The organism is Bacillus sp. Marseille-P3661 (genome assembly GCF_900240995.1).
Taxonomy (GTDB): domain Bacteria; phylum Bacillota; class Bacilli; order Bacillales; family Bacillaceae_J; genus OESV01.
This window is the reverse complement of the sequence record NZ_LT965953.1, coordinates 1,730,145-1,787,815: the sequence shown is the minus strand read 5'-3', so window position 1 is coordinate 1,787,815 and position 57,671 is coordinate 1,730,145. Positions and strand designations below refer to the sequence as shown.

55 protein-coding genes and 1 riboswitch (2 of these 56 cut by a window edge) are annotated in these 57,671 nt (G+C 36.8%); of the genes, 45 read left to right on the top strand and 10 right to left on the bottom strand.

The features are described 5' to 3' along the window. From C1724_RS08345 to C1724_RS08320, 6 genes are all read left to right on the top strand, one after another. Positions 1–342 carry the final stretch of an ABC transporter permease gene (locus C1724_RS08345; protein ID WP_102346218.1) on the top strand. Its footprint begins 639 nt before the window's first position, so only the last 342 of its 981 coding nucleotides appear in the window; the start codon falls outside the window, past its left edge; it ends in the stop codon at positions 340–342. Position 343: 1 nt separating this feature from the next. Beyond that, positions 344–1,354, top strand: coding sequence for an ABC transporter permease (locus C1724_RS08340; RefSeq protein WP_102346217.1), 1,011 nt, complete (start codon positions 344–346; stop codon positions 1,352–1,354). Between the two features lie 291 nt (positions 1,355–1,645). Beyond that, positions 1,646–2,635 (top strand): 2-hydroxyacid dehydrogenase, encoded by a 990-nt coding sequence (locus C1724_RS08335; RefSeq protein ID WP_102346216.1) that lies wholly within the window; start codon positions 1,646–1,648, stop codon positions 2,633–2,635. Between the two features lie 17 nt (positions 2,636–2,652). Then, positions 2,653–4,125: an FGGY-family carbohydrate kinase gene (locus C1724_RS08330; protein ID WP_102346215.1), complete on the top strand. Its 1,473-nt coding sequence runs from the start codon at positions 2,653–2,655 to the stop codon at positions 4,123–4,125. Continuing rightward, positions 4,115–4,744, top strand: a complete 630-nt coding sequence (locus C1724_RS08325) for a class II aldolase/adducin family protein (protein ID WP_102346214.1) — start codon at positions 4,115–4,117, stop codon at positions 4,742–4,744. The genes C1724_RS08330 and C1724_RS08325 overlap by 11 nt, the downstream gene beginning before the upstream one ends. 201 nt (positions 4,745–4,945) lie before the next feature. Continuing rightward, complete coding sequence (locus C1724_RS08320) at positions 4,946–6,988, top strand: molybdopterin-containing oxidoreductase family protein (RefSeq protein ID WP_102346213.1); 2,043 nt, start codon at positions 4,946–4,948, stop codon at positions 6,986–6,988. Between the two features lie 84 nt (positions 6,989–7,072). Here the strand turns inward: C1724_RS08320 and C1724_RS25545 are convergent, their stop codons facing one another. From C1724_RS25545 to C1724_RS08305, 4 genes are all read right to left on the bottom strand, one after another. After that, positions 7,073–7,234, bottom strand: a complete 162-nt coding sequence (locus C1724_RS25545; protein WP_180994184.1) for a hypothetical protein — start codon at positions 7,232–7,234, stop codon at positions 7,073–7,075. A gap of 670 nt (positions 7,235–7,904) precedes the next feature. After that, the gene (gene katG / locus C1724_RS08315) at positions 7,905–10,088 is read right to left on the bottom strand and encodes a catalase/peroxidase HPI (RefSeq protein WP_102346212.1); all 2,184 of its coding nucleotides are present in this window, start codon (positions 10,086–10,088) and stop codon (positions 7,905–7,907) included. A 1,082-nt stretch (positions 10,089–11,170) separates the two neighbouring features. After that, positions 11,171–11,695, bottom strand: a complete 525-nt coding sequence (locus C1724_RS08310; RefSeq protein WP_102346211.1) for a chromate transporter — start codon at positions 11,693–11,695, stop codon at positions 11,171–11,173. Beyond that, positions 11,696–12,289 carry a chromate transporter gene (locus C1724_RS08305; RefSeq protein WP_180994183.1) on the bottom strand — a complete coding sequence of 198 codons (594 nt, stop codon included), beginning with the start codon at positions 12,287–12,289 and terminating at the stop codon, positions 11,696–11,698. 492 nt (positions 12,290–12,781) lie between these two features. Here C1724_RS08305 and C1724_RS08300 point away from each other — a divergent pair, with 492 nt between their 5' ends. The 26 genes from C1724_RS08300 (at position 12,782) to C1724_RS08175 (ending at position 41,907) form a co-directional block, all read left to right on the top strand. After that, positions 12,782–13,234 (top strand): DUF2269 family protein, encoded by a 453-nt coding sequence (locus tag C1724_RS08300; RefSeq protein WP_102346209.1) that lies wholly within the window; start codon positions 12,782–12,784, stop codon positions 13,232–13,234. A 158-nt stretch (positions 13,235–13,392) separates the two neighbouring features. Then, on the top strand, positions 13,393–13,500 hold the full coding sequence (locus tag C1724_RS26370) for a hypothetical protein (RefSeq protein WP_374703427.1): 108 nt from the start codon (positions 13,393–13,395) through the stop codon (positions 13,498–13,500). Positions 13,501–13,908: 408 nt separating this feature from the next. Continuing rightward, positions 13,909–14,014, top strand: a riboswitch (SAM riboswitch). A 130-nt stretch (positions 14,015–14,144) separates the two neighbouring features. Beyond that, on the top strand, positions 14,145–14,312 hold the full coding sequence (locus C1724_RS08295) for a YezD family protein (protein ID WP_258000314.1): 168 nt from the start codon (positions 14,145–14,147) through the stop codon (positions 14,310–14,312). 451 nt (positions 14,313–14,763) lie between these two features. Beyond that, complete coding sequence (locus tag C1724_RS08290) at positions 14,764–15,837, top strand: sugar ABC transporter substrate-binding protein (RefSeq protein ID WP_102346207.1); 1,074 nt, start codon at positions 14,764–14,766, stop codon at positions 15,835–15,837. 17 nt (positions 15,838–15,854) lie between these two features. Beyond that, positions 15,855–17,378, top strand: a complete 1,524-nt coding sequence (locus C1724_RS08285) for a sugar ABC transporter ATP-binding protein (RefSeq protein WP_102346206.1) — start codon at positions 15,855–15,857, stop codon at positions 17,376–17,378. Continuing rightward, positions 17,356–18,351, top strand: a complete 996-nt coding sequence (locus C1724_RS08280; RefSeq protein ID WP_180994182.1) for an ABC transporter permease — start codon at positions 17,356–17,358, stop codon at positions 18,349–18,351. Before C1724_RS08285 ends, C1724_RS08280 begins: the two co-directional genes overlap by 23 nt. Further along, positions 18,344–19,420: an ABC transporter permease gene (locus C1724_RS08275; protein WP_102346204.1), complete on the top strand. Its 1,077-nt coding sequence runs from the start codon at positions 18,344–18,346 to the stop codon at positions 19,418–19,420. The genes C1724_RS08280 and C1724_RS08275 overlap by 8 nt, the downstream gene beginning before the upstream one ends. 3 nt (positions 19,421–19,423) lie before the next feature. Then, the gene (locus C1724_RS08270; protein WP_102346203.1) at positions 19,424–20,608 is read left to right on the top strand and encodes an acyl-CoA dehydrogenase family protein; all 1,185 of its coding nucleotides are present in this window, start codon (positions 19,424–19,426) and stop codon (positions 20,606–20,608) included. 24 nt (positions 20,609–20,632) lie between these two features. Next, on the top strand, positions 20,633–22,018 hold the full coding sequence (locus C1724_RS08265) for an LLM class flavin-dependent oxidoreductase (protein ID WP_102346202.1): 1,386 nt from the start codon (positions 20,633–20,635) through the stop codon (positions 22,016–22,018). A 1-nt stretch (position 22,019) separates the two neighbouring features. Then, a complete protein-coding gene (locus C1724_RS08260; protein WP_102346201.1) occupies positions 22,020–23,252 on the top strand; it encodes an acyl-CoA dehydrogenase family protein in 1,233 nt (410 codons plus the stop codon). A gap of 237 nt (positions 23,253–23,489) precedes the next feature. Beyond that, on the top strand, positions 23,490–23,999 hold the full coding sequence (locus C1724_RS08255) for a TetR/AcrR family transcriptional regulator (protein WP_102346200.1): 510 nt from the start codon (positions 23,490–23,492) through the stop codon (positions 23,997–23,999). A gap of 223 nt (positions 24,000–24,222) precedes the next feature. Then, positions 24,223–25,149, top strand: coding sequence for a hypothetical protein (locus C1724_RS08250; protein ID WP_180994181.1), 927 nt, complete (start codon positions 24,223–24,225; stop codon positions 25,147–25,149). 474 nt (positions 25,150–25,623) lie between these two features. Then, entirely contained in the window at positions 25,624–28,023 is a 2,400-nt protein-coding gene (locus tag C1724_RS08245; protein WP_258000313.1) for a LysM peptidoglycan-binding domain-containing protein, read from the top strand. 112 nt (positions 28,024–28,135) lie between these two features. Further along, positions 28,136–29,350, top strand: coding sequence for a hypothetical protein (locus C1724_RS08240; RefSeq protein WP_102346199.1), 1,215 nt, complete (start codon positions 28,136–28,138; stop codon positions 29,348–29,350). 38 nt (positions 29,351–29,388) lie between these two features. Then, positions 29,389–30,315 (top strand): FTR1 family iron permease, encoded by a 927-nt coding sequence (locus tag C1724_RS08235; RefSeq protein WP_102346198.1) that lies wholly within the window; start codon positions 29,389–29,391, stop codon positions 30,313–30,315. A 70-nt stretch (positions 30,316–30,385) separates the two neighbouring features. Continuing rightward, a complete protein-coding gene (locus C1724_RS08230) occupies positions 30,386–31,336 on the top strand; it encodes an NAD-dependent epimerase/dehydratase family protein (RefSeq protein WP_102346197.1) in 951 nt (316 codons plus the stop codon). Next, on the top strand, positions 31,309–32,247 hold the full coding sequence (locus C1724_RS08225) for a lysylphosphatidylglycerol synthase transmembrane domain-containing protein (RefSeq protein ID WP_102346196.1): 939 nt from the start codon (positions 31,309–31,311) through the stop codon (positions 32,245–32,247). Before C1724_RS08230 ends, C1724_RS08225 begins: the two co-directional genes overlap by 28 nt. Continuing rightward, positions 32,244–33,740: an alkaline phosphatase family protein gene (locus tag C1724_RS08220; RefSeq protein WP_102346195.1), complete on the top strand. Its 1,497-nt coding sequence runs from the start codon at positions 32,244–32,246 to the stop codon at positions 33,738–33,740. Before C1724_RS08225 ends, C1724_RS08220 begins: the two co-directional genes overlap by 4 nt. Beyond that, positions 33,697–34,470, top strand: a complete 774-nt coding sequence (locus tag C1724_RS08215) for a glycosyltransferase family 2 protein (protein ID WP_102346194.1) — start codon at positions 33,697–33,699, stop codon at positions 34,468–34,470. The genes C1724_RS08220 and C1724_RS08215 overlap by 44 nt, the downstream gene beginning before the upstream one ends. Positions 34,471–34,509: 39 nt before the next feature. Continuing rightward, complete coding sequence (locus tag C1724_RS08210) at positions 34,510–35,988, top strand: glycosyltransferase family 39 protein (protein WP_102346193.1); 1,479 nt, start codon at positions 34,510–34,512, stop codon at positions 35,986–35,988. A gap of 73 nt (positions 35,989–36,061) precedes the next feature. Beyond that, entirely contained in the window at positions 36,062–37,387 is a 1,326-nt protein-coding gene (locus C1724_RS08205; RefSeq protein WP_102346192.1) for a UDP-glucose dehydrogenase family protein, read from the top strand. A 408-nt stretch (positions 37,388–37,795) separates the two neighbouring features. Further along, the gene (locus tag C1724_RS08200; protein WP_102346191.1) at positions 37,796–38,200 is read left to right on the top strand and encodes a hypothetical protein; all 405 of its coding nucleotides are present in this window, start codon (positions 37,796–37,798) and stop codon (positions 38,198–38,200) included. 5 nt (positions 38,201–38,205) lie between these two features. Continuing rightward, complete coding sequence (locus C1724_RS08195) at positions 38,206–38,868, top strand: PspA/IM30 family protein (protein ID WP_180994180.1); 663 nt, start codon at positions 38,206–38,208, stop codon at positions 38,866–38,868. Positions 38,869–39,173: 305 nt separating this feature from the next. Continuing rightward, a complete protein-coding gene (locus tag C1724_RS08185; protein WP_180994179.1) occupies positions 39,174–39,677 on the top strand; it encodes a hypothetical protein in 504 nt (167 codons plus the stop codon). A 162-nt stretch (positions 39,678–39,839) separates the two neighbouring features. Next, positions 39,840–40,514: a response regulator transcription factor gene (locus tag C1724_RS08180; protein ID WP_102346187.1), complete on the top strand. Its 675-nt coding sequence runs from the start codon at positions 39,840–39,842 to the stop codon at positions 40,512–40,514. Further along, on the top strand, positions 40,504–41,907 hold the full coding sequence (locus C1724_RS08175; protein WP_258000312.1) for a sensor histidine kinase: 1,404 nt from the start codon (positions 40,504–40,506) through the stop codon (positions 41,905–41,907). The genes C1724_RS08180 and C1724_RS08175 overlap by 11 nt, the downstream gene beginning before the upstream one ends. 163 nt (positions 41,908–42,070) lie before the next feature. Here C1724_RS08175 and C1724_RS08170 read toward each other — a convergent pair whose 3' ends face one another. Next, complete coding sequence (locus tag C1724_RS08170) at positions 42,071–43,114, bottom strand: flavin-containing monooxygenase (protein ID WP_258000311.1); 1,044 nt, start codon at positions 43,112–43,114, stop codon at positions 42,071–42,073. 1,222 nt (positions 43,115–44,336) lie between these two features. Between C1724_RS08170 and C1724_RS08165 the strand changes: the two genes are divergently transcribed. Both C1724_RS08165 and C1724_RS08160 read left to right on the top strand, forming a co-directional pair. Beyond that, positions 44,337–45,035, top strand: coding sequence for a DUF421 domain-containing protein (locus C1724_RS08165; RefSeq protein ID WP_102346186.1), 699 nt, complete (start codon positions 44,337–44,339; stop codon positions 45,033–45,035). Positions 45,036–45,378: 343 nt separating this feature from the next. Beyond that, the gene (locus C1724_RS08160; RefSeq protein WP_102346185.1) at positions 45,379–45,876 is read left to right on the top strand and encodes an Hsp20/alpha crystallin family protein; all 498 of its coding nucleotides are present in this window, start codon (positions 45,379–45,381) and stop codon (positions 45,874–45,876) included. 407 nt (positions 45,877–46,283) lie between these two features. Here C1724_RS08160 and C1724_RS08150 read toward each other — a convergent pair whose 3' ends face one another. After that, on the bottom strand, positions 46,284–46,652 hold the full coding sequence (locus C1724_RS08150; RefSeq protein WP_102346183.1) for an Hsp20/alpha crystallin family protein: 369 nt from the start codon (positions 46,650–46,652) through the stop codon (positions 46,284–46,286). 238 nt (positions 46,653–46,890) lie between these two features. Here C1724_RS08150 and C1724_RS08145 point away from each other — a divergent pair, with 238 nt between their 5' ends. After that, positions 46,891–47,427, top strand: coding sequence for a hypothetical protein (locus C1724_RS08145; protein WP_102346182.1), 537 nt, complete (start codon positions 46,891–46,893; stop codon positions 47,425–47,427). After that, positions 47,390–47,968 (top strand): hypothetical protein, encoded by a 579-nt coding sequence (locus C1724_RS08140; protein ID WP_142386532.1) that lies wholly within the window; start codon positions 47,390–47,392, stop codon positions 47,966–47,968. Before C1724_RS08145 ends, C1724_RS08140 begins: the two co-directional genes overlap by 38 nt. Before the next feature lie 112 nt (positions 47,969–48,080). On the opposite strand, the gene C1724_RS08135 is transcribed toward C1724_RS08140, so the two are convergent. Then, positions 48,081–48,341 carry a hypothetical protein gene (locus C1724_RS08135; RefSeq protein WP_102346180.1) on the bottom strand — a complete coding sequence of 87 codons (261 nt, stop codon included), beginning with the start codon at positions 48,339–48,341 and terminating at the stop codon, positions 48,081–48,083. Between the two features lie 113 nt (positions 48,342–48,454). Next, positions 48,455–48,688 carry a hypothetical protein gene (locus C1724_RS08130; protein WP_102346179.1) on the bottom strand — a complete coding sequence of 78 codons (234 nt, stop codon included), beginning with the start codon at positions 48,686–48,688 and terminating at the stop codon, positions 48,455–48,457. A gap of 261 nt (positions 48,689–48,949) precedes the next feature. Here C1724_RS08130 and C1724_RS08125 point away from each other — a divergent pair, with 261 nt between their 5' ends. Next, the gene (locus tag C1724_RS08125) at positions 48,950–49,801 is read left to right on the top strand and encodes a DegV family protein (RefSeq protein ID WP_102346178.1); all 852 of its coding nucleotides are present in this window, start codon (positions 48,950–48,952) and stop codon (positions 49,799–49,801) included. A 174-nt stretch (positions 49,802–49,975) separates the two neighbouring features. Then, complete coding sequence (locus tag C1724_RS08120; protein WP_102344753.1) at positions 49,976–51,385, top strand: IS110 family transposase; 1,410 nt, start codon at positions 49,976–49,978, stop codon at positions 51,383–51,385. Between the two features lie 386 nt (positions 51,386–51,771). On the opposite strand, the gene C1724_RS25540 is transcribed toward C1724_RS08120, so the two are convergent. Then, positions 51,772–51,918 (bottom strand): hypothetical protein, encoded by a 147-nt coding sequence (locus tag C1724_RS25540; RefSeq protein ID WP_180994178.1) that lies wholly within the window; start codon positions 51,916–51,918, stop codon positions 51,772–51,774. 320 nt (positions 51,919–52,238) lie between these two features. Here C1724_RS25540 and qoxA point away from each other — a divergent pair, with 320 nt between their 5' ends. The 4 genes from qoxA to qoxD all read left to right on the top strand — a co-directional run bounded on the left by qoxA (position 52,239) and on the right by qoxD (position 56,066). Beyond that, complete coding sequence (qoxA, locus tag C1724_RS08115) at positions 52,239–53,174, top strand: cytochrome aa3 quinol oxidase subunit II (protein ID WP_102346177.1); 936 nt, start codon at positions 52,239–52,241, stop codon at positions 53,172–53,174. A 65-nt stretch (positions 53,175–53,239) separates the two neighbouring features. Next, the gene (qoxB, locus tag C1724_RS08110; RefSeq protein WP_102346176.1) at positions 53,240–55,183 is read left to right on the top strand and encodes a cytochrome aa3 quinol oxidase subunit I; all 1,944 of its coding nucleotides are present in this window, start codon (positions 53,240–53,242) and stop codon (positions 55,181–55,183) included. A 2-nt stretch (positions 55,184–55,185) separates the two neighbouring features. Further along, on the top strand, positions 55,186–55,782 hold the full coding sequence (qoxC, locus tag C1724_RS08105) for a cytochrome aa3 quinol oxidase subunit III (protein ID WP_102346175.1): 597 nt from the start codon (positions 55,186–55,188) through the stop codon (positions 55,780–55,782). Between the two features lie 2 nt (positions 55,783–55,784). Further along, on the top strand, positions 55,785–56,066 hold the full coding sequence (gene qoxD, locus C1724_RS08100) for a cytochrome aa3 quinol oxidase subunit IV (RefSeq protein ID WP_102346174.1): 282 nt from the start codon (positions 55,785–55,787) through the stop codon (positions 56,064–56,066). Between the two features lie 9 nt (positions 56,067–56,075). Here the strand turns inward: qoxD and C1724_RS08095 are convergent, their stop codons facing one another. Continuing rightward, complete coding sequence (locus C1724_RS08095) at positions 56,076–56,342, bottom strand: hypothetical protein (RefSeq protein ID WP_102346173.1); 267 nt, start codon at positions 56,340–56,342, stop codon at positions 56,076–56,078. Positions 56,343–56,493: 151 nt separating this feature from the next. Between C1724_RS08095 and C1724_RS25535 the strand changes: the two genes are divergently transcribed. From C1724_RS25535 to C1724_RS08085, 3 genes are all read left to right on the top strand, one after another. Then, positions 56,494–56,634 (top strand): hypothetical protein, encoded by a 141-nt coding sequence (locus C1724_RS25535; protein ID WP_180994177.1) that lies wholly within the window; start codon positions 56,494–56,496, stop codon positions 56,632–56,634. 215 nt (positions 56,635–56,849) lie between these two features. Next, positions 56,850–57,554, top strand: coding sequence for a response regulator transcription factor (locus tag C1724_RS08090; protein ID WP_102346172.1), 705 nt, complete (start codon positions 56,850–56,852; stop codon positions 57,552–57,554). Beyond that, positions 57,551–57,671 carry the start of a sensor histidine kinase gene (locus C1724_RS08085; RefSeq protein ID WP_102346171.1) on the top strand. It continues 1,286 nt past the right edge of the window, so 121 of the gene's 1,407 nt are visible here — the first part of the coding sequence; its start codon is at positions 57,551–57,553; its stop codon lies off the right edge, out of view. The genes C1724_RS08090 and C1724_RS08085 overlap by 4 nt, the downstream gene beginning before the upstream one ends.

Sequence of the window (57,671 nt, the reverse complement as noted above, 5' to 3'; positions counted from 1 at the left end):
GGTATTAATGTACGTTTTGTACTTTCATCCACTTATATTATTGCTGCCTTTACAGCTGCAATAGCAAGTTTACTTGTTATTGCGCGAATAAATGGGAGTGTACCAGGGCTTGGAGATATTATGTTGTTAGATATATTGTTAGTCGGATTTATGAGTGCAATCTTTAGCCGACTTGCAGTTCCCAACATACCTGGAGCTATTTTGAGTGCAATCTTCGTTGGCATGTTATCAAATGGATTTACATTAATCAACGTTCCGACTTATTGGGTATATGCGATTAAAGGAAGTTTAATACTCGTTGCAGTGGCAATTACAACGACACAGCAAAGGAGAGTGAGTTAATATGGCCAAGTTAGCAGTAAGAAAGGTTTCATTGAATAATAGTTCGATAAATTATGCAAGCGTTTTAACTAGATACAGCACACTGATTGCGTTGATACTAGTCATTTGTATATTTACAGCGATATCTCCTGCCTTTTTAACAGCAAGTAACTGGGCTAATATTTTAAGTCAATCCTCAATATTAGCGATTGTAGCGATAGGCTTATGTTTTGTGGTTGCCAGCGGTGGCATGGATTTATCTATTGCAGTTTCATTTGGGATTGGTTCAATGGTAGCAGTTATTCTTTTGAAGGCGGGTGTGGGATGGTTTTTAGCAATACCTATTGCACTTATTGCTGGGGCCATTATTGGATTAATTAATGCATTTCTGGTTGTAAAGGTGAAAATCACACCATTCTTGGCTACACTTGGTACTCTTTTTATTGGGGAAAGTGTTGAAAAGATTGTGACTAGAGGTGGGGAAGCGATCTATTTTCCGGGAATGGATGAAGTCTTTAAATATTTAGGTCGTGGCAGTGCATTGTTAATTCTTACTGATGCTGGCAGAATTGACTTTAAATTTTCTATTGTTTTAGCACTTATCTTGGCTGTAATCGCCCACTTCCTATTAAATCGTACAATATTTGGAAGACATTTATATGCACTCGGTGCACAAAAGGAAGCATCTTTATTATCCGGTGTCCCCGTCCATCGTTATACCGTTTATGCTTTTGTCTTATGCGGTGTGATTTGTGCCCTTGCAGGCATGGTAGGATCTTCGGTATTGACTTCTTATGTTCCGTTAAGCGGTCGCTATTATTTATTAGATGCAATTGGTGCAGTATTCATAGGGAGTACGTTACATCGGCAGGGGTTTGCCAATATTCCAGGTACTTTAATAGGTGTTTTGTTTTTTGGGGTTGTATCGAACGGATTAAATATGGCAGGCATTGATTTCTATTGGCAAAGTGTTGCAAGAGGTGCATTAATCTTTATAATATTAGCTTTTGCTGCTAATCGAAAAAAAGATTAAGTAATAGAACTCTCTTTATTTTGAACATATGTTTATATCTTGGTCTTTTGCTCTATGTTAGGGTGTTTTTCGAAGTTTAAAAATATGAATATTGTTGCTATAAAGATAGTTTCAAAACCATTAATACTATAATGGTTGGAATTTTCAGAAAAAAGTAGATAATTTATTGCATTAAATACCAATAAATGTATAATTATAGATACATGAACAATTTATTATAATTTGGACATATGTCCAAAGTGAAGTTGTGGATTAAATAATAAACCAACTAAATATTTTAAGGAGGAAACTATGAAAATATTAGTTACTGCACCTTTTGACTCTAAGTGTTTAAGTCAACTTAAATCTGAGTTTGGGGATATTCAATACTGCTCTTGGAAAGAACATGGTAGTGCATTTAACGAAGATGAGTTAATTTCATTAATTAAAGAACATATTGCAGACGGACTAATAACTGAGGTTGATGAGGTTAGCCAAAAAGTAATAAATGAGTGTCCGCAGTTAAAGTTTATTGGTGTTTGTAGGGCAAATCCAGTAAACGTAGATGTAAAGGCAGCAACTTCTAAAGGAATTCCAGTATTAACTACTCCAGCACGAAATGCGCAAGCTGTTGCTGAGTTATTTATAGGAAATGTTATTTCTTTTATGAGAAATATCGTACCAAGTGTTGAATGGTTAGAAGGTGAAAAATGGTCGGGAGAAACATTAGGAGCTTACATTAAATTTAAAGGGAATGAACTAGCAGGAAAAAAAGTTGGATTTGTAGGTTTTGGGGCAGTAGGTCAAAGAATTGCAAATATGATTAAGCATTTTCCTTGTGAAATCCAATTCTATGATCCTTTTGTAACTTGTAATGAATATAGCAGCGTTTCATTGGAAGAGTTGTTTAAAACGAGTGATATAGTTTCTATCCACCTTCCCGTAAATGAAAAAACGAAGGGATTAATTTCAGGTGATTTACTTAATAGTATGAAACAGGATGCTATATTTGTAAACACTGCACGCTCAGCTGTAGTTGACACAAATGAGTTACTGAATGTTTTAAAGACGAATAAGATAAGAGGTGCAATTATTGATGTATTTGATCATGAACCTCCTACAGAAGTAGACTATCAAATCATTCATTTATCGAATGTTTTAGCAACACCACACATTGCTGGTGCAACGGAAGAAGTGGAAAGTCATCATTCGACTATTATGCTTGATAACCTTGAGAAATGGTTTAAGTATAAAGAGCCTAAAAATCTTTTTAACAGAGAGTTATATGTTTCTAGTAACTAAAGGTGGTGTGTGTCGATATGGTAGAAGGTTATCTCATAATTGATGTAGGAACTGGAAACACTCGTGTCGGAATTGCTTCTACTACAGGTACGGTCCTAGCTGTAGAAAGTATTGAAACAAAATATTATAGGGAATCGGCCTACCCGGATAGTCAATCCTTTAAACCTGAAGAGATGTTTGATAAAATAAAAAATTTAATCAAACATGTATTAGCAAAAACGCCTGATGTAAGGATCATGTCCATACTATCAACCAGTCAGAGAGAAGGAATCGTTTTAATAGATGAAGAGGGACAATCCATTTTGGGGCTACCAAACATAGATAACCGCGGACTTGAATGGGAAAGTGAAATCAAGGACTTTAAGAAGGTTTACGGGTTAACAGGGCGTTGGCCGACTACGGTGTTTTCAGCCTTAAAGTTAAGAGGGGTAAAAGAAAGATTGCCGCAAATATGGAAAAGGATTCATGCATTTACTAGTGTAAGTGATTGGATTGGTTATGAATTTACCGGAGAACTAGTATATGAACCTTCACAAGCGTCAGAAACTTTATTATTTGATGTCAAAGAAGGATGTTGGTCTCAAGAGCTCTGTGACATCTTTAGTATCAACTATTCCTGGTTACCAAGAATTCAAAAATGCGGATCCGTTCTCGGAAAAATAAATCCCGAACTAGCGAGCGAATTAAACTTATCTCCTGAAACTATATTTATAGTTGGCGGAGCGGATACTCAGTTAGCGGTTAAAGGTGGATCACCACAGCTCGATGATATTGTTATTGTTTCAGGAACTACTACACCAATTGCAAAAAAAGTGGATAGTTATAGTGTCGACCACTTGGCACGATGTTGGGTAAACCGGCATGTAAATGAGGGTGAGTTTATTATTGAAACAAACGCAGGCGTGACGGGTTTAAATTATCAAAGGCTTAAAAAAGTGTTTTTTCCAGATAAGGATTACGCTGAGATCGAAAAAGAAGTCCTTAAATTAGAAAAACCTACTAGTATAGCATCGTTTGGAACTTTAGTGTTTGATAAAAATTTACCCCTAGCATCAGGAGGTTTTTTATTAGATGCCCCTTTTAATCAAGATTTAACAGCAGCTGATTTTGTGTTTGGAATTCTATTTGATATCGCAAGTTCAATTAAATATAACTTTGATGTCATGTTAGCCATTTCAAATAGTAATAAAGATTATGTGTTGGGGTGCGGTGGTGGATTTCAAGGCAGTGTTTTACCACAGCTATTAGCAGACCTATTGCAGAGGAAAATTATTATAAAAGAAGGATATAGCCAAGCATCCATTCAAGGCGGAGTCATTATTTGTAACGATGCATTAGGAATTAGAAATGTAGAAAAAGAAACCTTAAAAGTATTCCAACCATCGTCCAATGACCATCTCCAAAGTTTATATCAAAAATGGTGTGAATATAGAAATAAGATAAATAATATAAATGATAATCTGAGGAGTGAAAAGGTATATGCAAATTAAAAAAGATATCGTACATTATGCAAAATTGATGGATAAGAGCGGTTTAGTTGTAGGGACTGCAGGGAATATTAGTGCTAGAATCGGTGATAGAATGTATATTACTCCATCTGCACTACCATATGATGAAATGACAGAAGAAGATGTTTTAGAAGTGGATCTTAATACAGGGAATGTCATTTCAGGACATCGAAAGCCTTCATCTGAAACACCGATGCATAGTTTTATTTATAAGAATAATATTTCAATAGAAGCAATCGTTCATACTCATTCAACATATGCTACAATGTTTGCTTGTGCCAATATTGCTATTCCGCCAGTACACTATACAATCGCTGATATTGGTAGAGAGGTGTCTGTAGCTCCGTATGCAACATATGGATCTGAACAATTAGCAATTAACGCTGTAAATACGCTAGGGGATAGCAATGGTGTTTTATTAGCTAATCATGGAGTAGTAGCTGTTGGATCTACTTTAAAGGATGCTTATCGAAGAGCAGAAGTAATTGAGGAAGTTGCAATACTAGCTTACGGGAGTTTCACACTAAAAAGTGTAAAACCATTGACTACTGAGAATCTAGATGATGCATTAGAAGGATTTAAAACTTACGTGAGTGGATGATTTAGGAATTCAGAACATTCTGGAAGTAACAAGACGAAATATATAGGAATATGAAAAAATTTTATAAAGAGAGCTGGTTATATTTTACTGCCAGCTTTTTTCATTTTATCTAATAGATTTTGATGAGGTTTTATAGGCTAGGTGATCATTTGTTTAGTAGGATAGCATTTTGATGAATCATTTTAATAAAGGAGTAGGTTTATGTCTTTGTCCATAGATCAGAAAAATGGTGTTTTTCCTTCTGTTTGCTCGCTTGATTGTCCAGATCAATGTGGATTACTTTTGCATAAAAAAGACGGGGTTATTGTCAAAGTGGAAGGTGATCCAGACCACCCCATAACAAAAGGGAAGATTTGTAATAAAGTAAGACATATTACAGAACGACTTTATGATGAAAAACGGTTAAAATACCCAATGAAACGTATAGGCCGGAAAGGTGAGGGTTTGTTTGAGCAGATTAGCTGGAAGGAAGCCGTTGATTCAATAATTTCTAGATTCAAGGAGCTTGTGCAAACTAATGGACCAGAGAGTATTTTACCCTATAGCTTTTATGGAAATATGGGAAAATTGAGTGCAGAAGGAATGGATCGTCGTTTCTTTAACCGACTAGGTGCTTCACAACTCGATCGTACCATTTGCCAGTCAGCTGGTACAACAGGTTATAAATATACAATGGGTGGAAAATTAGGTACGGATCCAGAGGATACGATTGATTCTAAATTAATCATTTTTTGGGGAGTAAATGCAGCCAGCACAAATATGCATCAATTAGTACTTGCCCAAAAAGCACGAAAAAAGGGAGCGAAACTTGTTGTTATCGATGTCCATAAAAATCAAACTGCTAAAATGGCAGATTGGTTTATTCCTATTTTACCAGGAACAGATACAGCACTTGCTCTAGGTATCATGCATATCTTATATGCCGAAGGGCTAGTTGATAAATTGTTTTTACAACAATATACCGTTGGTTACGAAGAACTGCGTGATCATGTTGTTCAGTACGATCCTACTACTGTTTCTCAAATAACCGGGGTTTCGGTGAATGATATTATTAAGCTTGCCCATTTGTATGGAGGTACAACACCATCTTTTATAAGAATAGGTAACGGTATTCAGCATCATGATAATGGGGGAATGTGCAGTCGAACTATTACTTGTCTTCCAGCTTTAACAGGGCAGTGGCTCCATAAAGGAGGAGGCGCTAACAAATCTAATTCTGATTTTTTAGCTTTTAATAAGAGTAAATTACAGCGACCTGATTTATTACAAAACAAGAATACTCGCGTAATCAATATGAATGCAATTGGTGAAACATTGCTTTCTTTAGATCCGCCAATTAAGGCTATGTATGTATATAACAGTAACCCAGCTGTTGTTGCTCCGGATGGAAATAAGGTAAATGCGGGACTTGAAAGAGAGGATTTATTTCTTGTTGTCCATGACATGTTTATGACTGAAACAGCAAAATTTGCTGATATAGTGTTGCCGGCAACCTCTTCTTATGAAAATAATGACTTTTATACATCTTACTGGCACCATTACATTCAAATTCAACAACCGATCATAGAGCCTTTCGGTGAATCTGTCTCCAACACAGATGTGTTTCGACTATTAGCTGAAGGTATGGGCTTTCATGAAACTGAATTCAAAGTAACAGATAAAGAATTAATTGCCGAAGCTTTAGAGCAAACGGATAATCCTTATTTAGAAGGCATTACAGTTAAAGACTTAGTAGAACAGCAGTATATTAAGGCAAAAGTAAAACCACTATTGCCAGGAAAATTAGAAACTCCTAGTGGAAAAATAGAGTTATATTCGGAGCAGATGAAAGCAGATGGATATCCACCATTGCCTACCTATATACCTATTGTAAATGATGGCGATTTTCCATTTCTATTTGTGCCAACGGCCAATCATAATTTCTTGAATTCTACTTTTTCAAATATACAAAAGCATATTACCCTAGAAAAGCAACCTCGCTTATTTATCAATGTTGAAGATGCCAATTCTCTAGGTATTGAAGAGGGACAAAAAGTCCGTGTATGGAATCAGCGTGGGGAGTGCGAGTTGACTGCTGCAGTTGGGGAAAATGTTTTACGTGGTGTAGTTGTAACTCAAGGGCTATGGTCTAATTCTGCGGATTATAAGGACCGAGTTAACGTTCTAACCCCTGATCGAATTGCGGATATGGGGGGCGGCGCAACGTTTTTCTCTGGTCGTGTTGCGGTTGAAAAAATACAGTAATACATCGTTTTCATTATTCATGGTGACGGTTCTCTAGCTCCTAAAATCGGTGCACCAGAATCGTCACCATAATTTTATCATTCACTATAAATATCCCCATTTCTGCAAGAGCTCACTTACTTCATTTTTCATCTTTTCTACTAGCTCAGGTCTTCCGTGAACATAGTTCATTTGACGTAAACTGCGAGTATTCCATGTATCTAAAAGCTTTTGACAAAAGTCGTGGTCTTCAGATCTATTCTTCAAGAGAATCACACTCCTTAAACCTCTAATAGTATTACATCCAATTTTAGGTTAATTATAGTCCATATTCAAGGCAGAGGATGATTCAGAAGGGGAAGTGAAATTGCAAGAGAGGGGACAGTATTTAAATAGGATATCAATTATGGTAATTAGACCTGCCTTTAGAGCAATTTATTTGCACTTAGTTATCAAAGCGAAATAAAAGAATGGAGCAGAAAGCTTTTTAGTGAGTTGGTTGTACGAGCAATGAAAATGACAATTGAGCGGGATATACGAAACTGGAATTATACAAGGCCATTCTTACTAACTGGTATTCTAGTGACATTGAAACAAAGAATGATTTAGTGGAGTTGGAGAAAAACAGACAACTATATTCAACGTAAAGTTTATCTAAATATATATACAGATCCATTCAAAGAGTATTTAGAGATATGTAAACGTAAAGTTAGGTTTGAAAGCGGAGAATTAACATGAGCAATACCATGACCTTGAAACTTGTTTCTATGTATACGAAAAAAGCACCTTACAAGTGCTCCTGTATCAAAACTCACTTTCCACCTCATAAGGCTGAGTTGAGATTAGGCATCCTCGAAGGTGCTATGGAATTTCATGTATCCTGCATCGCCATTGCGAAATGCGCAGGTTTTTTTACTGGTAATTACCGTAATTGCCGTTATTTAAGGTCATAACGATCCGCATTCATTACCTTGACCCAAGCAGCAATAAAGTCATATACAAACTTTTCTTTATTATCGTCTTGTGCATATACTTCTGAAAGGGCGCGTAGAACTGAGTTTGAACCGAACACTAGGTCAACTCTAGTTGCTGTTCTCACCACTTCACCTGTCTTGCGATCACGTCCTGCATAGACATTTTCTTCTACAGGCTTCCACTCTACTCCCATGTCAAGCAAGTTAACAAAGAAGTCATTGGTGAGTTGGCCTATTCGATCAGTGAATACACCGTGCCCAGTGCCACCATAGTTTGTACCTAGAACACGCAAGCCACCAATAAGGACTGTCATTTCTGGTGCAGTAAGGTTTAAGAGCTGAGCCTTATCTACTAGGAGCTCTTCGGGACTTACACTATACTGTTTCTTTTGGTAATTGCGGAAACCATCTGCGATAGGTTCTAGTACTTCAAAGTTTTCTACATCTGTTTGCTCTTGTGTTGCATCACCACGTCCAGGAGTAAAAGGAACCGTTACATCAAAGCCTGCATCTCTTGCAGCTTTTTCTACTGCAGCACTTCCACCTAGGACAATTAAATCGGCCATGCTGACTTTCTTATCAAGTTCCTTTTGAATACCTTCGAGTACCTGAAGCACTTGTGCAAGTTGTTCCGGCTGATTCACTTCCCAATCCTTTTGTGGAGCAAGACGGATGCGGGCACCATTTGCGCCACCACGATGATCCGATCCACGGTAGGTACTAGCTGATGCCCATGCTGTTGTTACTAGCTCGCTGATTGTAAGTCCTGAGTTTAGGATTTTAGTTTTCAACGCTACTATTTCTGCATCAGTTAATTCATAATCAACAGCTGGCACAGGATCTTGCCAAGTAAAATCTTCTTCAGGCACTTCAGGACCTAGATATCTGGTTTTAGGACCCATATCTCGGTGTAACAGTTTGAACCATGCGCGTGCAAATGTATCTGCAAACTCGTCTGGATTCTCATGGAAACGACGACCAATCTTTTCATACTCTGGATCATGGCGCAATGCCATATCCGCGGTTGTCATCATTGTCGGAACTTTAATGGATGGGTCTTCTGCATCTGGTGCAAGGTCCTTTTCATCGGGATCTACAATAAGCCATTGCCATGCACCTGCAGGACTCTTTGTAAGCCACCATTCATATCCAAATAATAAATCAAAGTAACCATTATCCCACTGTGTCGGGTTAGCAGTCCAAGCACCTTCAATACCGCTCGTAATGGTATCACGACCAAAACCCTTGCCGTATGAGTTTTGCCAACCTAAGCCTTGTGCTTCAATAGGAGCAGCTTCTGGTTCTGGACCAACATGGGCAGCATCTCCTGCACCATGTGCCTTACCGAAAGTATGGCCACCGGCTATTAATGCAACTGTTTCTTCATCGTTCATTCCCATACGTGCAAAGGTTTCGCGGATGTCCCGAGCACTTGCAAGTGGATCCGGTTTACCATTTGGCCCTTCAGGATTCACATAGATTAGCCCCATTTGAACAGCAGCAAGTGGATTCTCAAGGTCACGATCGCCTGTATAACGATTATCACCTAACCATTCCGTTTCAGTACCCCAGTAGATGTCCTCTTCTGGATGCCAAATGTCTGGGCGTCCTGCTCCAAAACCTGCTGTCTTGCCGCCCATGGACTCAATAGCAACGTTACCAGCTAGGAGAAGCAAGTCGGCCCAAGAAATCTTATTACCATACTTTTGTTTAATCGGCCATAGAAGTCGTCGTGCTTTGTCAAGGCTAGTGTTGTCAGGCCAGCTGTTAAGTGGGGCAAAACGTTGGTTGCCAGTTCCACCACCACCTCGGCCATCACCCGTACGATAAGTACCTGCGGCATGCCAAGACATACGGATAAATAATGGACCATAATGTCCGTAGTCAGCAGGCCACCATTCTTGACTAATTGTCATTAGCTCCTGAAGATCTTTCTTAAGAGCATAATAGTCTAATTTCTTAAATTCATCTGCATAATCAAAGTCTTCACCCATAGGGTTAGATTTTCTGTCATGCTGGCGGAGAATATTTAAGTTCAGCTGGTTTGGCCACCAGTCTCTGTTTGTTGTACCACCAGATTTGTTGCTAGTTGCGCCTCCGTGATGAAACGGGCATCCACCAATGTTTGCATTGTCTTTCGCGTCCATATAGTTCTTACCTCTCCTTCCGTAAAATTGAGCAGAAATTTGGAAACTTACAAACTGGATGACAATAAATAATTGTTATCACTATATTAAACTATTACGTAAATTGGCAGATTAGAATAATGTTATAAAATATCTACCTTTAGAAGACTTCTGTTAATTCTTCATCGTACACATCTTTGGATGGAGGGGGCCCAGGTTTTTCAGGGAAGTAAGATATTAACAGGTTGCCACACTGCAATCAATGAATCATAGGCATGCTTTCCTCTGGGGAGGGAGCTAGGTATTTAGTCCGTTGTGGCACTCACTTGTCCTTTTTATAATTTTCCAGAGGGAAGCCATTACTTTTGCGGATACATTATTAAACCCGATGTCACTGCTTTGATTGTGGAGAATATTGAGCACCCAAAAATAAATAATAAAGGACTCAAAGCTGTTGCCGACCAGTTAAATAGTTAGAGAATCTTAACCGGGGTACATTTTGTAAAGGCTCTTGATAGAGAGGACTATTAAATGTAAGTGTCATACTACATGCTTTAGAAAAAAGTCTATTTTTTCCGGACATTTAAGCCCTTAATCTCATAAAAAAGCTGCATTTGAAGATCTTACCGGACATTGAGTGCCTTATTTGATTAAAATCACTCCAAAATATGCTCATTTGCATTTAATAGAGGAACATATGTCCTCCAAATTCATAAAACGGCTTTTTTGAACGGAATAACGTACCTTATGTCCGGATAGATCTTCTATTAGAGCAATGACATACTCACAAACAACTAAAATGGTAAATTGCTTGTTTTTTAAATAGAAAAATATAAATGCTTGTATTTCTTTTTTATAACGTATACAGAAGAAATGATTTAATGGCGGTTACTTCGTAAGGCAACAAAACTCCAAAGCGGTTAGGCATTGAATGTATTGACAGACGGCGGCCCGTTTGAATATATCGTTCCAAATGAAACGCATTCATAGGGACGGTTCTACTGTTTGTTTTGTGCAAGCAGTAAACCGTCTCTTTGTCCTCAAGCGCATATTTCTCAAACGCAGAGCCCTAACAGAGGGCAGGATGGTTAGTGATACATTAATTACAGTAAATAAGTTATCAACCCTAAAAACGCGGCTCCAAGAATAATCCATATAGGTTCAATTTTCCATTTGGAGATTACAAATGATATGACTATAACGGCAAAGATTTCCATTCCTACTAATTCCATTGGTACTGCTGTTTCCCATGCCGCAACAGTGATTAAGCCAGATATAACAAAACCGGCTGAAAGAGTAACTTTTTTTATGATTGGTTCGATTTTCTTTAAACCGAATGAAATTAAAGAAGAGCCTATACATGTGGGAATAACGATCCCAATAACTGCCGCAATCGCTCCAGGAAAGCCGTACATATAATAGCCTATACCAGACAAAAAGCCTGCTCTAGGTCCTGGTGCCAGATAGCTTAATGCAATCGCCCATGTAAATAATCCAGCGTCTAATACTCCTGTTTTCACCCATTGGTTTTGTATCACTGCTAGTGGACCGTTCCCGCCTCCAATTGAAAATAATGTACTAAACATAATGACCATCATTATTTCTATCACGCCTACCGATGTACTCATTTAACTGTCACTTTCCGACGCTTTATTACGAATGAAGAACGCACCTAGTATAAAGCCACAAATTGATGAGATAAGTATAGGGACTCCAATAATGGAGGAGATCGCAACTAATAAGGTAAGACTTATGCCAATTATTCGTTCTATGCCAGTAATATTCGGACTATTTAATTGCAGATAAGCATTACCAAGCAATAATCCAATGACTGCGATTCCAACAAATCGGCGCACTGGCTCTAATGGCCCTGAAAGTAAAGAGGGACTTATGATGAGAACACCGATTAAAACAACTAATGCGCCTGGTAAAATTAACGAGAAGACCGCGATAAAGCTTCCTATCCATCCTTTCAGTTTAAATCCAATTAAAGCGCCAAATGACATGAATTGAGGTGCGGGAATTAGTGCGGCTGCAACCATCATGGATTGTAATTCTTGTAAGGAAATCCAACGGTTCTGATGGACAAGAATACCCTCAATTTTGTGAGCATTTGCCCACATTCCTCCGAAAGTTGTCACTCCTATCCTAAAGAAACTTAAGGAAAGAGATAATAGACTGATTTGTGCTATTTTTATGGAATCGATGTTCTGTTCTTTCAAGGAAAACCCTCCTTTTTGGTAAATAAGAAGTGTACTAGTTTTATTATCTTCTTGCTTGTATGTTGCAATGAAAAAGTGTGCAGATATAAGAGTGCTTTAATAATATTTTTATTAGTAATATTTATTGTGATCTTTAGGAAATTAGGATTGTCGTGAAACAGAAATTCATGCTCTTATATAAATTGAATTTTTCAAAGAGTAATCGTCCAATGAGCCTGTATGTGAATTTTGAAAATGATGGAGAAATGTTATTCTCTTGATCCAGACTTTTCTATAAAAGTAGTGCCCTCCTTCAGTTTGACGTGTAGAGCTTTAGTAATATTAAATTGGACACAAACTGTTCCTGCATCCTAAGGATTTATAGAACTTTATGTCTACTTTTTTATTCAAATACTCAGGAATTTTGTAACAAAAAAAGTAAAAACTCATGGCTAAGCTACATATATATAATGGGTAACATCACATTGGTAATAAGAAAGTGAGGTTTTAGACATGAGTTTGTATGGCATAATCTTAGTAATTCATATCCTTGCAGCGGTTTGTGGTTTAGGTGCTGTGTTTGCCAACCCTTCAATCATGAAGAGAGGTACGAACGTGGAGAAGGCAAAACAAGCATTAGAAACAGCTAAAGACGTAGAAAAGTATGCGAAAATAGGAAGTATTACACTCCTCGTAACGGGATTAATATTGGGTGCAATTAATCCGTCTTTATTTACTCAAGCCTGGTACATTACTGCTTTAGTTATATATCTAGCTGTACAGCCAATCGTTGCTTATATGATCCCGAAAAGAGCAGAAAAGTTATATTTGATGTTACAAAACCAAGATAGCAACGAATTACCAAGTGATTTTATGCCAATTGCGATGCAAATCGGAAAGCTGGATAATATTGCTCGAGTTTCAGTTCTTATCCTAATTATCTTAATGTCACTTAAGCCATTCTAGGCCTCCGTCATGGGGGCTTATTTTATTTATTAATAGGTAATTATATACGGGGAGACAGGACTCTTTGGATCAATAAAAGATTTGATACTTGAAAGTGGGAAAGTTGCCAAAACTGAATATGAACATGTCACATCGGACGTTCCAAAGATCCAAGGGGTTTGAAAGGAACGGATATCCCTTTATTCGGAAGGATCACTGCGATTGCAGATGTTTTTGATGCGTTAAGTACCGTTCAGGTTTATAAAAAAGCTTGGAAATTGGTGTAGATCCTTAATTATTATCATGATGAAAAAGGAAAACACTTTGATTCAATTTTAGTGGATATTTTTCTTAAGAATGTAAATGGATTTTTAGCAATTAAAGAAACATATAGAGATTAAAAATCAAATTAAGGAAAAATAGATATTCTGAGTAACATCAGGGGTGTCTCACCTTCTTATTTGAAAAATAGCTCTAATTACTATCCGTTCATTAATAATTGTTTAAAATTAATTTGTAGAAAGTAAAAGCAAAAAAAAGATGGTTGACTTTTGCAAATTTTACATTTATTATTGTTTCTAAGTTGGAAATGTGAGTAACACACAAACTGCAATTCAATAATAAATTCTGTTGACACTTCCAATTTTTGGTTATAAACTAGATTTATATTTTTTGAAAAATTAAATACAAATAATTTCTTATCCAGAGAGGTGGAGGGACTGGCCCTATGATACCTCGGCAACAGACTTTAAATAAGTACTGTGCCAATTCCAGCAGGCTTACATGCTTGAAAGATAAGAAGAGCGCACTGTTTATATATGTCGTAAACAACCCTCTTCTTATGGAAGAGGGTTTTATTGTTGTTGAACTCATTTTGCTACTAGTCAACTAAGAGCAAAAAAAGTAAATGGTCATAAAGGGGGAATTAAAAGTGAATAGCTTAGATGAGACAAAAGTAAATCATATACTATCAACCCTAAAGGGAATCGAATACGGTTCTTTAGTTATTACGGTCCATAATGGAGAAATTACACAAATTGATGTAACTGAAAAAAAACGATTTACGCTAAAAAAAACCGAGAATAAAAATAATGGATAGAAGATATCTGCCGATTAGACCACTAAAGGCATCTTTATCCAATTCGTCTTATGTATTAGACGAATTGGTAAAGATGCTTTTTTTGTCCGAAAATTTGAAAAATATTAAATTTTAAGCGTACTTTTCCAGCTTCAGTGTCTAGCCCTCGGAGTCAAAGACGCATGGATGTGCATATCACGCTGTTGCCAAAGAAAGTGAGGTTTTAGCCGGGGGCTTGCCTGACATAGCTGATCAAGGCGTTGCGCTTTTCTAATTAATGTCCATCATAGACCAGTTAGTATATTTCCAAAGGATTCTCACTTTTTATAGTTATTTTTGATAGATATGAAATGCAAAAAAATTTGAAGGGGGTGGCCGGAATGAGGAAACTATAAAACTGATTTTGAAACACATACATTTCTTATTCACTCAGTGGTTCAGCAAATAACATACTAAATTTGGAGGGTTTTTTATGAGAATAAACAATTGGCTTAAGGGTATTATTTTTACTTTACTTTTACTACTAGTTTCAGCATGTAATGTCCAACTTGGTGGTGGTGATGGTACAGCAGACACAGATGCACCACCAAAAACAAATGATGAACACATAGATGTGGAAACTATTTCAACCGAGTTTACAGGTGTGGCAGATGGGCAGCCAGTACCGTCATTAGAAGGAAAGAATATCGGAGTGGCTGTCATTGGAACAACACATAACTTTGATCGTCAAGCATATCAAGGGCAAATTGACCGCATTAAAGAATTGGGTGGAAATCCAATCCCAGTTGATGGAGAGAGAAATGACCAAAAACATATAGCTGACATTGAAAACTTACTCACTCAAAAACCGGATGCGATTATTAAGGAGCTGGGTGATACCGCAGTGTATGAGCCAGTGATGAAAAAAGTACATGATGCCGGGATCCCAATTTTTACGATTGATCATCCTAGTCCATACAGTATTACGAACCACTTATCTGACAACTATTACATTGGAGAGTCACTAGCTAGAAAAATGTTTGAAGATATTGGTGGGGAAGGAACCATTGTTGTCTTTAATGGTTTTAGTGGGGTGCGTGTATGTGAAATTCGCTATGACATGATGAAGTACGTTGCCCAAGATTATCCAGGCATTAAATTTATTGAACCTGAGTTACAGGATATCATACCAGGAACAGTCGAGGATGCAAGAAAGAAAATTCAAGACTTATTAGTAAAATATCCAAACAAAGGCGATATTGACGCTGTTTGGGCTGCATGGGATTTACCAAGTATTGGTGCTGCACAAGCGATTGATGCAGCTGGTCGATCTGAAATTAATGTATATGGTGTCGATGCTGAACCTGCAGCAATAGAGCTTGTTGCCGATCCAAATAGCTCACTGACAGCTGATGTGGCACAAAAGCCATACAAAATAGGGCAAGCGGCAGTTGATACTGTAGCACGCTATTTAGCAGGTTTGGATGTACCAAAGTCCGTTTATATCGAAACCGAATTAATTACAAAAGACAATGCTGAAGAATACTTAGCTGAGATTAAGGAATAGAAGAGGCGGTGAGAGGAATGTCGGATTCAATTGTTCTAGAAATGGTCGGAATTGATAAAGTTTTTCCGGGGGTTAAGGCATTGGAACAAGTGAGTTTTCAATTAATAGAAGGAGAAATTCATGGTTTGTTAGGTGAAAACGGTGCCGGGAAATCGACGTTAATGAAGGTGCTTGCAGGGATTTATAGCCATGATGCTGGAGATATTCTCGTTCATGGGCAGAAACAAAAGAAACTTAATCCCAAGCAGGTGGAGAAACTAGGTATCTATTTTATCCATCAGGAAAGGTATGTTGTTCCAACATTAACTGTAGCGGAAACATTATTCCTAGGAAAGGAAAAGTTGTATACTTCCTTTGGCATAATGAAACGTAAAATAATGGAAAAACAAGCAGAAAAGTTTATTAAAGAAACAGTGGATGTCTCGATTGCGTGTAATCGTCTCATCTCCGAATTAACTGTGGGTGAACAACAATTGATTCAGATATGTAGAGCAATCATTCAGCAACCAAAGGTGTTAGTTTTTGATGAACCGACAGCAGTACTAGCAAAACAAGAAAAAGAAAAACTATTTGAGATTATACGTCAGCTACAAAAACGTTCCATTTCAATTGTATATATTTCACATTACTTTGGAGAGATTCTAGAGATATGCGATCGGATCACTGTACTTAGAGATGGAAAAAAAGTTAAAACCGCCTCAACTACGAATATGACGATTGAAGATATGGTGTACACCATTACTGGGAAACAACTTGAGGAGAAGAAGTTTGAAAAGGATTGGCAAGCAGGTGCAACCCTACTAGAGGTAAAGAATCTAACAAAAAAACATAGTTTTCAAGACGTAAGTTTCAAATTGAAAAAAGGTGAAATTGTTGGGATTACAGGGTTAATGGGCTCTGGTTACGCTGAGGTAGGAACTGCCATATTTGATAGTAAAGATGTAATTGGAGGAACGATAACGTTTGAGGGGAATGAGCTAAGTCGTCTAAGTCCAGAACGTTCTGTAGCATTAGGCATTGGCTATGTCCCAGAAGATAGAAGAAATCACGGGATTATAAAGAAAATGACTGTCAAACAAAATACTACACTAGCAAGCTTGAAGAGTGTTAGTAAAAGTGGTCTCATCCAATCCAAAAAAGAAAGCACAAAAGTACAGGAGTTAATTGAGAAATTAGATGTCCGTACACCAAACCTGGAGGAAGAAATAGAGTTTTTAAGTGGTGGAAACCAACAAAAAGTAGTGTTAGCCAAATGGCTACATAGTGGCTCTAAACTTTTTATCCTTAATCAACCAACGGCGGCCGTTGATGTGGGAGCAAAAGCTGAGATTTACCAGTTAATTATCGAACTTGCAAAGCAAGGGGCTGGTATTCTTCTAATCTCTCAAGATCTTAAAGAGCTCGAACGATTAAGTGACACCGTATACGTCATGTACCGCGGTAAAATTATCGACGAAATCCCGGGAGAGAAATTAACGTCAGATCAGCTCATGTTATCGATGATGGGAGGGAATACAGTTGGCACAGTCAACCACGGTTAAACAGTCCACGCTGTCACTTCCAAATCTATGGAAATATAGTGGGTATATTGTTTTTATACTGGTAGCATTATTCTTTTCCTTGAGTACAAGTACGTTTTTAACCTATGGAAATATTATCAATATTCTTGTACAGTCTAGTGCTCTAGGTGTTGCAGCATGTGGAATTACTGCCATTCTTATTGGAGGTGGCAACCATGTTATTCGAGGTGGAATGGATTTATCCATTGCCAACAATTTAGCATTAAACACGGCTGTCATTGCTGTTCTCCTTCAATCAGGTTTTAGTTTTTGGACAGCAGTTGGATTAAGTCTCTTATGTAGTGTGGCTGTTGGAATCGTCAATGCAATTGTTGTCGTCCATTTTAAAGTAATCCCATTATTAGCTACATTAGCCATGATGTATTTATTACAAGGGGTTGAGTTATTACTCACAAAAAACACGGTGGTAAGTATTGATAATCCAACGTTAAAGTTTATTGCAAATGAAACGCTTTTGAATATTCCGATTCCGATTATTGTTTTCGGCGTTATCGCAATCAGTATGTATATTGTTTTCAATAAAACTGTCCTCGGTCAGTGGGTTTATGCATCAGGTGGAAATTCAGGTGCTGCAACCAATGCAGGAATTAATGTAAATGCCGTTGTTGCGTTTACGTATATACTTGCTGCTGTACTAGCAAGTATTGCCAGTCTGCTAGTTTCATCGCGGTTAGCTGGTAGTGTACCAGGTATTGGGAATTTAATGCTACTAGACGTTTTATTGGCTGGTTTAATGAGTGCTATTTTTTCAAGGTTATCTATGCCGAATATTCACGGTGCAATCTTAAGTGCAATATTTGTTGGGATGTTAACGAACGGTTTTACATTAATCCAGGTTCCAACCTATTGGATCTATGCTATTAAAGGTGCACTTATTCTGTTTGCCGTTACGATTACGACTAAGCAACAAAGGAGGTTAACGTCCAATGGCTAAATCAGTAGTTTACAAACGTCTAGCGATTACTCGGTCACAAAAAGATTTCTCACTTACTAGATATGCAACCTTACTCGCTTTTGTCGGGGTGGTCGTCTTATTTTCAATTATTACCCCCACATTTTTTACGGCCCCAAACATTGCTAATATTTTGAGTCAATCAGCTATTTTAGCATTAGTAGCAATTGGCTTATCGTTTGTCATAGCAATCGGGGGAATGGATTTATCGATTGCAGTATCCTATGATGCTGGTGCCCTTATGACCATTTTGGCACTGCAATCTGGTTTCAGTCTAGTTCCGGCTATTTTATTAGGCCTGAGCGCAGGTGTCTTAATTGGTCTTTTTAACGGATTATTTGTTGTAAAAACAAAGGTAACCCCCTTCTTAGTTACGCTTGGAACACTCTTTATTATCGAAAGTGTAGAAAAAATAGTAACCAGAGGCGGTGAGTCCATCTACCTGTCAGGAGTAAGTGAAACCTTTCGTTATTTAGGCCAAGGCAGTTTTTTAGTTATAACAACTGCAGATGGCAGCCGAATTGATTTTAAATTTTCACTTATTCTAGTGATCATTGTTGCGATTGTTACCCATTTTTTATTAAAAAAATCGGTATTTGGACGTAGGCTTTATTCGATTGGGGCGCAGAAGGAAGCGGCCTTGTTATCTGGTGTGCCTGTTAATCGCTATATTATTTATGCATTCGTGATAAGTGCTGTAATATGCGCCTTTGCTGGGATTATTGGGTCTTCTGTTTTAAATTCTTTCACACCAGTGAGCGGTCGCTATTATTTACTTGATGCAATCGGGGCTGTTTTTATTGGTAGTACCCTTCAAAAACAAGGGTTTGCCAATATTCCAGGGACATTAATTGGCGTGCTTTTGTTCGGGGTATTAGCGAATGGACTGAATTTAGCGGGGCTTAATTTTTATTGGCAAAGTGTAGCAAGAGGAATCGCCATTTTATCTATTTTAATACTTGATTCATCATTGCAGAAACAAAAAACAACTAAAGTCGAGAAACAACCTATGTTTTTTAAAAAGGGACAAAGTATGACAAAGGAGGAATAAACGATGACCATGTCAACGCTAACGAGTACAGATTTTTTAAAAAAGGCAGTGGCCTTGGCGAAACAGTTTTCTGTTGATGCAGCAGAGCGCGACAAGGCTGGTGGCACGGCTAAAATACAAAAGGATGCCATAAGGGAAAGTGGCCTACTGAACATTTTGATTCCAAAAAAATATGGAGGAGAGGGGCAAACCTGGTCCACGGTCCTGCAAGTTGTTCGTGAAATTGCTAAAACGGACGCCTCTGTCGCGCATTTATATGGCTATCATTTCCTACAGCTGGTGACGCCACACTTATGCTGCTCATTAGAACAAAAAGAATTTTTTTATCGTGAATCCGCACGTGGAAATTGGTTTTGGGGAAATTGTTTTAATCCACTGGATAAGCGTTTAATCGGAAAAAAGGATGGAGACAGCATAATTTTAAACGGAACGAAGACGTTTAGTACAGGTTCACAGGACGCGGATCGACTCTTACTATCCTGGGTTTGGGAGGCTGACGGTCAAGAAATAGGAGCGGCAGCGATTCCAATCACCCGAGCAGGCGTCAATGTTCATGATGACTGGGATGGAATCGGTCAAAGACAAACAGATAGCGGAACAGTTACATTCGAAAATGCTATTGTTTATCCAGACGAAATCCTAGATCGAACATATTCTGATTCCTCAGTCTTTGCAACGTTGGATGCGGTGCTATCGCAAATTATTTTAGCTAATGTATTTGTTGGAATTGCCGAAGGAGCTCTTGCGGATGCAAAATCCTACACAAAAGAGAAGACTAGAGCTTGGAAAGCGTCTGGAGTTTCTAAAGCAACAGCAGACCCTTATATATTAAGAAGATATGGCGATTTTTGGATTCAACTACAAGCTGCGATTAGTTTAGTAGATAAGGCGGGGAATAAAGTCGATGGCGCTTGGGAAAGAGGGCACGATTTAACTAAGGAAGAGCGTGGAGAGGTTGTACTCCATACTGGTTCTGCCAATGCGTTTGCAAGCACGGTAGGTTTAGAGATTACAAGTGGAATCTTTGAGGTGATGGGCGCAAGGTCCGCAGCGGGTGAGTATGGGTTTGATCGTTATTGGAGGAATATCCGCACACACACCTTACACAACCCATTAGAATACAAGCGAAAAAATATCGGGAATTGGTACTTAAATGATGAATATCCAGCACCTGGTGCTTATTCATAAGAAAAAATTTAGGAGGTCATTAACATGACGAAAAAACGTATTTATTTAAATGCTTTTGATATGAATTGTGCAGGACACCAATCGCCTGGATTATGGAAACATCCTGAGGATCAATCCCATCGATATAAAGATAGTGAGTACTGGGTTGAGCTTGCGAAAATTTTAGAAAAGGGACGCTTTGATGCGGTTTTTATTGCAGACGTATTGGGCACGTACGATGTTTATCAAGGCTCTAGGGATGCTGCAGTAAGACAGGCAGCACAAGTTCCGCTTAACGATCCGATGTTTGTTGTCCCATTAATGGCACAGGTTACGAAACATTTAGGCTTTGGGGTAACGGCCTCAACGAGCTATGAACATCCGTATATTTTCGCACGACGCATGTCAACATTAGATCATTTAACAAAGGGCCGGATCGGGTGGAATATAGTAACTTCATATTTAAATAGTGCCGCAGTCAATCTTGGATTAGATCGTCAAACTAGCCATAATGAGCGATATGAAATCGCAGAAGAATATCTTGAGGTGTGCTATAAGCTTTGGGAAGGCAGTTGGGAAGATGATGCGGTTGTGAGAGATGTAGAGAGTAAGGTATTCGCAGACCCGGGCAAGGTGCATGATATTAATCACGAAGGGAAATATTTCAAAGTTCCGGGGGCGCATTTGTGTGAACCATCACCTCAACGGACACCTGTCATTTTCCAAGCAGGCTCTTCCTCACGCGGTCAGGAATATGCGGCAAAGAATGCAGAATGTGTCTTTATTAGTACACCAACTAAATTCATAGCGAAAAACTATGTAGATAAGCTTCGAGCTAAAGTCATTGAAGTTGGAAGAAATCCAGAGGAAATTAAAGTGTTTAGCTTATTTACACCTATTGTTGGGAAAACGCAGGAGGAAGCAGAGCAAAAATATGCGGAATACAAACAGTTATCTAGTTATGAAGGTGCATTAGCTTTATTTGGTGGCTGGACTGGAATTGATCTTTCTGGATATGATCCAGACCACGAACTTCAATATGTGGAAAATGACGCGGTCAAATCAGCGATTGAAACATTTACGAAGATCGACCCGAATAAAAAATGGACGGTGAAGGAAGTTGCTGAATTTGTAGGTATTGGCGGGATTGGGCCAGTTGCAGTTGGTACGCCTGACCGTATCGCTGACATCATGGAAGAATGGGTCTCGGAGGCAGGCGTTGATGGCTTTAACATTGCTTATGCGATAACACCTGGTACATTCAAGGAATTTGTTGAATATGTCATTCCGGTTTTACAAGATAGAGGGGTAGTCCAAAGAGAGTATACAAGCACTACTTTGCGTGGGAATTTGACAGGTTGTAATCAGTTACCAGAAACCCATCCAGCTAAATCCTATTCAAAAGGACTATCTATAGTGGGAGGGGAGTAATATGTCGAAGTTATATGTAAGTAATGAAATCAATCATTCTACTTCAATTGAAATAATCCAGGAACAAATTCAGCAACTCGTAGATCAAATCATTCGTCCTAATGCAGACAAATTGGACCGTCATCATGAATTTCCGAAAGAAAATTTAGCAGCTTTAGCTGCTGCAGGTTTTAATAATATTCTTTTACCTAAAAGCTTAGGCGGACCCGGAGTAAGAGATGTGTATACGGCTTTTTCAACGATTGTTGAAGAAATAGGGCGTGGTTGTCCATCTACTGCACTTGTTTATACGATGCATGTAGAAGCTACACGAATTATCTTCAACCACGGAAATGAGGACCAATGGAATAGATGGCTAAAGCCAGGAAGGACAGGAAGGATTGGCACAACGTCTACAAGTGAAAGTGCAACAGGTGGTCATTATTGGTATAATTTTAGCGAAGCAGAGCGTAGTGGTGACGGTTATCTACTCAATGCCGAGAAGTCTTTTACGACGAGTAGTGGGCACGCTGATTTCTACGTTGTACAGACAAAATCACCTAATGCTCAAAAACCGGAAGACTTAAGTTATTTTATTATTAATGGTCATCAGGAAGGAATAGAGCCAGGGGAATGGGATGCACTTGGTGTAAAGGGAAATCATAGTTCGCCTCTAAAATTCAACAATGTGTTTGTTCATGAGAAAGACCGGATAGGAGAGGAGGGGGAAGGTAAATATATCGTTCAAAATGGCACCGGCTACCTTATTGGCTTAGGGTCAGCTTGGGCCGGTACAGCAAAAGGAATTCTAGATGAAGTGGTTGCATATGCAACAAGGAAATTTCACCAAGACGTCAATAAGAGCCTAACTGATTATCAAGTGATTCGAGCCCAGCTTGCTCAAGCAAAAATTGCAGTAGATAGCTTGCAGGCTTGGCGAAGGGAGCTTGCAAGTCAACTGGATCAAAAACAGTTTGAAAATCATCAAATAGTATCTGAGGAATTATCCAATCAGTTATTGGAGTTTAAGGTACATGCCTCAGAGGTTGCTAACCTAGTAGCACAAATTGCAATGGATGTCGCCGGTGGTTATGCATATAAAAAAGGTACACTTGAAAGATTATATCGTGATGCACGAGCTGGTATAGTTATGGGACCTTCAAATAATTTGGCGAGAGAAATAATTGGGAAAAGGCTTGTTGGTATTCCCTTAAATCAATGGTCCAAGGGGACAGGTACATCGACCACGTTATAGTGGCATGGTTAATTGAACTTTTGTTAGATATATCAGATTACTATAGAATTATTATGCAAACTAAACCACAGGGCCAGTAAGCCTGTCCTTGTGGTTCCCACTTTTAAGCGCGAACCATCTTAACATGTCCCCATGTTTACCCCAAAAGTTTTTTAGTAAAATATTGACAACGTAAAATAGTTCGACTATTATTTATTTATCGATCAATAAATAAATAAGTGTGCAAGGATGATCTTAATGGCAATTGCAGAAGATAAAAAGGAAGTCATTATTGAAAATGCTGTAGCCGTATTCGCTGAAAATGGATATTACAAGGCAACGACCAAAATGGTTGCCAAAGCAGCAGGGGTGACACAGCCCTATGTGTTTCACTTTTTTGAGAATAAGGAAGAATTATTCAAGACAGTGATTGACCGTGCGTTCGGAAGAATTTATGATACTTTTGCAGAAATACAGGCACCAGCCGATCAATTAATTGAAACAATGGGACGTGGATTTGAACAAATCATGCGAACACATCGCGACGAGGTTTTGATGGTTATGCAAGCACATGCAATTGCAGAACCAGGAATTCGCCAACATGTTCAAAACCTATTTTTAACTATGTATGACTCTTTAAGCTCGAAGTTTGAAAAAGTAGGAATACCAAATGCAAAAGAAACGGCCGCACACTTTATAGGTACGGGTTTGTTGATTACCGTAGCAGAGGTATTGGAACTGCCACAATTAATTAATAATAATTGTTAAAAAAGATGGGGGGAACCTTTCTTTTTTTATACCATCTTATTTATTGATTGATAAATAATTGTAATAAAGCTTGTACTGAAACTATAGGGCAGAAAAAAATTAAATTAGCTTTATTTAATCTTTTTAGATAAAGCATGTGATTTATCTCGCCTTTTCATTTATTGATCAATAAATAAATTAAAGAATAAATAAAAGTCAAAACATAAGGAAGAGAGGATTATTCATGTTAAAGTTCTTGAATGCTAATCGAAAGCTTGAACTATCACCAAGAATGTTTGAAGGTGAAATTGGGCTTGTAATTACGGGGTTATTTGGATTTATGCTTGCTGCAGGTATTGGGGTCTATATTTTGATTCAAGGTTCGATTATACTACCTGAAGGTAATATGAAGGATGCTTTTTCATTTAATGCTGCTATTGGAATGTTTATACTATCGATTGCAGCGATTTTACCTCTAGCAAGATTTGGGAACCGCCAAAAGAAAGTAATCCGATGGTTGTTTATTTCTTCCAGTTTCTATTCTTATACGATTGAAACGATCCAAAACTTTAGAGGATTAAGTCCTCGCTTTACGCGTGAAGGTGATGTTATTGATATGGTTGCTGGAATGGTTTTTGGAATTGTTTCATTAGTCCTTGTAACTTTAACAGTTATACTAGCGAGCCATTTTCTTCGAATGAAGTACCCCTATGAACGCCCTCTCATACTATTGGGGATACGTTATGCTTTTCTCTCTGTGATTGCAGCCAATATGGCTGGAATTTGGATGATTTTGCTACAAGACCGATTCACGGGGGATGCCGGTAATATCATTATCTTGCATGGAATTGGGTTCCATGCTTTACAAACATTAGTCCTACCAGCCTTGTTTTTGGAAAGTGCTCAAGTAAAGGATTCATTTAAAAAACGTCTGATTCATCTAGGGAGCATTGCATGGATGCTTATGATAATACTAATCGGCACCCAAACTGGTCTAGGTCATTCTGTTTTTAAATTATCAACACTCCCTATACTAGCAAGTGTTCTATTATTCGTTTGGGGAGGAACATTCATGATTGCATTCTGGCATTTAATTAAACAAAAAACTAATACCATCTACCAGCAGATCAACCCAATGGAAAAAAGTAAGAAAAAGTACAGTCTAGATTGATTTTATTATCCTGCTATAAAAAGAAATTTTAATAAAAACAAGATCGAGTCAGAAACGAGGTACGGACAGGTACTCGACCACGGTAAAGAGGAATGGTTAACAGCACTTCTTTTATGCACTAACACATAGGTAATTATAAAATTGTTATGTAAACTAAAATGCGATGGATAGTACTTGGTTAGTAAACCTGTCCCTGTGAGTACTTGATAGCATTAATTTAAAAGCAGTTAGTAGGTAAAGACTTATCGTTTAGGTAAGTCTTTTTTGTAGTTCTAATCGTAGAAGTCTTTCTATAAAACATTCTTAGAATAACAATATCGCGAATAATAAGTAATGTAGATAAGCACATTTTCATAATATTTTTACATTTTTTATTAGAAATTTTTCAAATAAGGTTGACATTACATATGATAATGATTATCATTGTCGTTGTAATAAATAATGATAATCATTATCAACAGAGGAGAGACGAAAATGAATAAGAAGAAGTTAATTTCTGCTACTCTTGCACTTTCAATCGGCTTAAGTGGTACATACGCGATTGCACCATTTGCAAATGAAACCAAAGCTGCTGAGGCTGCTGTAGAGCAGGCATTTAAAGTTAAAACAGATGTTTCTGTTCAAAAAAATCAGCTTGCTAGTTTTGAAGAAATTAAGGCGCTTTTTGCTGAGGATCAAGTGGATTTAGCAAAAGTAAAGGCATACTATGATGAACATTTTAAAATGGCTGTCCAAGAAAGAGATGTGGTTGCAGCTGAAAATATTACAGCTTTATTAGAATTAGGTGTTCAAGGGGAAGCAACTGTTGGGCAAGTAAAACAGGCTGTTGATAAAGGGCTGCAATGGTTTTTTTATAACGAAGTAAGACATTTTGATCGTGAAGCAGGAACAGCTCTTGCTGATGGAAATATCCAATTAGCAAATGAGAATTTAGATAAAGCGATCACTTTGTTTGAAGGATCTGTACTAGTTACTGCTGGAAAACGAGATAACAATTTTGGCACGTTAACGCAGGACTTTTTCGAGAATATTGCAATTCCAGGTATGAGAACAGCAATTGAAAACAAGGATGTAACCAACTTCCACGTTTGGCGCCAATACTTTGAAAAGACAATGATGAAAGTATTCGTTCTTGCCACAACTCGATATGCGAATGTAATTCCTGAAGATTATGCTAAAGGTGATACGGAGACATTAAAAGCTCATTTAGCAGAAGGATATTTCTTCTTTATGCCGATCCATGATTACTTAGTATCAGGGAATAAAGAAGCTGCGGATAGCATTAAAAACGCTTTCGGAAGCGGTGATGGTGCAGCTGTTAAGGCAATTGAAATTGAAAAGTGGTTAATGCAAGCGATTACAACTAAAGTGAACGGCTATATCGATAGTGCTATACATAAGGATTTAGCAGCAGGTGACAAAGCAAAAGCATTAATACATGCAGCAGAAGGCAACGCATTTGCTAGCCAGCTTGAAGTTTTTATTAACGACGAACTAGGAAAGAATGCTTATTCAACATTACAAACTTATGGTGAAAATTTCTTTAATGCTGTAAAAGCGAATGATGCGGACAAAGCGGAACAATATGGTAAAGAAATGAAGAGCTTGCTAGATCAGCTTAGCGGTAATCAACTTGCAAACTTTGAAACTATGAAAAGCTTTTTCTCAACTGAAGAGGTTGATTTAAGTGAAGTGCAAGCGTTCTACGAAGAAAATTTCGCAGAATTAGTGAAGGCGAGAAATTCACAAATTAACGATGAAATTACGTTAATGTTAAAAGCAGGTGTGGACGGAGAAGCAACTTCAGGGCAAGTGAAACAAGCGGTTGATAAAGGTCTGCAATGGTATTTTTATGAGGAGATCAACGATTTAGTTCGCAATGGAGCAGGAAAGGCCTTAGAAGAAGGCAATAAACAGCAAGCTCTAATTGCATTAGACCGTGCCTTAACTTTATTTGAAGGTTCTGTTTATATAACGGCTGGAAAACGAGATAACGATTTCGGAACACTAACGCAAGACTTTTTAGGAAATGTGGCAGTAACTGGACTTAAACAAGCGATTGACACAGGAGATGTGACTACTTTTAATGTATATCGCCAGTATTTCCAAAAAACAATGATGAAGGTATTTGTTCTTGCAACAACGAGATATGCACATAAAGTACCTGAGGATCATGCTAAAGGTGACGTTGCAACTGAAAAAGCGCATTTAGCAGAAGGATATTTCTTCTTTATGCCAATTCATAATTACTTAGCAGGCGGAGATAAGGAAGCGTCTGATAGTATCAGAGCGTCATTTGGCAGCGGTGATGGAGCAAATGTAAATGGCGATCAAATCGAAAAATGGTTGACAAATGCGATTACAGCAAAAGTAAACGAGTATATTGATTCTGCTATAAATAAAGATTTAGCAACAGGAGATCAAAGTAAAGCGTTAATCCATGCTGCAGAAGGAAATGCATTTGCTAGCATGCTTGAAGTGTTTATCAATGAAAACTTAGGTAAGGAAACATATGTATCCTTACAAACACATGGTGAAAAATTCTATAAAGCTGTTCAAGCAAACGATGTAGCAGCGGCTACAAAACATGGTGAAGAAATTATCAAAATTATTACACAACTAGATCATGGCACATCTTCTAAAGTATCTGAAAAAGAAAATGTAAAGTCAATTAAACAGCAAGAAGTAATTCCAACAGATAAGAAGACTACTTCAACAACTAATGATATCGTCTACACTGTGAAAAAAGGAGATACACTTTCAGAGATTGGTGTCGAGTATGGCATCCACTGGAAAGAGCTTGCAGAATATAATAAATTAGAAAACCCTAGTCTTATTTTGATCGGCCAACAGATTTTAATTCCTTCAAAATAATAACTTAATAGAGTAAGGGATAAGATACGGCCTTATCCCTTACTACATGTATATACACATCTTTTATGTTATCAAACTACTGATTTTATTTTAAAGAAGGGAAGCGCAATGTATGAAAAAATATTTCAAGCAGATGTTTCTGCTATTAACTCTTATTACCTTCTTGTTACCAGGAACGGTGCAAGCCTATTCTTATGGAGATCCGACGCAAGAAGACGTTGCTGAAACGTTTAAATTAATTAATGTTAAACTATCAAGCTCGCCACCGGATTGGAATGCAGCATATGAGGCATATAAAGTTAGAAGAGCAGAAATTAGCTCACACTTTGGGAAATCTGTCGCCGTAACACTTGATGTGAACTTTGAGATGAAACAAAAAGAGTTAGTGATTCAAAACTATCGTCACGTTTTATATTTAAACTTAAAACGTCGATTTACTTATGCAGAGAAAGATATTAACGATTATGGCAAGGTTAAAATTTTGCTAGGTAAAGCAAAAGGTACATTTGATGTCATCAAACCCTATGTTCAATCCAAAATCCCAGGTGAAGTAAGTAAGTTAGATGAAGCATTTGTTGCAGCGTTGGACGCTATTGGAAATCCTGGATTATTTGGTATGGGCGAGAAAACTGTCCAAATTGAAGAATTCAAAAAACAAACAGCTTACATATTAACTACATTAAAGCCACATTTTCCTTATAAGGAGTCTACTGTTAAACAACCGGAACCTGAAACTTCGAAAGCAATCAAAACAGATACTACTGAAAAAGCAAGTCCGGTAAACCAAACCGCTAGCGGAACAGAACAGAAAACAAATGATCAAACAAAGACTGAACAAAAACAGCAGGAGCAAGTAAAACCGACTCAACCTACACAAAAGGAATCACAAATCAGTGAAACTGTGGAAAAAGAAGATCAAAAGGCACCAGCTAAAGTTGAAGATGAAAGTAAGGCAGTCACTAAAGACGTAGGTAAGCAAGATGGAGAAATAAATAAAGTTTTAAATGAGGAAAAGCAGAATTCAGACAATGTAAAATCTGAAAGCAAGGAAGAGAATGTAGCGGCTGAGAATGAAGCCACATTCAAAAAAGAAGCAACAACTGAGACTAAAAAGGAAGAAATAGAAACAAAATCTCAATCAGAAGTTGGACAAGAAACTAAATCAGTAGAGGGAACAGATGAGCAAGTTGCTGCGGTTAGTACAGCCCATGCACCAATGGAAACAGTTAATAAAACAAATCCGATTTTTTCCTTCCTTATCATAATAGGTACTTTAGGACTGATTGTTGGAATTGTTTGGATAATAAAAAAGAAAAATTTTATCTAAATTAAATTCTGCGTAAAATTTTAAGAGGAGAGGATTTTGTGGACCTTCAGGCGTTTATTATAACTTTTCGTGAAGCGCTAGAGGCATTATTAATTGTCGGTATTATTATTATTTATTTATCTAAAATGCAGTATTCGCATTGGAATAAATGGGTATGGGTTGGTGTTGTTCTTGCGCTTGTTTCAAGTTTCGGTGTAGCCCTCATCTTCCAAGTAGTCTTGATAGGGTATGGGTCAATGGCCAGCCAAAACTATCTTCGATTTACAATTATGTTTATTTCAGCGGGCTTACTGACACATATGATCTTGTTTATTGGCCAACAAAATATTAACTTTCAATCTACTATTCAATCAAAGGTAAATCATATTATTACAACCGGCAGTATTATTAATATGCTTATACATTCGTATCTTGTCGTTCTCCGTGAAGGAATAGAGACTGTCTTTTTCTTTGCAGCTATAAGTGGTGGCGATATTCAAAAAGCCCTATCGAGCTGGGGAGCGTTATTAGGTTTACTATCTGCAGCTGCAGTAGCGTATTACTTTTTTAAAGGAACGAAAAAGGTTCCATTAGGTCTTTTCTTTAAAGCAACTTCATTTCTGCTTGCACTTATTGCTGCAGGATTAATCGTCCAAGGGATTGGTGTTATGCAAGATTTGAAGTTAATGGGAAGCTTATATAAAACACCTGGCGGGGAAATCGGTGAAATTTACAATATTATATCGTTTATGCCGGAACATCCGATTGATGAAGAACAATATATCCGTGATACGAGTAATCACCCACTAATCGGTGGTGGTATTGGGATTTTCTTTAAGGCGTTTCTTGGATATACGCATAATCCATCTCTCGAAGAATTTGGAGCGTATTGGTTATACTTTTTATCCGTGTACATTTTATTGGCAAGAAAAAGAAAGAAAGTTCAACAATCTACAACGGTTAACAAAGAACAAAAAATTGTGTAGAAATGGAAGTTTCAAGTGTATCTCTTTTTATGTGTGTTCAACTTAGAGGATTGGAAATGAGGTATATAAAATGCATGTGTTGATTACTGGTGGTGGAGGGTTTATCGGTGGTCACGTGATCGAGATGCTGTGCTCCCAAAATCATCAAGTGACTATTGTTGATAATTTAGATCCGTATTACGATATTCAGCAAAAAGTAGATCATCTTCAACAAGTAAGTAAAAAAGGTTCTACTTTCGAGTTTATTAAAGGGGATCTTCTTGAGGAGGATTTTTGCAAAAGTGTTTTTTCCGACTCCAAGTTTGATGCAGTGATTCATTTAGCTGCCATTCCTGGGGTAACGTATTCTATCGTTGATCCGCATAAATATATTGATATGGACATTAAAGCAACCGTAAACGTATTAAAGTATAGCGGTGAAGCAAATGTAAAACATGTTCTATTTGCTTCATCTTCCTCTGTATATGGTAACCAAGGTGCGGGTCCATTAGCTGAGATTGCTGCTAATGGGAATGTAGTTTCTCCGTATGCGGCAGCAAAGTATGGCGCAGAATCATTTTGTCATGCTTATCAATCGTTATATGGTTTTCAATTGACGATACTACGTTTTTTTACTGTGTATGGCCCATGGGGTCGACCGGATATGGCTATTCCTAAGTTTATACGGAAGTTAATAAGGAATGAAACGATTGAGGTGTTCGGGGAGGGATTGGCTAGAGATTTTACATATATAGAAGATATTGCAAATGGAATAAGGCTAGCTCTCAATCACTCTAGAGGAATTGAAATATATAATTTAGGAAATGGAAAACCTGTATCCATGGAACGCTTGCTTGATCATTTAAAGGTAAGATTTCCAAAAATGAAACAAATGAGAAAGCCAATGAGAAAAGGCGATGTGACGATAACCTGGAGTGATATAACAAAAGCACAACAAGAATTGGGATATAAACCAATGGTCAGTATTGAAGAAGGATTAGATCGAACGATATCATGGGCAAAACAATATTTCGAGTTCTAATCTTTACAAGTAGTTTCGTATTGTTTGTTAGTTTTATCCTCCTATTAGTGCGACATTTGAATTATCAATTGTTGGTAGAACAATCTGGAAAACTGTTAAAAAGCCCTTTTCTCCTTCTTGTCATCACACTTTGTTATTTGCTTGCATTTATCCTGCGTGCAATCGGATGGAAGCTATACTTGAACAATACTATATCTGTAAGAGTGTATGTAAGTGCTCTTTTTTATAGCCTTTTTTTTAATCATCTTTTTCCATTTAAAGCTGGCGAAGTTGTTAGAGTAGGGGTGATGACACACCATAAGGAGATCACTCTAGACCAGTCTATTCATTCTGTATTTGTTATGAGATTGCTAGATTTGTGTATATTAGGATTCTTTTCAGCGGTTGGAGCTTTCTGGTTAGGTGTGTACCTTGATTTTTCATATGCGATCTATAGTGTCATCACTTTTGTGATAGGTTGTGTCATTCTCATCGTTTTATATTGTTTAAAATATTCGTTTTTACAAAAACATTTTATGTTGATTAAGGAAATCTTTCAGTCATCACGTGGTCTAGTCATTTTTATGCTTGTCATGCTAAGTTGGGTACTTGAGTCCGTTGTTATTTATGGTGTTGTCCAAACTTCAGGACATCAAATGGATCTTTTACAAGCTACTTGGGTAAATAGTCTTACTGTTGCATCTTCAATTTTTCAGTTCGCACCAGGTGGATTTGCCTCCTATGAAAGCGTAATGAGTTTTGCCCTTGTGCAATTTAAAGTAGATTGGGAGCAAGCTTTTAATCTTGCAATCATCACACATGGATATAAATATTTATTTTCCTATGTATCAGGATTAGTTGCAGTTTTATTATTTCCTATTAAATGGTCAGTCATCAAGAGTTGGTTTAAGAAGAAAGGAGCAGCAAAATGAAACATGCATCCAAATTTGAAAAAGTTGCCGCACGGTGTTGGAATCTATTAAATGAGGGAAAACCATTCACTCCTATTTTTGTGCTTGGTACGATGTGTATATTTCAGTTTAGTCAGTTAGAAAGTCTTGACTGGACTGCGTTACTGGTTAGTTTACTGTTAGTCATCCCTTTTTTTACAATTTATTTTATCTATGACTTTCCATTATTTCTCAGAAATTATCTTTGGATTCCTATTGTTATATTTCTAATTATATGGAATGAAGTAAACATTCCATTACTTTTGTTTGCAATCGGACTATATTTCTTTTTTACAGTTTTCTTTTGGGGAACATTTTACTATCACTTACGCATAGGAACATCTTGGCTAAACTTTACGCGTTTTTGGAAACTAGTTTTAAAGAATAGTGATTCAACAAGTGGCAATGCACAAGAGCAACTGCCTAAGTTTCTATTACTTTTAGGTTTATGGGATTATTTTTATAGACAGAATACAATGATCGGTATGGATCTTTCATTGATTTATTTCAGTTTGGTAGCGAGTTTAGGAATACTGCTATTCGCATGGATTTTGCATTATAACTTATTTGATTGGAAACCCAAACCATATACGGACTATACCAATAATATCCCTGCTACAACTCAAGCTTTAAATGAGAAAGTGATTGTAATTGTTGTCGATGGAATGAGAAAAGAACGGTTTGCTGAAGCGCATACTCCGTTTATGGATCACCTAAAGAACACAGGAACAGAGTATACCAATATGGAAACGGTCTATCCTGCTCGGACGGTGGTCTGTTTTTCATCAATGTTTACCGGTACCTATCCGTTTGAACATGGCATTACCTCTAATATGGTTTGGAAATTAGGGATCAAAGTAGAAAGTATTTTTGATTCTTTAAGAAAAATAGGGAAAAAAGGTAGATTACTAGGAATTGCCCACCTCGTAGATTCATTCGGAGATGATGTGGATACGGTTACAGCAGTGATGAAAAATGATGTGGCTGATAAAAACATTATCGAAGGTGCTAAAAGAATTATGGCGGTACAGGATCCTGACCTTTTTATCGTGCAGCTGATCGGAACGGATCAAACAGGTCATAGTCGCGGTGTCCTATATGATGAATATATTGAAAAAATCGAGGAAGCTGACAAGTTGATCAACAACTTTGTCGATTGGCTTGCAGTCAATGGAAAAATGGAAAATACGACATTAATCATCTGTGCAGATCATGGACAGGCTGATGGAATTGGCGGACACGGTCATTTAGATGAAGGTGAACGATTTGTTCCTTTCTTTATGAATGGACCGCACATTCAATCAGGACAAAAAATTGAAGACAAACATAGTCTAGTATCTATGGCACCAACATTGGCTTATCTGTTAGGTGCGCCATATCCAAGCCATTCAAGAGGTCCAGTACTTACAGAAGCGATAAAGGGGAATCAAGATGGGAAGTCAACAATATATAATCGTATTTTTACCAGCTTATAATGAAGAAGATTCGATTCAAGACGTCATTAAAACTATTCCGCGGTCATTTCACCCGAATGTAAAGGTTGACGTCTTGTTAATAGATGACGGTTCGACGGATCGAACAGTCCATATTGCCAAAAAAGCCGGTGTAGATTTTGTAGTTCAGAAACAAAAAAATGAAGGCTTAGGTGCAGCGGTTCGAACTGGTTTGAAAAAGGCTTATGAACTTGGTGCAGATATAGCGGTTATGATTGATGCGGATAACGAATATCCAGCCAAACAAATTCCGGATCTATTAGCACCGATCTTTGAGGGGAAAGCAGATTATACAATGGGTTCAAGATTTCTTGGATCCATTCAAGGGATGAAAATTCATCGGCGGTTAGGTAATTACTTCTTTACGATGCTGCAATCGCTATTGCTAAGAACGTGGATCTACGATGGTCAATCGGGCATGCGGGCATTTAGTCGACAAGCGATGGAGAATGCTGAGATTATACATAATTATAATTACGCTCAAGTTATTACTCTGAATTTAGTGCGAAAAGGTTTTCGTGTTCAAGAAGTACCCATTCAATATCATGTACGTACAAAAGGACAGTCTTTTATTAAATTCAAGGCTTATATCACATCTGTTTTTCCAGCCATTAATAAAGAGATGAGACGTCCAGTTCAAAAAGTGAACATTGATCAAACTGCACATCTTCTTACAAAGTCAATGGGCTACAAAAAAGTAAATGATTTGTAAGCTAATAACAGATTAGTGAGTTGGAAATGAGGAGTAGCTATGATAAATAAAAAGCTTAATAGGATTAAAAGAGAGAAGATTATCAGTTTGCTGCTCTTTCTAGGTATATTATTTGTAGTGATTAATCGTTTCTATTACATAGGTACATATGCTGCTACTTGGGATCAGGTTGACTTTGCTTTAGCGTTGGAACGTTTTGATATCCGAATGATGCAGCCGCATTTTCCTGGTTATCCTATTTTTGTTTGGGGTGGAATGGTTGTCAATAAATGGTTTGCTGATCCAGTTGCAGCGTTAGTGATCTTTAATAAAATTATGATGGGACTATCTGCAGTACCTATGTTTTTCATTGCCAAACGGTATTTTAAAATTCAATATAGTTTACTGGCTGTTTTAATGTGGCAAACGTTTCCTTATATGAACGTGCTTTCCTCAATGCCCATGTCTGAAGCTGCAGCTATTAGTATGCTATGGTGGTTTTTGTGGAGTGTTTTACTTGCCTTAGATAAAAATCATTTTTTATATCAAATATTCCCTTTATTATTCTTTGGTTTATTGTTGGGAACAAGGTTATCGTATCTAGCATTCGGGCTTATGATCATTGGGCTATGGTTCATTTATTGGAAGCGTAGTGTACATAAAAATAAATGGATAAAAATGGTAACCCTTTTCATATTGGCGGTACTTTTTCAATTAGGATGGGTAAGTGCTTTATTGGTATCAGAAGGAAACTTGGAAGGATTTTTTAGTCTAGCTTTTTCTTTTACTAATGGCCATTTTAATGAGTGGGGAGGAGCTGTGACTGAGGATAAAACCCCGCTTTTTAGCCGCTTACTTACTTTAATCGGTCATAACCTAATTTGGGTTGGACTAACGGGGAAATCAATAGTGGTATTGGTTGGATTTTCTATTATAGCATTATTGTTAGGTTACAAAAAGGTAAGTATGAACGGAGCTCAAAAAGCGTTTTATTGCTTGTTAGCAGCAGGTACATTCGCTTATTTTCTTTGGGCTCTTTTCGCCCAAAATATTGATAAACCGAGACACATTGCCCCATTACTAATTTTCATTGGATTTTGGTTACTATTAAAAATGAATGTTGTAAAACATTTAAAGGGTACTACTATTGTCTTGCTTTCATTAATAATTTATCAGTTTTTCATAGGAAACCAGTACATGCACATACAGGAACATGAACTTCCTGCAACCTATCAGCTTAGTCAATACTTAGAAAAACAAAAAGGCCCAGTCCTTGTATTTGCTTGGGAAGAAACGAGAATAATGGAATATCTTGAAGTGCAATTTAATTATGAAAGAGTTTGGACGTACGAATTATTTCAACAGCTCGTAAAGGAGTATGGCCATCAAAAAGTTTTTGTCACTGGCCATGTTATAGAAGGGTTTAAGAGCCAAGGAATTAATGTGGAAAAATCAGTAATAAAAAGAGCTGAGTTTACTTCTCAAGAATTATTTGATCCAGTATATCATCATCTTGTTTTATATGAATGGAAAAATTGAATGTAACGATAGAAGTAATGCTTATTATAAGCAATCTGACTTTGAATTTTGAAGAAGGGTATGTAAAGCAACCATGAGAAACTTAACAATTATAGGAATCGGATATGTTGGTCTTGTAACAGGTGCTTGTCTCTCTGAAATAGGTCATCATGTGACATGCATAGATGTGGATTCCACTAGGGTTGATATGTTGAAAAAAGGCCATTCCCCTTTCTATGAACCAGGTTTAGAAGATTTACTAAAACGAAATATAAAAAAAGGTACATTGCAATTTACTACAGATTATAAAGTCGGCCTTGCGCATGCTGAAGTCATTTATATTACTGTAGATACGCCGATAAAAGAAGATGGATCAGCAGATTTAACGTATGTAAATCATGTTGCAAATGAAATTGCTGTTCATGTGACAAAAGACGTAATCGTTGTTATAAAAAGTACTGTCCCAGTTGGAACGAATAAGTTTATTAAGGAATTCATTCAAACGAAAGTAAAGGATCCTACCATTCGGATTGAAGTGATTTCTAATCCTGAATTTTTAAGAGAAGGATCAGCGATTGAAGATACTTTTAAAGGAGATCGTATTATTATAGGTTATGAAAATGAGCAGGCCGCAGCGGTTATCGAAGATATTAATAAGAGATTTCATATTCCAATTATGAAGACGAATCTTTACAGTGCTGAAATGATTAAGTATGCTGCAAATTCATTTTTAGCAATGAAAATAAGTTTTATGAACGAAATTGCGAATGTATGTGAAAAACTTGGGGGAAATGTAGATGAAATTGCGAGAGGAATTGGGTTAGATTCTCGAATTGGAAAGCAATTTCTTCAAGCGGGTGTTGGATATGGAGGTTCTTGTTTCCCTAAGGATACTGCAGCGCTGTTGCAAATCGCTGATCAAGCGGGATACCATTTTGAAATGTTAGAAACAGTAATAAACGTCAATCATAAACAACCTGTTCGTATAGTCGAAAAGGCTAAAAATCGTTTTAGTACTTTAAAAGATAAAAAAATAGCTTTATTAGGACTGGCATTTAAACCAAATACCGATGATATTCGCAATGCACCTTCTTTGGCAATCTCTGAACAATTTCTATCAGAAGGTGCACAAGTATTTGCATATGATCCAATTGCCATGGAAAAAGCAAAAAGCATATTATCAAATAAAGTAGTCTTAACTTCAAACATAGATGAAACCCTACTAGGTGCCGACTTAGCAGTGATCGTTACAGAGTGGTCTGAGTTTAAGGAACTGCCTTTAACAATATTTGCAGAACTAATGAAAACCCCCATTATCTTCGATGGAAGAAATTGTTTTCCCCTCGACGAAACAAGTCATTACAATATAGAATATCATTCGACCGGTAGACCTGTTATTGGAGAAATTGATATTAATTGAATAATCTAATGTGCCATTTCTTGTTCAGCAAATGTAGGTTGTTGAATAAGAAAGGTAAGTAACAGTTATGAATTTTAGAATTAAATATAGTTTCAAATATTATTAGGTACAACCTGTTGTATTGTTATGCTACTAGCTAAATACACCAGGTTTTTTCAATTTGGCCTCCGTAAAACTTAAATATTCCGCTACTTTCATAAAGTAGATTACTGGTCTGAAGTGCATGCTTCAAAAGTTCATGACTACCACCTATTTACCCTTTAACCTATTTCCATATTTATTGTACTAATGAGCATCTGTGTCGGGATAAAAATAGATCTATCAATTTTACATTTTTTCTTTTTCACTAAGTTTTCACCAAAGTCTACTAAACTACAAACATCAAGTACGAAAGGAGGTACGAATGCGATGAATGCAAAAGTGAAAAAAGGCATATTCTGGACGGTTAACATTGCGACAATGATCCTAGTTATGAATGTATTCCATTTTCTATTTGGAGGCTTACGCGCTCTTGCTGATGGTTTCCATGGACATGGCCCAAAAGGTATGACCCCACACCATGGTTGGGGACCGCAACACATGGGGCACCAACATTATAATGGATTTTCTTGGTTTGGATTCCTACTTTTCTTAATTGTAGGGCTTGTCGTTTTGTTTTTGGTAGTGAAATGGCTAAGAAGAAAATCGAAAGTTTCCTCAATGCAAACGTTTATAGATACATCTTTAATGAGTTCACAAAGACCTATATCGACACAAAAAGCAAGTGTATTAGATCAATGGGAAAATAATGTAATGAACAAAAAAGGAGAATGATTAAAATGGGTTTATTTAAAAGAATCAAAACGATAGCAAAAGCTGATATGAATGGATGGCTTGATAACCTTGAAGATCCAATTGCGATGCTAAACGAATACTCTAGAGAAATGGAGCAAGAAATTATAAAAGCACAAAGAGCTTTATCACGTCAGATTTTTGCAGAAAATAAACAAGCAGCACTTATTTTGGAAACAAAAGCAGTAGTGGAAAAAAGAACACGTCAGGCGAAACTGGCTCTTGACCAAGATGAGGAGACCATTGCTAAATTGGCTGTACAAGAAAAACTTACGTATGAAAAGCAGTTAAGTCTTTATGAGCAGCAATATGAAGTGATTAAAGAGCAGACTGAAATGCTAACAGAAAAAGTGGATGAACTGCACCAAACATATAATGAACTGCAACATAAGAAAATCCTTTTAGCTTCACGTGTAAACGTTGCACAGTCAATTAAGGACATTCAAAAAGTTGCTGGTTCATTCCAAACTGACAATATTTTAAGAGGATTGGCTCGTTCAGAAGACCGTATTTTATTAATGGAAGCAGAGGTACAAGCAGGCAATTCATTTTCCAATCCATTAGTTAAATACGAAACATCTTATGTAAACGAGGAAGAATTAAATAGAGAATTAGTGAAATTAAAAAGTGAAAAAGAGGCACTATCGTAAAGCAAGTTTATGTATGACCTAGGAGGAAGTACCATTTCATTCTTTGGTGCTTCCTTTTCTTATTAAAAAGAAAGGAGAATAATGAAGATGCATTCATTGACAATTATTGTTTACATGGCGGCAGCGTTTGTTGTAACTAAACTACCTTATGTTCGAACGTATCTTTTGAACTTTTATTCGCTGCTTCATGAAGTGAGTAGGGTCCTTTTGTCTGGAGGGAAAAGCAATCAAATCAAGTTGTTAAAAAAAGGCGATGCCTGGAGACTGCTTACTCGCAAACATTCAAACATACGTTTATTTCATATGTGTGTGATACAGTAACGTTAATAGCGGCAATTGGAGCTTTTTACTTTGTTTCTACTTACAACTATAGGTTGATGTTATATATTGTTATAGGTCTAATTGCTGTTTCAATGTTGTTGTGGATCCGCCGCGCTCTTGAACTTTTATGGGCTCTGTCTTTTATTGCTGCCCTAGCATTACCGATCTATCTTGGTAATGAACGGGCAATTATGGTTACAGCTAGTGTGTTGGCATCATATATTTTGGTTCAATCTTTATTGACTTCCCTTACTATATGCAAAGAAAGCTTTGCTCATCGAAAAATAAAGGGGTTTGTGGCCAGAGTCAAATGGATTCCATCGATAATTTTAGGATTTTTACTAGTTGGTCAATCCCTCTTAGCAGGTTATTATATCGTCAGTAATTTCGTGTTTAACGTAGGGATTCCACAAGTTTATTTCGAATTCACTCAGGTACCTTGGGTGTATTTTTCTATTTTTCATCAAATTTTCATCGTTTCGAATTAAAATAAATCTGCACGAAATTTCCTCTCTATTTAATATCCACCGTAACCTGCGTTGCGGTGGGTATTGTTTATTGTTTTTCATGCCATTTATCTTTCCTTAAAGTGTTTATAAGAGTAGTATTAATAGAAATAATATTGACTGGTAAAAAAAGAGGTGTGTAACTTGAATATTCTATTAGCAGAGGACGATCTGCAGCTTGGTGAATTAATTCGCTTTATGTTAATGAAGAAGGCTGGCTACAAGGTTGATTGGGTGATGGATGGAGAAGATGCATATGAATATGTCAAAGTATCCTATTATGATGTTTTAATATTGGACTGGATGATGCCGAACGGAGATGGTACCTCCGTTTGCCGAAAACTTAGAAGCGAGGGCTACTCCAGGGCAATCTTAATGTTAACTGCAAAGGATGCAGTGGAAGATCGCATTAACGGTTTAGATGCGGGAGCCGATGATTATCTCATCAAGCCATTTGAAATCGAGGAGCTCCTTGCTCGCTTACGTGCACTTACACGTCGTAACTATGCCCCAATAATAGAGGATCAGATTGCTATTCATGGCTTGGTCATTAATCGAACGAGTCAAAAAGTTATTCAGGGCAAAGAGGAAATTCAGTTAAGTCCACGTGAATTCCAATTACTAGATTTGTTAGTTCAAAATAAAGGACAAGTTCTTCCGCGAGAGGTAATTCTTGATCGAATCTGGGGCTTTGATGCCGATGTATCGACAAAAACTATTGATGCAACGATTAAATTACTTCGAAAAAAATTAAATATAGTTGGAAAACAGGATTTACTCCAAAGTATTAGGGGGGTGGGCTATAAAGTTGAGAGCTAAAAGTCGCTCCTCCATCCATTTTTTTCGTAAAAGAGACATTTTTGAAAGAACACAATTTCGATTAACCTTATTATACAGTGGTTTACTTATGCTTTTCCTCGTCCTTTTTATCATTGTTGTTTATTCAATTCTGTACCTAACGATCTTCAAGGACCAAGAACGTGAATTGATATCTAGTGTGCAACAGGAAGCGAGAAACATTGAGGAATATTTACGATATCAAAATCATAGAGGTGATTTAGAGTTTCGTAACCAAGAGTCACTTGTAAAAGATGTTGATCAATTTTTCTTTTATGTTGTAAATCTTTCGGAAGAGTTGGTGCTAGGAGATGAGCTTATTCCAGAGCTCCGAACGCCAATTTTAACCGCAATTTCGGGTTGGAATCCAGGGAGAAATGAAATTCTTCAAGAAACGTTTGAAGTTAATTTTTTTGAAAGGAAACCAACTAATAAATCGAGAAGGGATGAGTTTCACCCCACTCAAAGAACGGATACTATTCGGTTAATGATCGCTGGGGAGCCTATTTACTATAATAGAAAAGCGGTTGGTATACTTTATATTGGTAAGGAGGTTTCGTTTGCTTATTCATTTTTTAAAATGCTGCCCGTAATTCTAACAGGCTTAGCCGTTCTTTTTTTAGGTGTGGCTCTTGTAATCAGTTACTTTATGTCCAAAAAGGCGATGGTTCCAATTACCCGTGCTTTTTCTAGACAACGTGAATTTGTCGCTGATGCTTCGCATGAATTACGAACGCCCTTAAGTGTATTACTTTCATCAATCAATGCATTGGAAATGACGTTGGAGTTGCAAAAAGAGGAATATGCACATAAACTCCTTTTTAATATGAAAAATGAAGTGAAAAGAATGTCGGGGCTGGTGGGTGATTTATTGACATTGGCACGGTCGGATTCGGGAACCGTCGAGCTCGTGAATGAAAGGTTTGATTTTCGTCCGATTGCAGAGGAGGCAGTTGAATCTGTACGAGCGTTGGCCGAAACCAAACAAATTAAACTTCATTTCGATGCCCCTAAAACAGTAATAGTAAATGGAGATTCCCAAAGGTTAACGCAATTACTTTATATTTTATTGGACAATTCAATCAAATATACTCCAAATGGCGGCAAGGCGTTTCTCTTTCTTTCGATTCGGGGAAAAGAATTGTATTTAACTATGAGAGATACAGGGATTGGCATTAATCCAGAGGATTATGGTCGAATCTTCGAACGCTTTTATCGGGTGGATCAAGCAAGGACCCGCTATGCTGGAGGGCATGGACTTGGACTTTCGATCGCGAAATGGATTGTAGAGAACCATAAGGGTACTATTCAGGTTTCCAGTGAAGTGGGCAAGGGTAGTACCTTCGTTGTTAAAATACCTATAATGGTGGAATAGTGTTTCTGCAAGGAAAGATCTGTGAGGTTTTGTAAGTGATCCTATTGTTTTAATACCATAAGAACAATTAGGCAGTTTCTGTTTAAAACATAATAACAAATTGTAAAAGATCAAGCACCAATTGTCCATAAAGTGATGATTGGTGCTTTTTTTGTACTGTGGATCAAGCCCTTTGTTTAATGTGTTCATATAGAAACTTTGCATCATCTCCAACACCTAGTACTAAAGCAGAGCCTCTACGGTGTTGCCATGGTAACCCGAGAAAATAAAGGCCATCAATGGATGTAATTCCGCGCTTATGATGTACTTTCCCATTCGAATAAAGAAGGTTAGGAAGATCAATCCAAGAGTAATTAGGTAAAAATCCAGTTGACCAAATCAAATTATCAACTTTTAATGAGGAATGATCATTAAAATAAATAAATTGATCATCTGCTTCCACCGTTCTGCACTTTAATGTTATTTGTTTACTTTTTAATCTTTCTTTTAACTCATACCCAAATATAGGATCTCCTTGACTCTGAATTCGTTTTCCAATAAAGGAAGAGGTATTTGCTTGTAAAATTCCTAATTTATCGAACCACTCAAATATACTCCTTTTTAATAAAGTTAATGGTAAGAATCGAAATGGCTGACTACTTGAGAGGTACGTATCGTGGTATTCAGAAAGTTCGACTGCTATTTGAGAGCCAGAATTTCCCCCGCCAACGACTAATACATTCCCCTCTTTTAATTGAGAGGGATTTTTATATTGTGAAGAATGTAGTTGGACCACATCCTTTGAAAGTTGATTTGAAAAGGAGGGGATATTGGGATTGTGAAAAGGTCCTGATGTAATTACAACGTTTTTTGCTTCAAGTACCGAAGACTGTGTTTCGAGCAAGAATATAGACCCTTGTTTCGTTATCTTGCTGACTTCAGTATTCAGCTGGATGGGTAAATCAAATGTCTGGACGTAACGCTCTAGGTAATCTGCAATTTCATTCTTGGTTGGAAACCCAACCGGATCGCCATACAGTGCTAATCCATGTAAAGAACTATATAAACGGGGAGTAAATAATACTAAAGAATCATATCTTTTTCGCCAAACATCTCCAATTCGCTCATGGTTATCAAGTATAAGAAACGATAAAGTAGACTTTTTTAAATAATATCCCATTGACAGCCCCGCTTGGCCTCCACCGACCACGATAACGTCATAAACCACATTGAACACCTCTTTTATTAAACATATGATCATGTATTCATATATAATATATGGTAAATTGAAAATATCGTCAATCATTATTGTGGTTCGTGGGGACAGGCTCATTGACTTGTGACTCGTTAGTAGGGAAAAGGTCCGATTACTCATAATATTCATACTTCTTTAGCACACGGTAAAAGTTGTTAAATTCTTTAGTGACTAATTATAAGGTGAGATGCAACCTAATATCTCTATGATCGAAGACATGATAGGTGAATCTTTAGCGGACATTCGGTGCCTTATTGACCCCAAAAAAGGCCGGTTGCGAATAAAAGCGGCTAACGGGTTTATTATTTGCTATAAAAATAGCTAAATTTGCAACATAATGGAAATAAGGAATTAACTGTCCGGTAAACTAGTAGAATATGAGGTTTTTAGAGAAATAACGAACTGTATGTACTTAAGCGAAGACCGAGTAGAGGACGAAAGTGGTTTTAGTTAATGGAAGAGCGTGTTGGGTGTTTTTTTGCGGACATTCGATGCGTTTTTGGCCTCGAAATGGGCGGTTGAAGAAGTGACAAAGGGTTGCTTATTTTCAGAGAAACCTCAAAATTATTTTTTATTACTAGAAATATAGCATATATAAAAAATATTTAATCTCCTCTAGTGGAAGAATTAAAAGATATGGAAAGGGTGAATCGAAGTGTTTAAAAATTAAAAGAACAAATAACCTACGAAGATGTTGCTGGAATGGCTTATATATATTTAACTAAACCATTTAAGTATAAGGTGAGATATACAGAAGAATTAGCTGAAAACCCTATCTCTTTCATTTAGAGAACCTAAATGGTAGTACTTTAATAAAAATTGAAATTGGTGATTTTTCACTTATAAAAGATGGTCAAGACTATTATAATGCCTCGGTCGAATTTGCATCTGAAGCAAAAAAAGTAATCAAAGAATTAGCTGAAAATTTATAGGTACATTCTTAACAATAGCTAAACTTAAGCTAACGAACCGTTAGTTGAAGAAGAAAGAACATTTTGACAGGTGAGGAGAAGACCTAACTACGGTTTATTGAGGAGATGAAAGTAAAAGGAGCTAGCGCGAGCTATCTCTTTTTTACTTTCAGTTCCTTACTCTATAAAAGGGTCAATTAATAACGCTAAATCTTTAATAATCGAATAAGGTTTCCATAAAATGGTTAGAGTGATAAATATAAAATTTGAAAGGTGAGGTCTTTATGGTTATATCAGAACTTTTAATAAGAATATTCCTTTCTTTTACAACATTGTTTATTTTGACAAGAATAATGGGCAGAAAAGAAATAAGTCAAATGACGTTTTTTAATTTTGTATCTGCTATTGCAATTGGTTCGATTGCAGCCAATCTTGTGGTTAGTTCGACTTTAAGTATACGAAACGGGATTATAGCGTTAGTTGGTTGGACTGTTTTTACACTTGTGATGGCTTTTATTGATATTAAATTTAAAGAAGCGCGGAAAATTACGACAGGTGAGCCGATTATCGTCATAAAAGAAGGGAAAATAATGGAAGATGCCCTTCGAAAAACTCAATTGGATATGGACTCCCTAAATACATTGCTAAGGCAAAAGGATGTTTTTTCTATTAAAGATGTTAATTATGCAATTTTTGAAACAAGTGGACAACTTTCAGTCATGAAGTATGAAAATAAACAGCCTGCAACCAAAGGAGATTTAAATATACCGAATAAGGTAAAAGCATATCCTACGGCTACCCAAGTAATTTCAGATGGAGTTATCAATACAACAAATCTTTCAAGATTAAATTTAGATGAAAATTGGGTCAATCAACAGTTACAAAAGGAAGGCATATCTCAAGTTTCTGAAGTTTTCTATGCTGAAGTGCAACAGGATGGAACACTTTACATAGATCGAAAAGATGACAATATGCTGCATTAGATTCCTTAAGGTTGTGTTTGTAACCGCCAAACTATAATTACAATATTTTTTGAATAGATTTCCTAAAACAACTCCTTTTAGATTAATGTCATAACTGCGACTTGATTTGAAAGGAGTTATTTGTTTGAGAAAGCTACCCTGCCAATGGTTGAGGGGTAATCCTAAGGTTTTTTGTATATCTTTATGATTAATAGATCAATAGCTTATTAATCGATAAACCTTCTTTGTACCGGGGGCTTTCCACACATTCTAACTTTCTAACGTGTTAGGTAAAGTTCATGAACCATTGAGCTGTAGCCTGAATAACCTATAAGGGTACTCATATTAGGAGGGAAGTGAGGTCATGGAATTCTTCAATCAAAAGGACGGCTTTCCGTTTAATCATTTGCCGAAATCGCATTTTTCTCCAGAATATTTACAAGAAATTAGAAATATGGTAAAGCAATATAACTCTGTGTTTAACAGTGAATTTTGGGGAACAGTTCATGGGTTAAATACGTTGAAAGGAAGAAATCTGCGAATTTTTCCGTTTGAGCTATGGGAATGTGATGAATTCCTTTACTTATGTCTTGTTGTACCGGGATTATCTAAAATAGATGATGTTAAACTTAATTTTCATAGTCACCAAATCGTCTCTTTTAAAGTAAAACAACGCTCAATGAAACCGGGTGGTGCAAAGAATTTATTAAAAAGTGAATTACCACAGAAGGAATATGAAAGGGAAATACATCTTAAAACCCCGATCCAAACAACAGATTTTTCAGCAAGTTATGAAGATGGTGTATTAGTTTACACGTTTAAGAAAGTGGAGGCTCAATTAGACATTCCAGCAGATTTTTAGAAAGAAGGGATCGTTATTCCACAGATTGAAATTAACATTGGAAGTTTCAAGGTATACAGTATGTCAGGAACCTCGTCCTTAGTTGTAGGTAAAGGTAATTTTTCCGGTTCTGTAAGCACATCAAGTACAACCAATGGTGTTGGGAATGCATATGGTGATGGATCTAATATACAAATGAGTCCCTATCAATCTTCTCTTCATGATCCTGCTAATGGAGTTATGAACCAAAAATCTAACCCAAAATATCTACCATTTCTATACAACATGTTCCCTGGTTATTTATATTACCATCCCTATAACCATCTGAATTGTTATAGTTCCGGATACCCTGGAATGGTATAGAAAACAATCACCTGACTTGAAAAAGCAGGTGATTGTTTTTTTATAGGCTCAATAATTTCAAGCAGTTAAATCTTGTTTAGAATTACCTCTAAAATACCGCCATTATAGGAAAATGCAATTGTATCCTTGTCAACTTTTCCTGGAATATGAACCGTTCGGTAAAAGGGACCCTGATAAATTTCCTGTATAATTACTTTTTTTACATGTTCTGGAGGAGTTGTAGTGACTTCGCCCTTAATTTCTAAGAGATCTTGTTTAGTAAGATAGACTTTAAGATTTCGTTTTTTTACACCTGGAAGACTTAATCGTAGATAAAATTGGTGCTCCATTTCAAAAAGGTCAACTCTTGGTGTACGAACGTCCCCTTTTTGGTTGATTTTATGTTGGGGAAACCCGTCACCATAGGTTTGTCGAAATGGATAGTTGTTCTTCATAATAATACCCCCAGTCGAATAGATATAATTAGTCTATTCTTTTAAAAGAGAAAAGATGATGATGTAAATTTTTAGGGTATTACATGTAATATTTTTTTTATTTCTACTGAACATTCAATGAATTAATCGTCCCATTATGATTAATAAAGAGGAGACCAACAGTTGTTCTATTAGGTCACCATAATTATAAGTAATCTAGGGTCTTACTAGGAGTGTTTTAATCAAGGAGTGAAATGCATTGAGTTCAGATCAATGGTACTACCATGAAATGAAAAGACTTCGTAATCAAATTTATGACCTAGAAAAGTGGAATCAGCAATTAAAAGCTTATCTGGATCATTTAAATATCTATGAATATCATATCCAGCGTATAAATATTGATAAGGTTAAGGGGACCCTTCAATTTGGACATTTGATTGAAAAAAACATACAAGAAGCCAATGGGATCCACCGTTTTTTCATTAATGAAATAAAGATTAGTGAAGTGGAGGATAGTGGTACAGTTGGAATTGGTGTCGCAGAAAAAGATAAGAAAAAAAAGAAGAAGAAGTCACAAATTCCCCCTGAACAAGCTACCGGAGAAATAAAAGAAATATATGTAGAAATAAAACAACTTCTAGATATTGAAGATGTACCAGTTTTTATTCAAGAATTAGCAGTAAACAAAGAAGTATTAAGTAAAGTTTGGGATACAACGAAAAACCATTTTGATACCAGCATCCAAATTAATTTATTTTATGAAAACGCTAAAACAATTAAACGAAATTCAATTTGAGGAAAATCAACTAGTATATCCAACGATTGATAGAAAGCTATGTAAAAAGCATGCTGACAGCATTGAAGTTGAAGCAAAGTCACTATTCATTATTATTTTTCTAATTGATGCTTTTTTGTCTGGTTTACTTGAAAAACAATCGATTCAAACGTCTCCAGATAAGTTAACAGTACATGTACAAAAGCCAGGTGTGAACGTTAATGATCCAACCAAAATTCTAGAAGTTATTAAAAGTGGATTGCATTTAAATGACTTGCCAACCTCTATTAAAGAATTAGAAGAATCACCCGAAATATTGGAACATCTTTTTTTAAACAGAATTCACCCAGTGGTTGTATCACAACAAGATGATCAATACTTCAAGAGATTAAAACAGTTGTTTATTCAATACGTTTCAGAAATATCAGGGGATACATCAATAAACGGATTAACCCCAGAGCAGCAAAGCTTTTTATATACAAAATTAATCGAATACCTTGAGAAGTATCAAAAGTATATCTTACTTGAATATTTGGTTCTTTCTTTATGTGAAGGTCAATAAGTCGATAAAGTAACCATCTGAAGATAATCTTCTCTCTTTAGGTATTGATCTTCAGATGGTTTATTACCTATATTTTCTTAAGCGGGATTGCAATATAAGGTTTTTATTTAGCTTAATCCTCTAAACCAAAAGGCATAGAGCTGATTGGCATCACGGAATCCTGGACATCCGGATCATAAATTGGTGATCCAATTGGCTGGATCAAATTATAATTATAATAACCATATACTTGCCCAGTCATATTTAGCTTTACTTGACTATATGGTGTTTGAACAAAAGCCTCCCCGACTGTAACACTTCCGTTTCCGTCTACATTATTACAGCTAAAAGGACCAAAAATATTTATTCCAATAGGTTCTGAATCAAAAGGCATAAGAATCCTCCCTCCATTATTAATATTATATTCTGATAAAAAAAATTTGTTAAAGCAGGAGTCATATCTTGAAATAAATGTTTTAAAACACTGTATAGATAAGTTTTAAAACTCTAATTTGAACGATAATAGTCTGGATTCTTTGAATTATTAATAGGAGAGTCTAACGACTTTACGTTAATTTTGTTATCGTCACCTGAGACTTGAACGAGCGTGTTACTCTTTGTCTTACTAACTGTTCCTCTTGTGCACGATTTTCCTATAGTGAAGGAAGCTGACCCTTTTAAATTTACTTTAATTCCCTCATTAAAAGTAATTTCTATTTTTCTATCCTCCCGATCCTTCATTTGCTGTCACATCCTTTCCTTATTGTAAGTTTATGGATGATATAAAATAAATGTATGGACTAGTATACAACTAATAAGAAAAAGGAGTAGTAGTTGCCTTAATTTTTTCGATTTAAGTTAGGGGAGTAGAGACAAAAGTATGTGTTATTGTAGGACGACAAAAGTTCTAGAGGAAAACATTCATGAAAGTTAGAACTATAAAATATAATGGGGAAACACCTTGTATAATGAAAGGGTAGGTAGAGGGAGAGGGGAGTTGCTATGGAGAAGAAAAAAATTGCTTTTGTAACAGATAGTACTGCTTATTTATCAGAAGAATTACAAAACCATCCTGATGTATATGTGGTACCAATCGTAATTATTGCTAATAATCACGAGTACGAAGATGGAGTGAATTTATCTTCGGCAGAATTATACAATATGATTAAAAACAATAAAGATGTTCCAAAAACATCTCAACCTTCCGTTGGTAATTTTATAGAACTGTATCAAAAGTTGAAAGAGGAATACGATCATGCAATTGCTCTTCATGTTTCTAGTAAATTAAGTGGGACGATTTCAAGCTCTAATGCTGGTAAAGAGCAAGCTGAGTTTGAAGTGGAAGTGATAGATTCCTATTCTCTTTCGTATTCGATTACTGAGCTTATTGATAGGGCGATAGTGTTGGCAGAAGAGGGTAAAAATATAAATCAAATAACGAATGAACTTAGAGATCAGATTAGTAGGAGTAAAAATTTAGTATTGTTAGGCAATTTAGAGCAGCTATATAAAGGTGGAAGAATGAATGGTGCTCAATTTTTATTAGGCAATCTCCTTCAAGTTAAGCCTATTTTATCTATTAATAATGAAGGTGAGTTAGGATTGCTGGAACGCGTTCGTTCAGAGAAAAAGGCGACTGCCAGAATTATACATTTATTAAAACAATCTTGCGAAGAAGGGCATGTAAAACAGGTTGGAATCATGCACGGTAATGTATTAGATAAGGCTATAGAGCTTAAGGAGAAAATAAAAGAAACAATACCTGATCTTGATATATTCATTGGAGAAATCAGCTCCTCATTAGCTGTTCATGCCGGAGAAGGAACTATAGCATTATTTTGGCATCACGAGTAATGGTGCATGGGTCGGAGGGACAGGTCCCGTGGCTTAATTTAATCATAGAACGACCAGTGTACCTAGTATAGTAAATAGTTCAAAAACAATAAAAAGACCACCGTTTTCATTGTAAAATAGAAGTACCTATCACAGAACTTCCAATTACTATCCCGACCAAAGGAGATGAAAACGATGGTATATACATCATTGAATCATATTCAAGGAAAAAAAGGAAGTCGATGGGCACAATTTTTGCGAGACATTGGAACTGAGAACTTATTAGTCGTGGCAATAGATGCAGCTAAATTTACTCATAAGGCAATGGTTTGTAACTTTTATGGGGATATACTTGTTAAACCTTTTGAGTTTGATGCATCCATGACGGGATTTGACGCTATTAAAAGAATCATTGAAATTGAAAAAGAGAAACATGGGAAAGAAAAAGTGATTGTCGGTATTGAAACAACGGGGCACTATTACGAGGACCTGGTACGGAGATGTCATACTGTAGGTTATCATGTACGCATCATAAATGCAGCCACAACCGCACAAGAACGACAAGCGCTCTTAAATTGGGCGAAAACAGATAATTTAGATCTTATGGCTATTGTACAATCTATCCTTCATGGTCGAGGGACGTCTAGTGAACTATCTTCTGGTAAAGTTTACACTTTACAAAAGTTAACACGTGCTCGTCGTGAATTGGTAAACGAACAAACCATGACGCAGAATCTTATAAGAATGCACATGGACCATATTTTTAGGGAGTACCAAGGAAAAAGTATATGGATTAAGGGAAAGCGTGAACATATAAAACCCTTTTCTGATCTATTTGGTAAAGCCTCCCTCTTCATGATGAGAAACTACCCGCATCCAAGCGATATACTAGCCCTTGGAGAGGCAGGCTTACGCAAACTATCTATTCGTGAAAACCTTAAATTAAGAGACGATTGTATAAAGACCTTAGTAGAGTTTGCGAAAGAATCCATTTCTCAATCAAAAGACCATGTGGAAGTGGAACTATTTCTTCTGACCCAAAAACTTGATCGATTGGATTTATTAAAGGAACAGATCAAGGTCTTAGAGGAAAAGATTGAAGATTTGTTCGTAGAAACAGAAGGTGCAATGATTCTTAGTGTACCAGGTATTGGGGTTGTGACCGGGGCTGAATTGTTTGCAGAAATGGGGGAAATCTCCGATTTCACTCACGCGGGGCAACTTATAAAGATGGCAGGGACGAATCCGATTGTCAAACAATCCGGCGGTAGAAAACCGACGTATTATGGTATTTCTAAACAAGGGAGGAGACCTTTTAGGAATATTGTATATCAAGTGGGAAAATCCTTGTCTACCAACAATCCTGAAATGAAGGAGAAATATCTAGCTTTAAAAGATAGAGGTAAATTAACCGGTCAAGCCTATATTGCCATTGGAAATCGAATGATTCGTCTAGCCTTTTCAATGATTCGTAATCAAACTTTATACCAAACAAGACAAGAGAACTATGTGTTATTAAAAGAATTAAGCAAAAAGCTACGAACTAAAAATGTAAAAAAGTTTTATGAAAAGCACGTCTCGTTATCAAGTGGCCTATCAGCATAGTTAAAAGATTAGTTGTCATAAAAAAATTACTTTACTAACACTTGTTTTACTAGAAAAATGGAGCTCCTCTAGGACGTTAGATCACATTGTCATCGAACCTGAGGCTAATGACCTCGTGGGACAGCGTTATGGATCTTGTCCTATAAGTACGAATAATACGTGAAAATCAAAGTTTATATCGCTAGGCAGTATCTCTGTAGGATGAAAAAAGCAAGATCCTTTCACGTTCTAGAGGAGCTCTATATATACTTTTCTGTGATAGTTGAACTTTACAAAAAATGGAATTTGTAGGTTTTACTTAAGGTCGGCCTTTTTTAAATAAAAATGTCCCTTGACTTATTTACCATTATACGCTGTCCCTCTGACTCACCTCACTCACCTCTGGCTTATATTCTTATTTCTTTAAAATTCCCTTCTTTAATAGGCTCATTAATTTCTACAATGGGCGGTTTTGAGTTATGGACTGGACTCATTTCGGAGACAACCCCAGCCTTAGGCATTGAATTTTTTTCATCATTTAAATGTTTTTCCATTTGTGTCACCTCCGCTATATAGTTTTTGATACAGGCCAGGATTTGATTCATTTTGAAAGGTTTAATTAAAATTAAGCAGATTTTCGTTCATAACGAGCATTGGTACTAAAGCTACCTAGTGCTCGTTTTTTGTTTTCGCTCAAACAATGTTAAGGGCAGATGGTTTTTAGTGATGCATTTGTGACGATTTTGTGACTTGTTTTAGTTCTTCACAATATCTACAAACTTACTTGTTAATATAACTAATTGTAATTAGTAGTATATTGTAACAACTCTAGTTGTAAAGATTTGGGTTCCTGGTTAAAGAAAGGAGTACTTGTATGAAATTCAAATGGGGTTTCTTAGTATTTATTTTTACTATTGCCACAGTGCTAACAGGATGTGAACCATTGATGGTATTAGATCCTAAAGGGCCACAAGCTGAAAGACTATCCAATGACATTATGTTATCCATTGGGATTATGTCCTTTATTGTTGTTGTCGTTTTCACACTTTTAGTTATTATGCTCGTAAAATATCGAGCCTCTAAACAAAGTGAAGATTATGAGCCACCACACATTGAAGGAAATCCATGGGTTGAGGCGATTTGTGTGGGCATTCCTGTATTAATTGTTGCTTATCTTTCTTTCGTTTCTGTTCAAAGTAACTTTATTGTTGAGGCTACGCCAAAAGGATACGAGGATAAAGAACCATTAATCGTTTATGCTTCATCTTCTAACTGGAAGTGGCATTTTAGTTATCCAGATGAAGACATTGAAACTGTTAATTATTTGTATGTTCCAACAGACCGGGCGCTTGAATTTAGACTATATTCATTCGGTCCGATTACGAGTTTCTGGATTCCGCAGCTTGGTGGACAAAAATATGCAATGGGTGACATGGTGACCACATTACATTTAGCAGCGGATGTTCCAGGGGAATATATGGGACGAAATGCAAACTTCAGTGGGAAAGGATTCGCTGAAAATACATTTAATGTTAAAGCTATGCCTGAAGATGAATTTAATGATTGGGTAGAAGAGGTTAAGGAAACAGCTGAATCTCTAACCGAAGATAAATTCAATGAGTTATTAGAACCTGGTCATCTAGGACAGTTAACGTATACAGGGACTCACTTAGATTTCTCACCGGCTCCACATAGCCACAATCACGCTGACTCATCTGATTCAGACAAAGATGCTAAATCTGGGAAATCCACTATATCTGACATAAAGTTACACAGAGAAAATTCTGATCATAACAACATGAAACATTAAGATTTTACCAAGCTGTTCCATTAAAAACATGACAAGTAATAATTCTTGAAAGGAGTCACAAGCATATGGATTTCTTTGATCGATTTGCGGTACCTCATCCAAGTGCAGCGATTTATGTATCGATGGTGGCCATTAGCTTAACCGTAATTGTCATAATTGCTGGTTTAACATATTTTAAAAAATGGGGTTACCTATGGCGAGAATGGTTAACAACCGTAGACCACAAGCGTATCGGTATTATGTATTTAATTTCGGCATTGCTAATGCTATTCCGCGGTGGTGTCGATGCGATTATGATGCGCGCACAGCTTGCCGTACCAGAGAACACACTTTTAGATGCACAGCACTATAATGAAATTTTCACAACGCATGGGATTGTAATGATCCTATTTATGGCGATGCCATTTATTATGTTCTTTATGAACTTCGTAGTTCCATTGCAAATTGGGGCACGTGATGTAGCGTTCCCGCGTTTGAATGCACTTAGTTTCTGGTTATTCTTCATGGGAGCGATGTTATTCAATATCTCGTTCGTCGTTGGTGGTTCGCCAGATGCGGGCTGGACTTCTTATTTCCCACTTGCAGGTAATGAGTTTAGTGAATCTGTAGGGACCAATTATTATATGATCGCCATTCAGATTGCTGGAATTGGGACGTTAATGACGGGGATTAATTTTATTACAACTATTCTTAAAATGCGAGCACCTGGTATGACATTAATGAAAATGCCAATGTTCACATGGTCTGCTTTTATCGCAAGTGTAATTATTGTATTTGCATTCCCAGTATTAGCCGTATGCCTTGCAATGGGAACCATGGACCGCCAATTTGGAACAAACTTTTTTACATTGGATAATGGCGGGATGGATATGCTTTGGGCAAATATCTTCTGGGTGTGGGGCCATCCTGAAGTGTATATTTTAATTTTACCGGCATTTGGTTTATTTAGTGAAATTATTTCAACCTTTGCACGTCGTAATCTGTACGGCTATAAATCGATGGTTGCCTCGATGGTGATTATTTCACTTTTATCCTTTTTAGTATGGGCGCACCATTTCTTTACAATGGGGCAAGGGGCGTTAACAAACAGTATATTCTCGATTACAACAATGGCGATTTCAGTACCAACTGGAGTGAAGCTCTTTAACTGGATACTGACGCTTAGGAAAGGGAAGATTGTTTTTACGACGCCAATGCTATATTCGATGCTTTTTATTCCGCTTTTTACATTAGGCGGTGTGACCGGGGTCATGCTTGCGATGTCGGCGGCTGATTACCAATACCATAATACGATGTTTTTAGTCGCTCACTTTCATAACGTAATCATTCCGGGTGTAGTATTCGCTATGCTTGCAGGTCTTACTTACTATTGGCCGAAAATATTTGGTTTCATGTTGAATGAGAAGATAGGCAAATGGACGGCATGGCTGCTTTCCATTGGCTTTACCTTAGCGTTTATGCCGATGTATATTACAGGTTTAGATGGTCAAGTCCGCAGAATGTATACGTACTCTGAATCAACTGGATTTGGTCCACTAAATATGGTCTCGTTTATTGGAGCTATGATTATGGCGATCGGGTTTGTACTAATTGTATATAACATTTACTACAGCACTCGTTATGCTTCAAGAGATATTGGAGACGATCCTTGGGATGCACGAACGCTAGAGTGGGCAACCCATACCCCAGTACCGGAATATAACTTTGCAGTACTGCCACATGTTGAATCAAATGAAGCATTTTGGGATGCTAAGAAAAAAGGTATTGTTTTATTTAATGGTGATTATGAGAAAATTCATATGCCAAATAACAGCGGGATACCGTTTATCATGAGTTGTATTTTCTTCGTATGGGGATTCTCATTTATATTCAGTTTGTGGATTCCTGTCATTGTAACAACAATAGGGATTTTTGCATGTATGGCTCTCCGTTCATTTGAACAAGATCACGGCCATTACATCACAGTTCAAGAAATTGAAGAGACAGAAACAAAATTGCGAGGTGCCTAAATATGAAAATTGATCACTCGCTGCCTCTTGAATATAGTACGGATGAAAATCGCTTAAAAATCTTAGGTTTCTGGATTTTTCTGGGTGCCGAAATAATGCTGTTTGCAACGCTATTTGCATCCTACTTCACATTAGTGAATCGCACAGGTAACGGCCCAGCTGGAGCAGAGATTTTTCAAATCACTCCGGTGCTAGTTGAAACGATCTTGCTTTTAACAAGTAGTTTTACGATTGGGCTTGCTATACATGCGATGCGTATAGCTCATGTAAAAGCAATGTTGACATTCTTTTCAATCACACTTTTTTTAGGTCTAGGATTTTTAGGAGTTGAGATCTTTGAATTCATTACGTATGTTCACGAAGGGGCAGCCTTACAAACAAGCGCATTTACATCCATCCTGTTAACAACATTAGGAACACACGGAGCACACGTAACACTTGGTTTATTTTGGGGATTATTTATTATCTTGCAAGTGAATAAAAGCGGCTTAACACCACAAACAACCAATAAGGCATTTATCTTCTCTCTGTATTGGCATTTTCTAGATGTAGTTTGGATTTTCATTTTCAGTTTCATCTATTTGAAAGGAATGATGTAGATATGAGCGAATTATTCCCGCGCAAACAAGTAATGGGATTTATATGTTCATTGATCCTTACTGCCGTTGCTCTTGCTGTATACTTCTTTAATATGTCGTTCGCGGTTGGCTTAACCGTGCTGCTTGTAACAGCATTCGTACAAGCAGGTCTTCAGCTTGTAGTGTTTATGCATGCTGGTGAAACCGAGGATAAGGGAGCCATCTTTACAAACGTTTATTACGGATTAATCATCGCTCTCGTTACGGTTTTCGGAACATTGCTAGCGTTAGTCTGGGATATGTAATTGGATGTGTTAAAAGGAGTGCCTTGATGGTAATCCTTTTAACTTTTTAATTGGAGTAACCTTTATTCCTTTTGGCGTTTTTTCCAGCATTTCTTCCGTCGCTACAAAAAACACGCCAATCAAGAAAATAAAAATAGCACCGATAACCGTTCCAATTCCAATCGGTGTTAAAATGCTGTAACTGCTTTTAAAACAACCAAATAAGATTGTTATAATTCCAATTGTCAGTATAGTACCACTTATATATTTTACTGCATTTAATATCTTCGATTTCATGTCGTGCCTCCTTTATCTACAATATATTATCTGTCAATTTAACTGAATTGTCAAAATTATTTGTAAAATTACGATGCACTATTGAACGGTTTGAATCTTTTATAAAAATGAGGAAACAATACAAAAATAGTAATAGGAAAGGGGGATATCAATGACTGATCAATCATGGCGTGTAAATTCCTATCAAGAAGGAGCATATAAAGTAAGCGTCAGAAAAAATTTAGAAAATGATCGTGTAGATGAAGGTGATCATGATGAAAAAGCAAAACGAAAAGTAAATCCTAAAAAATAGGTAGTAGGCTTTTAAATGAGGCCTGCTTTTCTATTTTTTCTCATTAACTTTAAAAGGAATCCCAGTATTAAACTTAGGTTCATAAAATCTACACATATTATTGGTACAATATATTTTAGCTTTGAAGATACTAATAATTGTAGTAGGTGAAAAATTGCGAGTCAACTACTACGTTGATAGGTCCATATTATCCGTGAAGTTGGAGGTGCTGTAATTTGGAAAAACCTACTATATTAATAGTTGACGATGAATGGGATATGAGAAATTTATTGAAGATTCATTTACAACGTGACTTTAAAGTGATTGAGGCTAAGGAAGGTAAAGAGGCGATCGCAATAGTCGATCAAACTCCTATTGACATAATTATCTTGGATATCATGATGCCTGACATGTCTGGCTGGGATGTTTGTGAAAAAATTAGAAAAAAAAGACAACTGCCTATTATGATGTTGACAGCTAGAACGGATATCAAGGATAAAGTTCGCGGCTTAGAAATAGGTGCAGATGATTACCTGGTAAAGCCATTTGCACCTGAAGAGCTTATAGCAAGAGTGAACGCTCTTCTAAGAAGATCCTATTATAAAGAGGAACAATATAATGATTCAACTATAAATATAGCTGATGAAATGAGCATCAATACCGATTTAAGAAAAGTTTCCGTTCATAGTAAAATTATTGAATTAACACCAAAAGAGTTTGATTTATTCGCATTAATAGCTATGAACCCAAAACGAATATTTAATCGTGAAACACTCTTAGATAAAATATGGGGAATTGATGATCCAAAAGATGCACGCACTGTTGATACCCACATTAAAAATATAAGAATTAAGGTTCGCGAAGCTGGTTTATCCTTTAATCCGATACGAACGGTATGGGGAGTTGGTTATTCATTTCAATCCCCTGATGATTTAACATGAAACGTTTGGGAATTGTTGCGAAAATAGGCGGTACGATTGCAATACTAATTCTAACTATCATCCTGCCATTAGGGATCGTTATTGATCAGGTTTTTTCAAACTTCTTTTATGGAAAAA

Excerpts from the sequence above, each read along its gene's own strand:
- C1724_RS08310 (WP_102346211.1), bottom strand. The coding sequence starts at position 11,695 with ATGAGTACATCGGTAGGCGTGATAGAAATAATGATGGTCATTATGTTT.
- C1724_RS08200 (WP_102346191.1), top strand. The coding sequence starts at position 37,796 with ATGAATGCAAAAGTGAAAAAAGGCATATTCTGGACGGTTAACATTGCG.
- qoxC (WP_102346175.1), top strand. The coding sequence starts at position 55,186 with ATGAAAATTGATCACTCGCTGCCTCTTGAATATAGTACGGATGAAAAT.
- C1724_RS25540 (WP_180994178.1), bottom strand. The coding sequence starts at position 51,918 with ATGGAAAAACATTTAAATGATGAAAAAAATTCAATGCCTAAGGCTGGG.
- C1724_RS08290 (WP_102346207.1), top strand. The coding sequence starts at position 14,764 with ATGAGAATAAACAATTGGCTTAAGGGTATTATTTTTACTTTACTTTTA.
- C1724_RS08275 (WP_102346204.1), top strand. The coding sequence starts at position 18,344 with ATGGCTAAATCAGTAGTTTACAAACGTCTAGCGATTACTCGGTCACAA.
- C1724_RS08325 (WP_102346214.1), top strand. The coding sequence starts at position 4,115 with ATGCAAATTAAAAAAGATATCGTACATTATGCAAAATTGATGGATAAG.
- C1724_RS08135 (WP_102346180.1), bottom strand. The coding sequence starts at position 48,341 with ATGCCTTTTGATTCAGAACCTATTGGAATAAATATTTTTGGTCCTTTT.
- C1724_RS08125 (WP_102346178.1), top strand. The coding sequence starts at position 48,950 with ATGGAGAAGAAAAAAATTGCTTTTGTAACAGATAGTACTGCTTATTTA.
- C1724_RS08245 (WP_258000313.1), top strand. The coding sequence starts at position 25,624 with ATGAATAAGAAGAAGTTAATTTCTGCTACTCTTGCACTTTCAATCGGC.
- C1724_RS08300 (WP_102346209.1), top strand. The coding sequence starts at position 12,782 with ATGAGTTTGTATGGCATAATCTTAGTAATTCATATCCTTGCAGCGGTT.
- C1724_RS08220 (WP_102346195.1), top strand. The coding sequence starts at position 32,244 with ATGAAACATGCATCCAAATTTGAAAAAGTTGCCGCACGGTGTTGGAAT.
- C1724_RS08335 (WP_102346216.1), top strand. The coding sequence starts at position 1,646 with ATGAAAATATTAGTTACTGCACCTTTTGACTCTAAGTGTTTAAGTCAA.
- C1724_RS08150 (WP_102346183.1), bottom strand. The coding sequence starts at position 46,652 with ATGAAGAACAACTATCCATTTCGACAAACCTATGGTGACGGGTTTCCC.
- C1724_RS08095 (WP_102346173.1), bottom strand. The coding sequence starts at position 56,342 with ATGAAATCGAAGATATTAAATGCAGTAAAATATATAAGTGGTACTATA.
- qoxA (WP_102346177.1), top strand. The coding sequence starts at position 52,239 with ATGAAATTCAAATGGGGTTTCTTAGTATTTATTTTTACTATTGCCACA.
- C1724_RS08285 (WP_102346206.1), top strand. The coding sequence starts at position 15,855 with ATGTCGGATTCAATTGTTCTAGAAATGGTCGGAATTGATAAAGTTTTT.
- C1724_RS08320 (WP_102346213.1), top strand. The coding sequence starts at position 4,946 with ATGTCTTTGTCCATAGATCAGAAAAATGGTGTTTTTCCTTCTGTTTGC.
- C1724_RS08130 (WP_102346179.1), bottom strand. The coding sequence starts at position 48,688 with ATGAAGGATCGGGAGGATAGAAAAATAGAAATTACTTTTAATGAGGGA.
- C1724_RS08330 (WP_102346215.1), top strand. The coding sequence starts at position 2,653 with ATGGTAGAAGGTTATCTCATAATTGATGTAGGAACTGGAAACACTCGT.
- C1724_RS08255 (WP_102346200.1), top strand. The coding sequence starts at position 23,490 with ATGGCAATTGCAGAAGATAAAAAGGAAGTCATTATTGAAAATGCTGTA.
- C1724_RS08195 (WP_180994180.1), top strand. The coding sequence starts at position 38,206 with ATGGGTTTATTTAAAAGAATCAAAACGATAGCAAAAGCTGATATGAAT.
- C1724_RS08340 (WP_102346217.1), top strand. The coding sequence starts at position 344 with ATGGCCAAGTTAGCAGTAAGAAAGGTTTCATTGAATAATAGTTCGATA.
- C1724_RS25535 (WP_180994177.1), top strand. The coding sequence starts at position 56,494 with ATGACTGATCAATCATGGCGTGTAAATTCCTATCAAGAAGGAGCATAT.
- C1724_RS08225 (WP_102346196.1), top strand. The coding sequence starts at position 31,309 with ATGGGCAAAACAATATTTCGAGTTCTAATCTTTACAAGTAGTTTCGTA.
- C1724_RS08270 (WP_102346203.1), top strand. The coding sequence starts at position 19,424 with ATGACCATGTCAACGCTAACGAGTACAGATTTTTTAAAAAAGGCAGTG.
- C1724_RS08120 (WP_102344753.1), top strand. The coding sequence starts at position 49,976 with ATGGTATATACATCATTGAATCATATTCAAGGAAAAAAAGGAAGTCGA.
- C1724_RS08165 (WP_102346186.1), top strand. The coding sequence starts at position 44,337 with ATGGTTATATCAGAACTTTTAATAAGAATATTCCTTTCTTTTACAACA.
- C1724_RS08240 (WP_102346199.1), top strand. The coding sequence starts at position 28,136 with ATGAAAAAATATTTCAAGCAGATGTTTCTGCTATTAACTCTTATTACC.
- C1724_RS08140 (WP_142386532.1), top strand. The coding sequence starts at position 47,390 with ATGAAAACGCTAAAACAATTAAACGAAATTCAATTTGAGGAAAATCAA.
- C1724_RS08160 (WP_102346185.1), top strand. The coding sequence starts at position 45,379 with ATGGAATTCTTCAATCAAAAGGACGGCTTTCCGTTTAATCATTTGCCG.
- C1724_RS08260 (WP_102346201.1), top strand. The coding sequence starts at position 22,020 with ATGTCGAAGTTATATGTAAGTAATGAAATCAATCATTCTACTTCAATT.
- qoxD (WP_102346174.1), top strand. The coding sequence starts at position 55,785 with ATGAGCGAATTATTCCCGCGCAAACAAGTAATGGGATTTATATGTTCA.
- qoxB (WP_102346176.1), top strand. The coding sequence starts at position 53,240 with ATGGATTTCTTTGATCGATTTGCGGTACCTCATCCAAGTGCAGCGATT.
- C1724_RS08250 (WP_180994181.1), top strand. The coding sequence starts at position 24,223 with ATGTTAAAGTTCTTGAATGCTAATCGAAAGCTTGAACTATCACCAAGA.
- katG (WP_102346212.1), bottom strand. The coding sequence starts at position 10,088 with ATGGACGCGAAAGACAATGCAAACATTGGTGGATGCCCGTTTCATCAC.
- C1724_RS08265 (WP_102346202.1), top strand. The coding sequence starts at position 20,633 with ATGACGAAAAAACGTATTTATTTAAATGCTTTTGATATGAATTGTGCA.
- C1724_RS08205 (WP_102346192.1), top strand. The coding sequence starts at position 36,062 with ATGAGAAACTTAACAATTATAGGAATCGGATATGTTGGTCTTGTAACA.
- C1724_RS08215 (WP_102346194.1), top strand. The coding sequence starts at position 33,697 with ATGGGAAGTCAACAATATATAATCGTATTTTTACCAGCTTATAATGAA.
- C1724_RS08210 (WP_102346193.1), top strand. The coding sequence starts at position 34,510 with ATGATAAATAAAAAGCTTAATAGGATTAAAAGAGAGAAGATTATCAGT.
- C1724_RS08230 (WP_102346197.1), top strand. The coding sequence starts at position 30,386 with ATGCATGTGTTGATTACTGGTGGTGGAGGGTTTATCGGTGGTCACGTG.